Here is a 57,399-nt window from a genome sequence, read left to right as displayed (position 1 = left end):
GCCCAGGGTGCGTCCGGCCGGGGTCAGGCGGTCGATGAAGCCAAAGCGTTTGGCGGCGCGAATCACCCAGCGATCCGCGCGGGTCAGCACCGGAGAGTCCAGCATCACCACGCCACGGTACAGCTGCGGGCAGCGCATCGCGGCATGCAAATGCAACACGCCGCCCAGGGAATGGCCGACGCCCCATACCGGCTCCGGTTGCTGCTGCAGATGATGGATCAGTTCATCCACCAGGTTCTGCCAGTTATCGTCCACCGGAAACCTGGGATCATGGCCGTGCTGCGGCAGATGCGCCACTGCATACTCGGGGGCCAGGGCGTCGAACAACTTGCCATAGGTGGCCGACGGAAAGCCATTGGCGTGGGCGAAAAATACGTGCTGCGACATACCGGCTCGCTCTACAGAAACAGACCTCGATTGTCACCATGCCCGGCCCATACGGCAATGACCGTAACCGCCAGGAATGATGACACTCACGCCATGCCTATCGCGCCGGTGGCTGCTCGCCCAGCGGCACCACGGCCACGGTCAGGCGCGAAACGCAACTGGCCTTGCCCTCGTCATTGGTCAGGCGGATGTCCCACACTTGGGTCGTGCGGCCAATATGGATGGCCTTGGCCACCGCCGTTACTCGGCCGCTGCGCACGCCGCGCAGGTGATTGGCGTTGACCTCCAGGCCCACGCAATAGAATTTGCTGGCATCGACGCACAGGTAGGCCGCCACGGAGCCTACGCTTTCGGCCAGCACCACGGAGGCGCCGCCATGCAACAGGCCGTAAGGCTGATGGGTACGGTGGTCGACCACCATGCTGGCGGTGAGGGATTGCTCGTCGAAGCTTTCGAAGCGAATGTCCAGCAATTCACCGATGGTGTTTTTCTGACTCGCGTTGAGTTGTTCAATATTCGGTTGCGTGCGCCACAGGCTCATAGGGGTGTCCTTATTGGTTTTATTACGACCCTAATCCTGCCACAAATCAGAGAGCGCACACACAACCTGTCGATATCGCCTACGGATTTTTTACGCTGACCAGGCTCATCAGCCCGGCCAGCGGGAAATCCCCTTCCAGCTCCGCCAGGCTGGCGGTGTGCATCGGCTCTGGCTGGCGCTGATGACCATGCTGCGCAACGCTGATCAGGCTACCCACCAACGGCTGATGGCTGACCAGCAGCACATTGTCATCGGTCTCGAGCTGTTCCAACACCTGCAACGGGTTGCCCTCCGGCGTCAGCCACGGCACCGTGCGAATGTCCGGCTCGAAGCCCAGCGCCTCGCGCACCAGGTGCGCCGTCTGCTGCGCCCGCACATAGGGGCTGGCGATGATGGCGCTGAGCGGCTGGCCGATCAGGTGCGCAGCGCTGCGCAACACGTCGGCCCTGCCGTGCGCGGTCAGGTTGCGCTCGGCGTCGGTGCGAGCGTGTGCCTCGGCTTCACCGTGGCGCAAGATCCACAGCTTCATAGCTTGGGCTCTTCATCACGCACCGGGTGCGGTGCCGGCGGCACGCTGTGAGCGGCTTCGCCTTCCGGTGCACGCGGGGTTGGCCAATCGGCAAACGGCCAGGGTTTTTGCTCGGTGTGGAAGCTGCCGAAGCGACCGATCTGCGCCAGGAACTGGCTGAGGCTGTCGCCGAAGTTCATCAGGCCCAGGTTCGGCGCGCCGTAGATCAGTCGGTAAATCAGTTGCACAATCACCAACGCGCCGAGCAGGAACTGCGCCACCTGCCACACCAGGGCAAACACCAGCATCCACAGGATGCGCAGCACAATGGACTCATACTTGGGGGCTGCTTTCGAATCGTTCATGCCGCGTTCCTCAGTTGAAACCGCTGGTGGAAATAAAATCGACATCGGTTTTCGGCTCGGCGCGCATCAGCAGCTCGATGACCTGGCTCAAGGTGCGTCCTTCAAACAGGATCGCGTGCAGCCCGGCAACCAGCGGCATATACACACCGACTTCCTGGGCCTTGGCTTTCAGCACTTTGAGGGTGTTGACCCCTTCGGCCACTTCGCCCAGGCGTGTCACCGCCTCTTCCAGGCTCAAACCCTGGCCCAGCGCGAAACCGACTTGATAGTTACGGCTTTTGGGCGACGAGCAGGTAACGATCAGGTCGCCGACGCCCGCCAGGCCCAGGAACGTCATCGGGTTGGCGCCCTGATTCACCGCGAACCGGGTCATTTCGGCCAGGGCGCGGGTAATCAGCATGCTCTTGGTATTTTCGCCCATCCCCAGGGCCACGGCCATGCCAGCGATGATGGCATAGACGTTCTTCAACGCACCGCCCAGCTCGACGCCGAAGCGATCACCACTGGCGTAAACGCGAAAGGTGCGGCCATGCAGCACCGCCTGGACGCGCTCGCACAGCTGCTCGTCTTCACTGGCGATCACCGTGGCGGTCAGCGCATGCTCGGCCACTTCCCGCGCCAGGTTCGGCCCGGACAGCACGCCAATGCGCGCCTGGGGTGCGATCTCTTCGAGGATTTCGCTCATCAGCTTGAACGTCTGCGCCTCGATGCCCTTGGTCAGGCTGACCAGCAGCTTGCCCGCCAGACGTTCGGCGTGGGGCGCCAGCACCGAGCGCAAGGCGCTTGAGGGCAGCGCGACAAAGCACAGGTCGCAGTCGGCAAGGGTTGCCAGCAGATCGGTAACGGGCTCGACCGCCGGATGAATCTTGATGCCTTTAAGGTAACGCGGGTTTTCCCGGTGCACGCGAATGGCCTCGGCCTGCTCGGGATCACGCATCCACTGACGCACCGCGTGGCCATTTTCAGCCAGCAGGTTAGCCACGGCGGTACCAAAACTTCCGCCTCCCAGGACCGCAATAGGGCGCTGTTCAGTCATATGCAATCCGTTAATCCATACCAGTGGCGATGGCGGCATTATACGGGGCGACCCGCTTGCGGCCAGCCCCCGCGTGAATTCGTGCGCTTGTCGGAAAATGCCACACTTGAGTGAAGTAATTGCAAGTCTCACGACTGGCAAAATGCCCGACCTCAGTTAACATGGGCGGCTATCCGCAATTATCAAGGCCGTGCCGTGTATCCGGGCCCTCCTCTCCGCTCATCCCTGCAATTGATGCTGCCCTTGGTGCTCGCGTGCAGCGCCAGTGCGTCGGCTGACGACCTGTTCCTCGACAGCCAACCGCTGCCGCAGGTGTTGACCGCCACCCGCCTCAAGCAATCGGCCGCCGCCGTCCCCGGCAGCATGACCGTGATCGACAGCGAGCTGATCAAGGCCAGTGGCGCGCGCGACATTGCCGAGCTGTTACGCCTGGTGCCCGGGATGATGGTCGGCTACACCACCGGCAATCAGGCGGCGGTGAACTACCACGGCAGCAGCGCCAGCGATGCGCGGCGCATGCAGGTATTGATCGACGGGCGCTCGGTGTATCGCGCAGGCCTGGCCACGGTGGACTGGAGCGATATTCCGGTCGCCATGGAAGACATTGAGCGTATCGAGGTGTTTCGGGGACCCAACACCGTCAGCTACGGCGCCAATGCGCTGATGGCGGTGGTCAATATCCTCACCCGCTCACCGGCCAACAGCCAGGGCACGCGGGTAAAGGTCATCCAGGGTGAACGCGGGATCAACGATGTCTATGCCAGCCAGGGCGTGGGCTGGGAAACCGGCGATCTGCGCCTGTCGCTGTCAGGACAGCAAGACGATGGTTTTGACCGCGATGCCGTCGGCGCCGACCGCCGCGACAGCCGCCGCCTCAGCCGTTTCAGCCTGGCCGTCAGCCAGACGTTGAATGCGCAACAGAGCATCGACTGGCAACTGGATGCCAAGGAGGGGACCAATCAGCGCCCCTACACCTACGCTCCGGTATTCGCCGGGATTACCGAGGGCGGTACCAATTCCGACGTCACTGCCAAGGACTACGCAGGTTCGATGCGCTGGAACTTCGACATCAACCCCGAACACAGCCTGTATATCCAGGGGTCGGCCCAGCAATGGGACCGTCGGCAGATCTGGAAAGCCTGTGACGCCAAGGTCTCCTTCAGCCCGGAATTGACCCGGCTGTGGCAACTCAACCCCAACTACGCCGAACAGCTGGCGCGGCACATGGATAAATTCAGCCAAGGCAGCGCCCCGCCCGGCAGCGCCGCCGAACAGGCGTTGGGCAACCAGGTACTGGACCAGTGGCGCAACGGCGCCAACCAGAGCGTGTGCGGCGATATCGACCAAAGTGCCAGGGAGAGCCGCTACGACGTGGAGCTGCAAGACACCCTCAGCCTCTCCGACAGCCTGCGCCTGGTCAGCGGGATGAATTACCGCTACGACCGCGCCGACTCCGACACCTACTTCAACGGCACGCTGGACGACACCACCTGGCGCCTGTTCGGCCACCTGGAATGGCGGGCCAGCGAACACTGGCTGCTGCAAGGCGGCGCGATGTACGAAGACACCCACTTGAGCGGCAACTCACTGACGCCTCGCGTGGCGGTCAACTATCTGATCAACCCGCGCCACGGCCTGCGGGCGGTGTACTCCGAGGCGATCCGTTCGCCGGATATGTTCGAGAACAACGTCAACTGGAGCTACCGCGTCACCAACCTCAGCTCGCCGGTCTACGGGCAGAATTCCGGGCAATATTTTGTGGTGACACGCGGCCCCGGCAATCTTGATAAAGAGTTGATGCGCTCGCGCGAACTGGGCTACAACGGCTTCTTTGCCGACCTCGGGTTGAATGTCGACGTGAAGCTCTTCTACGACGAAATCACCGACATGATCAGTTCGCCGCTGCGCAACAACCAATACATCGCCAGCAACGCCAACAGCTCGCGCTTTACCGGTGCCGAATCACAGTTCGACTGGCGCGTCAGCGACGCCGACCGCCTGCGCCTGACCTATGCTTACGTCGATGCGAGCGCCAGCAACCCACTGGACAAGGCGCAGACCGCACGCAACAGCGGCTCGGCCGGTTGGTTGCGTGAATGGGGCCACGGTTGGTCGAGCGCCTTGTTCTATTACGGTGACGACGCACTCAACGAGTATCGCTTCGAACGGGTCGACCTGCGGGTGGCCAAGCGCATTGCACTGGGCAACACCAACGTGGAGCTGGCCGGCATGCTGCAACAACGCCTCGACAATCAGCCGACCACCTGGCCCGACAACCATTACGACCATCGCCATGTGCTCTACTTCAGCGCACAGCTAGAGTTCTGACATGGGCGATCAGTCACGGATGACCCTCCCTCTTGTTTCACGGCTGTGGCGGCGCGGCTTGCTGCTCGCGTGCCTGCTGTTCACCCCCACCGTGTGGAGCGCCGATATCCTGCTGACCGCCGCCGAGGACAGTGCCGGTGTCCAGGGATTTACCCAGGCCCTCGCCCGGCAGCGCCCCGAAGACCATGTCGTCTTCACCCTGCTTGAAAATTTGCCGGCGCCGAGCCAGTTGCCCGCCACTACCCGCCTGATCCTGCTGGACCTGCCCGGCCTCGACTGGCGCTTGCAGGATACCCAGGGGCCACCGACCCTGGTGCTGCGCATCAGCCGCCTGCAAGCTCACCAGCGCCTGGGCAGCGCGCACCCGGCCAGAATCAGCCTGCTGTGGAGCGACCCGCCGCTGGCGCGCCAGCTGCGCCTGATCGCCAGCATCTTGCCCCAGGCCCGACGGATCGGCGTGCTTTACGGCGCCGACAGCGAATTCCTGCTGCCTGAGCTTGACCGGTACGCCGCGCCACTGGGCCTGGAAATCGTGCCCCAACGCTGGGACAACACCAACGACAGCCGCACCCTGCAAACCCTGTTCAAGAACAGTGACGTGCTGCTGGGCCTGGACGACCCGCAACTGTACAACCCCAAAACCGCCAAGAACCTGTTGCTCAGCAGCTATGCCCAGCAATTGCCGCTGATAGGGCCCAATGCCGGGTTTGTCCGGGCCGGCAGCCTGGCCAGCACCTATAGCGACCAGCACGACTGGCTCGCTGTACTCGATCGCCTGCTGGACCACCCGCCGGCCAGCTGGCCGCGCACGCTTTACCCGCAACACTTCAAAGTGGTGGGCAACCCGCAAGTCGCACGCTCACTGGGCACCGAACAGGTCGACGAAGCTGCCGTCGCCGCCCGCCTGGCCGAAGGAGATGAACGCCCATGACCTTGCGCCGTCGCTGGGACATTAACACCCGCACCCAACTCATCACCCTGGGGCCTGCACTGCTGCTGACCTTGCTGTTGATCAGCTTCTTTACCTTCGTGCGTATCCAGGACTTGCGCCAGGAGCTGGACCACACCGGCCAGTTGATCGCCAACCAACTGGCGCCTGCCACCGAGTACGGCGTTATTTCCGGCAACAACGATGTGCTCGACGCCTTGCTGCGCGCGACGCTGGCCACGCCCCACGTGCGTTTCCTGGAGATTCAGGACAGCGCCGAGAACATTCTGGTGTATGTCGAGCAGCCGTCGGAGAAGCACGACCGGTCGCTGTCGGTGAAAGTGTTCCAGGCACCGATCCGCTTGCAGCATATCCAGCTGGGCAATGACTTTTTCCAGGACAACCTCAACGAACCCAAGGCGCCGCGAGCGGACTACCTGGGCCGAGTGATTGTCGGTATGTCCAACGACGCGTTCAGCCAGCGTCAGCAGGAAATCCTGTTCAAGGCCGGCATTCTGGCGCTGTTCGCGCTGCTGTTTACCTTTCTCCTGGCGCGACGCCTGGCCGCCAGCCTGTCGCAGCCGATCAGCGCCATGGGCCACGCGGTGAAGGCCATCCAGCAGGGCGACTACAAGACACCGCTGCCGATTGTCGACGACTCCGAACTGGGCGACCTGGCACGGCACATCAACAACCTGGCCGCAGGCCTCAATCAGGCCAGCCGTGAGCAGCAGCAGGCCATGGCCCAGTTGATCCAGACCCGCGAAGAAGCCGAGCGCGCGAATAATGCCAAATCGGAATTCCTGGCGATGATGAGCCATGAACTGCGCACGCCGATGAATGGTGTGCTAGGCATGCTGCAACTGCTGGAAACCACCGAGATGACCGAAGAGCAGGCCGAATACGCGGCGCTGGCTTCCGAGTCCACCGAGCACCTGCTCAAGGTGATCAACGACATCCTCGACTTCTCGCGTATCGAACGGGCCGCGCTGGAGCTGGAACATATTGCCTTCAACCTGGCCGACCTGATCAGCAGCTGCGCCCAAGCGTTCCAGCACAGTGCGCAGCAGCGCGGGCTGGCCCTGGAGCTGTCGATTCCGCCGGGCATGGAGGCTCTGCGGGTGTGCGGTGACCCGACCCGTATCCGGCAGATCCTGGTGAATCTGATCGGCAACGCCTTGAAGTTCACCGAGCACGGGACCGTGCATGTGGAGCCCCACTGGCAAACCCTGGACCATGAACTGGTGTGGTTCACCTGCACCGTGCGCGACAGCGGTATCGGCATTTGCGCCGAGCGCCTGGAATTGATGTTCGATGCGTTCCAGCAGGCCGACAGCTCTATTTCAAGACGTTACGGAGGCACCGGACTCGGCCTGCCGATCGCCCGCACCCTGGCCGAACGCATGGGTGGCACCCTGCGCGCCCAAAGTGAAGAAGGCCGGGGCTCGGTGTTCACCCTGGAAATTCCGCTGGCCATCGATCAGCAAAGCCTGCCTGCCATCGCCCCGGACACCGTAGGCAAAACCAGCGCTGGCGCCGGGCGGCATATACTGCTGGTGGAAGACAACCCGGTTAACCGTACGGTGGTCGAAGCCATGCTGCGCAGCCTGGGTTTCGAAGTCAGCCTGGCCACCGATGGCGCCGAGGCGATCCGCAGCGCCGAAAGCCTGATCTTCACCGCGATCCTGATGGACTGCCGCCTGCCATTGATCGACGGCTACGAGGCCACTCGGCAAATTCGCCGACTGCCGGGCTGCGCCGATTTACCGATTATCGCCTTGACAGCCAACGCTTTGCAGGGCGACCGCGAAGCCTGTCTGGCTGCCGGAATGAACGATTACCTGGCCAAACCGTTCAAACGCACGGATTTGCAGCAAATCCTCCAGCGCTGGGTGCACTAGCTGTCGTGGCTAAGCCAAGTCCGACTGGCGTGGAGGACGAAAGTGCGGCAGTCTTAGGCACCCGAACGGGCCGATAAACAGGTCCGGTTTAACATTTCAGTGAACAAGTGTACATTGAGTACCTTGACGCTGTGACTTTCACTACAACGCAATAGTCTATGTGTAGGCTGCCGCTATGAGGCATGAACGCTTCATTCGGTTCGGGAAGATTTGCCCTACCCTGCCGCATGGGATTATTGAGGAGCTCGCATGACCAAACAAAACGCCTTTACTCGGGAAGACCTGCTGCGCTGCAGTCGCGGTGAGCTGTTCGGCCCAGGTAACGCGCAACTGCCCGCCCCGAACATGCTGATGGTGGATCGCATCACCCATATCAGCGAAGAAGGTGGCAAGTACGGCAAAGGTGAATTGGTCGCCGAGCTGGATATCACCCCTGACCTGTGGTTCTTTGCCTGCCACTTCGAAGGCGATCCGGTGATGCCGGGCTGCCTGGGCCTTGACGCCATGTGGCAACTGGTCGGCTTCTACCTGGGCTGGCAAGGCCTGCCGGGCCGCGGTCGCGCCCTGGGCTCGGGCGAAGTGAAGTTCTTTGGCCAGGTCTTGCCGACCGCCAAGAAAGTCACCTACAACATTCAAATCAAGCGCGTCCTCAAGGGCAAGCTGAACCTGGCCATCGCCGACGGTTCGGTGACTGTCGACGGTCGCGAGATCTATACTGCCGAAGGCCTTCGGGTCGGCGTATTCACTTCCACTGACAACTTTTAAGGGTTATCCGCATGCGCCGCGTCGTTATCACTGGTCTGGGCATTGTTTCTTGCCTGGGCAATGACAAAGAGACCGTCACCGCTAACCTGCGTGCAAGTCGCCCTGGCATCCGCTTCAACCCGGAATATGCCGAAATGGGTCTGCGTAGCCAGGTTTCCGGCTCCATCGACCTGCCCCTCGAAGAACTGATCGATCGCAAGATCTATCGCTTCGTCGGCCACGCTGCCGCCTATGCCTACCTGGCCATGAAAGACGCAATCGCCGACGCCGGCCTGAGCGATGATCAGGTGTCGAACGTACGTACCGGCCTGATCGCCGGCTCCGGCGGCGCATCTACCCTGAACCAGATGGAAGCGCTGGACATCCTGCGCGAAAAAGGCGTGAAACGCGTCGGCCCGTACCGTGTAACGCGGACCATGGGCAGCACAGTTTCAGCCTGCCTGGCCACGCCGTTCGCCATCAAGGGCGTGAATTACTCGATCTCCTCTGCGTGCGCCACCAGCGCCCACTGCATCGGAACTGCCGTTGAGCAGATCCAGCTGGGCAAGCAGGACATCGTATTCGCCGGCGGCGGTGAAGAAGAACATTGGAGCCAGTCGTTCCTGTTCGACGCCATGGGCGCGCTGTCCACCCAGTACAATGAAACCCCGGAGAAGGCCTCCCGCGCCTACGACGCCAAGCGTGACGGTTTCGTCATCGCCGGCGGTGGCGGCATGGTGGTGGTCGAGGAGCTGGAACACGCTCTGGCCCGTGGCGCGAAGATCTACGCGGAAATCGTCGGCTACGGCGCGACGTCCGACGGCTACGACATGGTTGCGCCAAGCGGTGAAGGCGCCATCCGTTGCATGCAGATGGCCATGTCCACCGTGGATACCCCGATCGACTACCTGAACACCCACGGCACGTCGACTCCGGTCGGCGACGCCAAGGAAATGGAAGGCGTGCGTGCGGTATTCGGTGACAACGCGCCGAAAATCAGCTCCACCAAGAGCCTGTCGGGTCACTCCCTGGGCGCCGCCGGCGTTCACGAAGCGATCTACTGCCTGCTGATGATGGAAGGCAACTTCATGGCCGGCTCGGCCAACATCGACGAGATCGACCCGGTCGTCGCCGATATGCCGATCCTGACCAAGACCGTTGAAGATGTGAAAATCGACACCGTGATGAGCAACAGCTTCGGCTTTGGTGGCACCAACGCCACCCTGGTGCTGAAACGCTGGCAGGGCAAGTAAGGCCTGACGCTTGATCGATGAAAAGCCCCGACTGGTTCGGGGCTTTTTTATGGGCGATTGAATGAGACCGAGTCACGTGCATCGGGGGCAAGTGAGTCGCCCCTCTCACATTTGACCCAGTTGGCCCAAAGAATGCGGTCGAATGTGGGAGGGGGCTTGCCCCCGATGGCGGCCTCCGGGCCGACCAGGATGCTGGATCAGACCGAGTACATATCCGTTTCTGCGGTAACGGCTGCTATGGGTTCCGCTTTTACAGCGGGTCACTTTTGGAAAAGAGCCCCAAAAGAGCCCCAAAAGTAACCAAAAAGGCTCTTGCCCCACCACTCGGCACCTCGCCTAGGCTCGGTGTGCCCGAACGCAGGCTTGAATCCGTGGGCCGCCGCAATGGGCCATCCATGGCCCAGTGCGGCTAACCCGGCGTCCTGCCGGGTTACCCACGGATTCAAGCCTGCGTTCGGCCAGCGTGGTTTAACGGGGCGCCTGAGATCAAAAGCTGATCAAGATCAAGAGCGGCTCGCTTCGCATCGTGGTTTGCGTTGGGCGCTACACAGTTGTGAAGATACCTATGCGCGATAGGATCACCTCAATTACACAACACTAAAACCCGACCTCAATGAGTGCCCTCATTGCGGGTCGACTTGGGCAGGATGGCCAGAAAGTTATCCCGCGCCACCTTGTGGGCAACGTCTTCAGGCAATGCATCCAGGAAGGGATCAAAACGGCGCATTTCCTTACCCAGCTTGTTGAAGCGCCCTACCACGTCAGAGCCCAGCATGAATCGATCAGGGAACCGCTCGACCAGTTTGACCCACTCCGGCCTGGGCTTGCCCGCATCATCCAGCAGATAGGGCGTGAGCATGCTCCAGGACAGGTCGATATACAGGTTGGGGTAAGCCTCAAGGAGGCGATTCAACGTGGGCAGCAGGAAATCCATTTGCACCTGATGGCGGTGGATTTCCTTGCTGGTACCGGCGTGGGCCCAGATAAACCGCGTGTGCGGGTGGTTGCGCAATGGCTGCTCGACTTCGGCCAGGTACAACGGGTTGCGCTCGCGCTTGGAGGTGATGTTGGAGTGCAGCATCACCGGCAGGTCGTTCTCCGCCGCCAAATGATAGATGCGCGTCATGGCTTCATTATTGGCGCGCGGCGTATCACCGGAGGTCAGCGCGGTGAGATCGTCGTGGCGGGTAAACACTTCGCCGATGCCCTGCCACAGCCCTGGGTTGAGGTCGAGCATGCGCTGGATGTGGGCGGCGGAATTCTTGTCATTAGGATTGAAACCGGCCAGGAACGGATGAAAGTGCCGGCGCTGTTCAGGGGTGAGCTTGTTGACCGCAGCGGCGACGATGACATCGGTGGCGCTGTACCAATAGGCATCGGCATCGTCGCCTGCATAATAGCGCGGGCGTTTGGGTTCATCCTCGTGCCATTTCTTGGCCACGGGAATGCCGGAAATCATCACATGCTCGATGCGATTGTCCGCCATGGCCTTGAGCAGCTTGTCCATGCCCGCGGTTTCCTGGAAAAAATCCACGTAATGCAGGTGGGCGTCGCTGTAGGCATAGTCGCGGGCCTGCACGGCAAGACTGCTGGCGGCGAGCATCAGGGCAAAACTCACACGGGTCCAAAGCACGGTGATACCTCGATAGGAACTGATACGGGTAGACCCTGCCCCGCGTATCAGGGTTCAGCAGGGACAAAAATCTGGAACACCCAGGTGCCGGCATGTTCTATTACTGCATGACCGTCATCCAAAGCCCTGTGAGGTTCGCCATGCCTGTTACCGTCAATACGTTGAACGCTGAAAACTTTCGTCACAGCGTCACTGTCAACAACCACGAGCTGTTTACCGACCTGCCCAAGAGCCTGGGGGGTGACGACTCAGCCCCCTCGCCTCACGACTATTTCGACGCCGCGCTGGCGTCTTGCAAAGCCTTGACCGTAAGGCTCTATGCGCAGAAGAAAGACATCCCGCTCACCGGCGTAACGGTAGAAGTTACCCACGACGCCGCCGAAGAGCAAAAAGGTAAATACAGGCTCAACGTCAAGTTGACCCTCAAGGGCGTGCTGACCGACGCCCAGCGCGATGAGCTGCACCGTGTCGCCGACAAGTGCCCGGTGCACAAATTGATGACCACCGCCGAAGTCAGCATCGAGACAACTCTTTCGGAAGGCGCCTTCAGCCAATAACGCCAACGTCCGGTCGAGCGGGTTATGCTCAGCGTCATCGAACCCGCTCAGACAGGGATGTAACCCCATGACCACGCTCACCGTCATCCGCCCGCGCCGCGAAGATGTGGAAGGCCAGCCTATCCTGCGTCCGCTGCCCTCGCGTGAATGCCGCAGCGTCGGGCCTTTCGTGTTTTTCGACCATATGCTGCCTACCCGTTATGCACCGGGCAGCGGGATGAATATCCGCCAGCATCCCCATATCGGGCTGTCTACCCTCACCTATCTGTTCGACGGCACGTTGCAGCACAAGGACAGCCTGGGTTCGGACCAGGTGGTACAGGCTGGCGAGGTCAGCTGGATGACTGCCGGCAGTGCGATTGCCCATGTCGAGCGCACACCCGAGGCGGTCAAGGCCAGCGGTTTCAACCTGCACGGGTTGCAGGTGTGGCTGGCGTCGCCCAAGGACCACGAAACCGGCCCGGGCCACTACAGCCATCACCCGGCGGCAAGTTTGCCGGTCAGCGACAACCTCGGCGTGCAGGTGCGCCTGATCGCCGGCAGCGGGTTTTGCCTCACGTCACCCGTACCGGTGCTGTCGCCCACGCTGTATGCCGAGGTGCGCATGCAGACGGCCACTACCCTGCTGATCCCCGATGAGCATGAGGAACGCGCGGTGTATGTACTGGCGGGTGACGCGCAGCTCGACGGCGAGGCTCTGGCGGTGCATAGCCTGGTGGTGCTGCCTGCCGGGCAGGAGATGACGCTGTATGCCGCAACCGAGTGCCATGCCGTGGTGTTGGGTGGCGCACCACTGGATGGGCCGCGGCGGATCAACTGGAATTTCGTGGCCAGTGATCCGGCGGTGATCGAGCAGGCGCGGCAGCGATGGGCGGCTGGGGATTGGCCGACGGTGCCCGGTGAGTCAGAAAGGATTGAGTTGCCTGTCAGATAGCGATCGGGGGCAAGCCCCCTCCCACACTTGAATTGTAAATGCCTTCAAATGTGGGAGGGGGCTTGCCCCCGATGAGGCGCGAACAGGCGCTGAAGAATCAGCCCTCGAACACTTCATCCAGCAAGTTATGCATCGACTGGAACGCCCGCGCCGCGGTCCTGGCGTCATACATCATCTTGCCCGGCACATTGGCATGGGGATCAGTGAAGGAATGCACCGCGCCACCGTAGCTGAGCAACTGCCAATCCACACCCGCTGCGTTCATTTCATCTTCGAACGCCGGCAGTTGTTCTTTCGGTACCAATGGGTCGGAGGCGCCATGCAGCACCAGCACTGAACCCTTGATGTTCTTCGCATCCGCCGGGTTCGGCGTGTCGAGGGTGCCGTGGAACGAGATAGCCGCCTTCAGCGGCGCACCGGTGCGCGCCAATTCCAGAGAGCAGCAGCCGCCGAAGCAGAAACCGAAGGTCGCCAGCTTCGACGTATCAACCGTTGCCTCGGTCTGGCGTTGCAGTTGTTCAAAGGCCGCTTGCATACGCTTGTTCAACATCGGGCGATCATTTTTCAACGGCATCATCGCCGCGCCGGCCTCATCGCCATTGGTCGGCCGCACAGTTTGCCCATACAAGTCGGCAATCAGCACCACGTAGCCTTTGCCGGCGACGCTCTTGGCGATCTCTTCGGCTCCCGCGCTCACGCCCATCCAGTTCGGCGCCATCAGCAGCCCCGGCAGCGGGCCTTGGTGGCTGGCATCAAACGCCAGGCGGCTTTCATAGGTCTGGCCATCAAGCTGATAGACCACGGAACGTACGGTAACTTGGCTCATCATTTTCTCCAGTTGAAGTACACGCAGAAGCCGTAATACAACGGTAGGAGCGAGCTTGCTCGCGAAAAACTTCAGGGCAGCGCGTTGATTCAGGATGTGCGCGTTATCGGTGACGTTTTTCGCGAGCAAGCTCGCTGCTACAAACGAAAAAACCCGCCGAAGCGGGTTTTTCTACAACGGTGTCAAACCGACAGTTCAACCAACAGCTTGTTCAGTCGGCGCACATACGCGGCCGGGTCTTTGAGGCTGTCGCCAGCGGCCAGGGCCGCCTGGTCAAAGAGGATATGCGACAGGTCGCCAAAGCGCTCCTCGTTCTGCTCAGCGTCGAGTTTCTCGATCAGCGGGTGAGCCGGGTTGAATTCGAAGATCGGCTTGGAATCCGGCACCTTCTGGCCGCTGGCTTCAAGGATCTGACGCATCTGCATGCCCAGGTCCTGCTCGCCAATGGCCAGGATCGCCGGAGAGTCGGTCAGGCGATGGGAAACCCGCACTTCGCTGACAGCCTCACCCAGGGAAGTCTTGATCCGCTCAACCAAGCCTTCTTTGGACTTGGCGACTTCCTCGGCGGCTTTCTTGTCTTCCTCGGAGTCCAGGTTGCCCAGGTCCAGGTCACCGCGTGCCACGTCCACAAAGGATTTGCCGTCGAACTCGGTGAGGTAGCTCATCAGCCACTCATCAATACGGTCGGTCAGCAGCAGTACCTCGATGCCTTTCTTGCGGAAGACTTCCAGGTGCGGGCTGTTCTTGACCTGAGCGTAGGTTTCGCCAGTGAGGTAGTAGATCTTGTCCTGACCTTCCTTGGCACGTGCCAGGTAGTCGGCCAGCGACACAACCTGTTCGCCGTCATCACCTTGAGTCGAAGCAAAACGCAGCAGGCCGGCAATTTTTTCCTTGTTGGCAAAATCTTCCGCCGGGCCTTCTTTCATGACCTGGCCGAAGTTTTTCCAGAAGCCCTGGTATTTCTCCGGCTCGCTCTTCGCCAGTTTTTCCAGCATGTCGAGTACGCGCTTGGTCAGCGCCGACTTCATGGAATCGATGATCGGGTCCTTTTGCAGGATCTCCCGCGACACGTTCAGCGACAGGTCGTTGGAGTCGACCACACCCTTGATAAAGCGCAGGTACAGCGGCAGGAACGATTCCGCCTGGTCCATCACGAACACACGTTGTACGTAAAGCTTCAGGCCCTTCGGCGCTTCGCGCTGGTACAGGTCAAACGGCGCACGGGCCGGCACGTAGAGCAGCGAGCTGTATTCCAGCTTGCCTTCAACCTTGTTGTGGCTCCAGCTCAGCGGGTTTTCGTAGTCGTGCCCGATGTGCTTGTAGAACTCCTGGTATTCCTCGTCCTTGATCTCGGTACGCGGACGGGTCCACAGGGCACTGGCGCGGTTGACGGTTTCCCATTCCTCGGCCGGCGCCTCTTCACCTTCGCCAGCCGTTTGCTCTTTCGGCAGCTCGATCGGCAGGGCGATGTGGTCGGAGTACTTCTTGATGATGTTGCGCAGGCGCCAGCCATCGGCGAATTCATCTTCGCCATCTTTGAGGTGCAGCACGATACGAGTGCCACGGTCAGGCTTGTCGAGGGTGGCGATTTCAAACTCGCCCTCACCTTTGGACGCCCAGTGCACGCCTTCGCTGGCGTCAAGGCCGGCACGGCGGCTGAACACTTCAACCTTGTCGGCGACGATGAACGCCGAATAGAAACCCACGCCGAATTGGCCGATCAGGTGAGAATCTTTTTTCTGGTCGCCCGACAGGTTCTTCATGAAATCTGCGGTGCCGGATTTGGCGATGGTGCCCAAGTGGGTGATCGCGTCCTCACGGCTCATGCCGATACCGTTGTCTTCGAGGGTGACGGTTTTGGCGTCTTTGTCGTAGCTCACACGGATTTTCAGTTCGGCGCCACCTTCCAGCAACTCAGGCTTGGACAGGGCTTCGAAACGTAATTTGTCGACAGCGTCAGAGGCGTTCGAGATCAATTCGCGAAGGAAAATTTCCTTGTTGGAATACAGCGAATGGATCATGAGGTGCAGCAGTTGCTTCACCTCGGTCTGGAAGCCCAGGGTTTCCTTTTGAGTTTCCACACTCATGGTCATCAAACTCCAATTGGATGGCAGTGGCCGCGCCCGAAAGGGTTGGCGGCGGGTTGTCATCAAAGTTGGGGGCTAAGACCGGGATTTCAAGAGCGGCAATTCCTCGATCTTGAAATGGGCGCGAGCGGTGGCAATCGGTTCGGTGGGAGTCGTCTGCCAGGCGGTGACCGCCACGTTGGCGACGCGCCTGCCCTGGCGGCACACCTGGCAGGTGGCGTAGGTGTCGCGAAACTGGCCGGCGCGCAGGTAATCCAGGGAAAAGTCGATGATTTTCGGCAGGCCAGGGGCACCGGTGAACACAAGCAAGCGCAAGGCCGCCGACAGTTCCATGAAGCCGGCGATGACCCCGCCATGCAGCGCCGGCAATATAGGGTTACCAATATTGTTCCTGTTGGCCGGCAGGCGAAACAACAGCTCGTCCCCTGAGCGTGTGCATTCGACGCCGATCAGCTTTGCGTAGGGAACCAGGTCGAGCAGTGCCGCATAATCGCCGCACTCAAGCGCTTGCTCCAGACGCGTCTTGAATCGATGGGTCATGCCTGCTCTCCCTTGATCGCGCTGCCCAGTCCCTGGGTGCCCTTGAGACGCTTGCCCATGCGCATGAATGTACCCACCACATGCGCAATGGGCTGCTGCGGGTCGTCCTGGTAGGCAAAGCCGCGGGTGAAGATCACATCGGTGGTTACCCGGTAGCACTGGGCAAAACCATACACCGGCTTATGCGGCTCGGCGGGGTGCATGTAGTCGATGCGCAAATCCAGGGTTGGGCATACCTCGAACTCGGGTAATACGCACAGCGTGGCCAGGCCGCAGGCGGTGTCCATCAATGACGTCAGCGCGCCACCGTGGATGATGCCGCTGCGGGGATCACCCACTATGTGCGCGCCATAGGGCAACACCAGCGTCATGCCCTCCCCTGTCGCGGCATGGACCGTTACCCCCAGTACCTGACAGTGGCGAAGCGCCGAAACAAAGCGGGTGGCTCGGTCTAACAAGGGGGTCTGGGTCATATTTTTTAAATTCTTATTAGTGTGGATGGGCAGGATAGGTAATAATTTGGAAAGTTCCTGGCGAAAAAGCTTTTTATATCTGTGGAACAAAAGGAACTAATGCTGGCCCCTTGAGTTCGAAAGGCCAGTAGATATCTTCAATAAGGAGAAACACCCATGCGCAAGACATTAGCTATTTCCATGATGCTGGCCGCTGCCCTCGGCCTAGCTGCCTGCGACAAGAAATCCGAAGACAAAGCCCAAGACGCCGCCGCACATTCTGAGCAAGCTCAGCAAGACATGGCGAAAGCACAGGATAAAGTGAACGACGCTGCAAAAGAAAACGCTGAAGCTGCCAAAGCCCAGGCTGAATCGAATGCTGCCGCCGCTAAAGAAGCTGCACCTGCCGCACCTGTTACACCTGCAGAGCCTGCCAAGCAGTAATCGCAGGGTGTAAAGCTGTAGTGCTGTAGAAGATAGCCCGCTTATAGAGCGGGCTTTTCTTTGTCTGCTGTTTTCTCCAGGCTTTTAGTCACGCTGTCTTTCGCGGGATCCGGGGCCTGCATATTCGTCGGCGTATACACCATCACCTGCAAAACGTCGGAGTGAAACTCACGGCGGTAAAGCACTAACACCACCCCGCTGCTCATCAACATGAACAACCAGGGGCTGACGAACCAGGCCAGCATGGTCATGCCGAAGTAATACGCCCGCAAGCCAAAGTTGAACTGGTTGGCCGCCATCGAAATCACCCGCGCCGCGCGCAAGGCAAATGCATTGCGCTCCTGCTCAGACACATGCCGCTCACCAATCATCGGTGCCGAGCCCACCAGCACCGCGGCGAAGTTGTACTGGCGCATGCACCAGCTGAAGGTGAAAAAGGCGTAGACAAACACCAGCGCCAGGCACAGCAACTTGATCTCCGACATGCCTTGGGAGGCCTGCTGTACCAAGGGGATATCCGCCAGCAATGACACCGCCCGCTCCGAGGCACCCAGCACCGTCAGGATGCCGGCGAGGATGATCAACGTGCTGGAGGCGAAGAACGAGGCGTTACGCTCCAGGTTACCGATCACACTGGCGTCGGCGATGCGGTTATCGCGCAGCAGCATGCGGCGCATCCAGTCTTCGCGGTACAGGTGCAACACGCTGGCCAGGCAGGCGGTGTCACGGGCTTTCCAAGTAGCGTAGCGGGTATAGCCGCCCCAGCAGATAACAAACCAGAGAGCGGCTAGAAGGTGGATCAGGTTGGTTTCGACGAACGACATGCGGGTCCTTTTAAAGGTGAATTCCGTGCATCCCAGTGGGATCATCAGCGAGCCTATGACGGCGGCCCCCGTTCTACCGTCACTGCAACAGGGCCTGCGGTGTCCTGAAAGATCTGGAACAAATATCAAAAACCCGACCGCACTGCCTGTTCTTTATGACAATTCCTGTTTCACGATGTACACAAGCTCGGCCTGGGAACCAGCAGGACGCCTTTTATCACTTAGTTAAGCCCTGGCACGAAGCCCTGGTCACTCATTCTCAGACAGAAGGAACTACTCTCTATTCGTAGGACTTCAATGCACTCGACTTCTCTCTCCCCCCGCCAGACACCCGCGCCACAAGAAACCCAACTGTCCGTCAGTACAGCTTCTGAATCGAGGACACCACAAGTAGCTTTATCGAATCACAATCAGCCCAGGCCGCTCGGATTAGCCCCCGATGATCGGATAAAGCTTGAGGTAGGCGGCATAACGCCGGTCGCCGCCGATACGACGGGAGCAGACCCAGTCGCTGCGCAGCTCCAATTGATTGAGCTGCATCAGACATACAACCGCAAGATTACTGATTTGCTCAGTCACCAGATGACGCTCCAACGCTTCATCCAGGCTCAGTTGACAAAAGCCTTTCCCCAGCTCAAGCCAATCGACCCCGATGTCATCCTCGTCAACACCTATCGAACTCAACCGCCGGCAGAGCCGGTGTTGATTTCTACACAAACCTTATCGCAGGCATTGATCAATAAGGTAGCGCAAATCCACGTGAACGCCGTCACGGGTTCGCCTAACGCTGAAGAACACGGTGCCGACACGCAAATCGTCTTTTACAATAACGGACCTGCAGGGGGGGCCCAGAACACGCTGGAGCATCAGGGCTCCCTGCTGACGCTTGCACAAAATATCGCAACCCGCTTCCCCGAGGCGCTCAGTAGCTACTGGAACAGATCTCCCGAGGGCCCCTTCAAACAGCCATCACGCCTGGCCCAATTACTCGGCCTGCACCGGCAAATGCTCTCTACCGAGGCAGCGTTACGGTTTGAAGACGGCACCCTCAGCGAGACGGGCAAAAAGCTGATCGATACCGCTTTTCAGTACCCGACCCTCGAGGTACGCGAACGCGAACTTCCCGCTGGGGACCGTCCCGGGGTGTATCCCATCCGAATAGATGACAACTGCGCCAACGGTGCCCTTTTAGCCGGTTGCTTTCTTATCACCCGCAGTGACGGGTCGTCGGCCGAGGCGCCTTATACCGCCAGTGACACCAGAAGCATCGGACTGGATGACACCACTGGACCTGTGGTGCTGTATACCCCCGGAGAAGGTTTTGAGGAGTTCGCGAGCGCCGGCGACGCCCGCGAAGAACTGATGCAGAGGATCAATAACGGCGGCGAGAAGGCCAACCAATTACTCAAAAGTTTGCCGGTATCGGTAGAACACAGTCGCGCCCCTCAATGGGGCGATGACTTACTGCTGGGGTTCGCTCCCGTCACCGGCGACGTCGTGGCGCAAACCCTTCCCCAGTTGTTGCAGCGCCAGGCGGACGAGGTCAATGACGCCATGCAGTACGGCTTCGCCGAAGCGCAGACTGCCACGCAATCCGCTCGTACACCCTCGCTGCTTTCTGCCGAAACTGTCGCATCCGTCAATGATGCGGCGGACCTTTCACTGCATTTCGACGGCAGTAACGCTCTGCTCGCACGCAATGAACAGCTGAACAACAAACTGCAGCCGCAATGGCTCAAGGAACTGACCCTCGAACAAGAAACGACCTACAGGGAACTGGACGAAGCTGAACACAAAAGCCTTGCGCACTTGCAACCATTATTGGGAAGCATCCCTTCCCTGAACACTTTCGCCAAACAGTTACTGGCCCAGGCGTTGAAAGTCAAACTGCAGGACCGCTACCCGAATGCGCAAATAGACCCTGACAACGTGATGGTTCAGATAACAACACAGCCGCCGGGCAATAGCGGCTTGTCAGGCACCCAAAACGCCCCAAAGCCGAAGATCGACAACACGTCGCTGACCGAAATGGCCCTAATGAACACAGCGCCATGGAAGGATAACTCGCTGACGAGCACCTGGACCGCTCGGGTGGTCGATGCCAACGCAAACTACCTGCTGACATTGGATAAAACCTTCCTTGAGGAGCTGATCAGTCAAACCGATGTGGGCGGCCAATACCTTAAGCTACTGGATGAAAAACTCAGCCCCACCGCCACTTCCGACGAAGCTAGAGCGCTACCCAACGCCTGGAAAGAACTTCAAAAGGCAAGGATGGCCAAGGACGCGTTCATCACCAGCCTGGATCCCGACGCCTACCTGAACAAGCAAAAGATCGCCGAACAGTGGATCAAAGCAACACTTGAGCATGACGATTCCACCACCTGGCCAATCGTCAAGGGTGCGTCTATCGTCTCGCACAGCGTGGCCGTGGACGGCAAACCCGTCCAGGGCATGCTGGTGATCAAACCGACCAACCACCCCTCCCTTGTCCTGTACAGCCCGGATGCTCCCGACGGACGCCCTTTCAGAGAGATTGTGGACGAGGATCAACTTAACGAGCTGCTCAACACTGCGCAGTGGAAAACCTACATGGACCAACGGGTATCACCGGCTGATCGGTATGGTATTTACGACGACCTGTTTTTGCCTGGGATCAGCAGATGGCTCAAGACATTCGCAGCCGATCATGAAGCGGGTATCAGGCTAAACCCAATCAAAGGGAGCATCAGTGACAGCCTGTACATGCAGGAGCTGGAGTTGCTCAGAGCAAGAGCCCTGGTTCAGATGACCACCAGCGCAGATGTATCGGCCCGTTCCACGGTCAACAAGCTGATGTTCGCCGCAGATATGTCCCAACTGTTGCTGAGCCTGACCCCGGTCAACCCCGGTATTTCAGCCCTCACCAGACTCTCCAAGGCTGCGTTAAGGGCCTTGCGTGCATCCGGACGAAGCCTGCCCAGGCTCCTCACCCAACCGGGGCAATGGGGCGCGGTGTACACCGACTTCGCCATGGCCGCGTCGGGTATTCCTTTACTCAGAAGGACCCGGTTGCGCCCGGTATTCAGAGCCCCTGCGCACACGCCCCAACAGCGCCTGGCAATCTCGCCAGCTACTGCTGGTGCCCCAAGCCATCACCCCGCGCCGGTTCCGGTTACGTTATCGGAGGGCCTCCCCTCACGCATCCCGATCCAATCGCCAACCCCGGCCCACACTGCACAGACGTTAAACCGTGGGGATCTCGGCGCTCATGCGCTGGATAATCAGCTACTGGCAGCGATCCCCGTGCGCGCCACTGGGCCGCAGCAGATTGCCGGCAAATGGCTGATTCGTTACACCGATAACTCAGGGATCAACAGGCCCTATGAGGTAAGCCCGGCATTTAAATTCGAATCGGGGTATGTAAACGTTGTAAATCCGCAGACGGGACAACGAGTGGCCACGCTGCTGAGCAAAGGGAATGGCGAGTGGGCACCCATCGGTTTGCCGGGAGGGCTCAAGCTACCGGACCAGCTAAGGACAACCATTGGACGCTCTGCTGTGCCCGTGCCTGCAACGTCGGTGGAAATGGGTATGTCGAAAACTATCCAGGGAGGCGAATCCACCCTATCCACTCGCGGCCTCTCGGACTGTTCAGCGCTCGCTGTGTTGTCAGGCTGGAATGGCAAAACCTACAACACCCGAACACTGATGCACTTGCAGGGCAGCAATCTGGAAGCCCCCTTGAACGGCCGCAAGGGCTTTGATGCAGTAAGAGAACTACAAGCCTCATTGAAAAGCGGTGACAAAGTAATACTGGTCGGCGGATCCCTTTCTGAATCCAAAATCGGCCTGGCAACAACCTTGAGCCAAACAGACAGCAGTGGCCGGCAACCGCTGCTGGATTTGATCAGCACCGAGGGAGTGTCCTTCGAGATGGCCGGGGCCTCGGGTGTTGATGTTATGGCTGATGGCAGCTACACGTTGGTTGAAGGAGGCGCCGGCACGGTGGATGACGCGCTGAAGAAGTGGATCATTGACTTCGCCAAAGACTAGGGCCGGCAACAGGCGACTGTTCTGCCCCGAATAAAAATGCCCCGTATCGGCTGATACGGGGCATTCCTGGTTACAACGTACGAACAAAAATCTTAAGCGATGGCTTCGCTGCGCTTACCGAGCACGCGGTCAACCACGACAGCGACCACCAGCATCATCACCGACGGCACCAGCCACGCCAGGCCTTGCTCGCTCAGCGGCAGATGCATCAACTGCGCTGGCATCCAATCCGCCAGGCCCGCCCCCTTGAGTGCATCGATGCAACCAAAGATGAACGACACCAGCATCACCGGACCGACGATACGCCCCTGTTCCTGCCAGAAACCCTTACAGAAGCTCAACGCCACCAACACGATGCACGGCGGGTAGATCGCAGTAAGCACCGGAATGGAGAACGCGATCAGCTTGGTCAGGCCCAGGTTGGACACAAACAGCGAGAACAGCGCCAGGATCACTACCAGGGTCTTGTAGGACAGCGGCAGGATTTTGCTGAAGTACTCGGCACAGGCACAGGTCAGGCCCACGGCGGTGACCAGGCACGCCAGGGAGATCAGCACAGCGAGGAAGCCGCTGCCCAGGGAACCGAAGGTATGTTGTACATACGCATGCAGCACCGCAGCACCGTTACTGGCACCAGCGGCCACCGCATGGCTGCCTGAACCCAGACGGAACAGGCTGACATACACCAGCGCCAGGCCCACACCGGCAATCAGCCCGGCAATGATCGCGTAACGCGTGATCAGCTTGGGCGACTCGACGCCACGGGAGCGAATCGCGTTGACGATGACGATGCCGAATACCAGCGCGCCAAGGGTATCCATGGTCAGGTAGCCATTGATAAAGCCCTGGGAGAACGGCGCAGCAACGTATTCCGGCGTGGCGACACCGACGTCACCGGCCGGCAAGGCAAACGCGGCAATGCCGAGGATGGCCAACGCGATGATCTTCAGCGGCGCGAGAAAACGACCGACGGTATCCAACAGTCGACCCGGATACAGGGAGACAAAGAACACCACCAGGAAGTACACCGAACTGTAAAGAAACAGCGCCAGCGGGCTTTCGCCAGTCAGCGGCGCCAGGCCCACTTCGAACGAGACGGTGGCCGTACGCGGCGTGGCGAACAGCGGCCCTACCGCCAGGTACGCCGCTGCCGCAAGCAGGCCACCGGCGATCTTGCCGATGGGGCTGCTCAACGCATCCATACCGCCGCCGACCTTGGCCAGCGCGATCACGGTGACGACCGGCAGGCCGACTGCCGTAATCAGGAATCCCAGGGCCGCCATCCACACGTGAGGCCCGGACTGCAAGCCCACGATAGGCGGGAAGATGATATTGCCGGCGCCCACGAACAGGGCAAACGTCATGAAGCCCAACGCCAGGATATCCTGGCTTTTCAACACTTTCATTTTGAGGAAATACCACACTACTGAATCGGAATTTAGAGGGGGATTCCCTATGGATGAGGGAAATACTGCCGGCCCTGATGGGGACCGACCGGTCTGGCGCGCAGCTTCCTTTTGGGAGGCGAGCGCATAAAGAGGCGGCTAGGGTACAGAATTAGGCTGGCAAACGCACTGTTGCGGGGCGTACTGTCCGATAAGCGACATTCAAATGTCGCGTTTTCATACTTAATCTGACAATGCGATCAAATGTGGCAGGGGGCTTGCCGCCATTAACAGTGATTCAGTCACATCATCATGACTGACACCCCGCAATCGGGGGCAAGCCCCCTCCCACATTTGGATCTTTATCAGCCTCAGCTAGGTTGCTGAGCCCAGAACGCACAAAGGCCACCCGAAGGTGGCCTTTGTAGGGTGAAGCGTCAGCTAAGCGCGAGGCTTACTTGACGGCCCAACCTGTCAGCTCGGCCAGGGCCTTGCCGATGTCTGCCAGCGAACGCACGGTTTTCACACCTGCGTCTTGCAGCGCAGCGAATTTCTCGTCTGCAGTGCCTTTGCCGCCGGAGATGATTGCGCCAGCATGGCCCATGCGCTTGCCCGCAGGGGCAGTCACACCAGCAATGTAGGAAACAACCGGCTTGGTCACGTGAGCCTTGATGTAGGCAGCCGCTTCTTCTTCAGCCGAACCGCCGATCTCGCCGATCATCACGATCGCTTCGGTCTTCGGGTCTTCCTGGAACAGCTTCAGGATGTCGATGAAGTTGGAGCCCGGAATCGGGTCACCGCCGATGCCGACGCAAGTCGACTGACCGAAACCGGCGTCAGTGGTCTGCTTCACAGCTTCGTAGGTCAGGGTGCCGGAACGGGAAACGATACCGACTTTACCTGGCAAGTGAATGTGACCCGGCATGATGCCGATCTTGCATTCGCCTGGGGTGATCACGCCTGGGCAGTTAGGGCCGATCAGGGTAATACCCAGCTCGTCGCACTTGACCTTGGCGTCCAGCATGTCCAGGGTAGGAATGCCTTCAGTGATGCACACGATCAGCTTGATGCCGCCGAAGGCCGCTTCCAGGATCGAGTCCTTGCAGAAAGGAGCTGGAACGTAGATCACGCTGGCGGTGGCGCCAGTGGCTTCTACTGCTTCTTTCACGGTGTTGAACACTGGCAGGCCCAGGTGCTCGGTGCCGCCTTTGCCCGGTGTTACGCCACCAACCATCTGGGTGCCGTACTCGATGGCTTGCTGGGTGTGGAAACTACCTTGCGAACCGGTAATACCCTGGCAGATAACTTTGGTGTCTTTATTGATCAGGACGCTCATTATTTGCCCTCCGCAGCTTTGACAACTTGTTGAGCAGCGTCGGTCAGGCTGGTAGCCGCGATGATGTTCAAACCGCTTTCTGCCAGTACTTTAGCGCCCAGTTCAGCGTTGTTACCTTCAAGGCGAACAACAACCGGGATTTTAACGCCGACTTCTTTCACTGCACCGATGATGCCTTCGGCAATCATGTCGCAACGAACGATGCCGCCGAAGATGTTGACCAGTACTGCAGCGACATTGGAGTCGGACAGGATGATCTTGAACGCTTCGGTCACGCGTTCCTTGGTAGCACCACCGCCTACGTCGAGGAAGTTGGCTGGTTTGCCGCCATGCAGGTTGACAATGTCCATGGTACCCATGGCCAGGCCGGCACCGTTGACCATGCAGCCGATGTTACCTTCCAGGGCTACGTAGTTCAGTTCGAACTTGGCAGCGTGCGCTTCTCGCGGATCGTCTTGCGACGGATCGTGGAAAGTCTTCAGCTTTGGCTGACGGTACATGGCGTTGGCGTCGATGTTGATCTTGGCATCCAGGCAATGCAGATCGCCATCAGCCTTGATCACCAGCGGGTTCACTTCCAGCAGGGCCAGATCGTGATCCTGGAACAGTTTGGCCAGACCGACGAAGATCTTGGCGAACTGGGCAACTTGCTTGCCTTCCAGACCCAGCTGGAACGCCAGCTCGCGACCCTGGAATGGCTGAGCGCCAACCAGTGGATCGATAGTGGCCTTCAGAATTTTTTCTGGGGTTTCGTGAGCGATCTTCTCGATGTCCACGCCACCTTCGGTGGAGGCCATGAACACGATGCGACGGCTCGAACGGTCAACGACAGCGCCCAGGTACAGCTCTTTAGCGATATCAGTGCACGATTCAACCAGGATCTTGGTGACTGGCTGGCCATTGGCATCAGTCTGGTAAGTCACCAGACGCTTGCCCAGCCACTGCTGTGCGAAGGCCTTGGCGTCTTCTTTGCTGCGAACCAGCTTAACGCCGCCCGCTTTACCGCGACCACCGGCGTGGACCTGGGCTTTGACAACCCACTCGCTGCCGCCGATTTTGTCGCAAGCTTCTGCTGCTGCTTCCGGGGTGTCTACTGCGTAGCCCTTGGAAACTGGCAGGCCGTATTCAGCGAACAGCTGCTTACCCTGATACTCGTGAAGATTCATGCTTTTTACCGTCTTCGTTAGGTACTGCGCATTCGGCGCTGCGCTCATTATGAGTGCCGCGCCACCTGTGACTGCTGCTTGCGCAACCTGCGGGGCTTATGGCCCGTAAAGCTGCACAAGGCTGCGTCCAGCGGATATTCCGCGGTGAGTCTTGCTCGCAAGGCTCACGACGGGCAACTCCGCCGTGGTTTCTTATTATCTCGCTTAGCGCTTCTTGCGGTTGGCGATGTGGATGGCGCCGCCATTCACTGCCAACGCTGCTTCGTGCAACGCTTCGGACAGGGTCGGATGGGAGAAGACCATCATGCCCAGGTCCTCGGCACTGGTGCCGAATTCCATACCGATAGCGCCTTGCTGAACCAGTTCTGCAGCGCTTGGGCCGATCACGTGGACGCCCAATACGCGGTCAGTCTTGGCATCAGCGATGACTTTGACAAAACCACCGGTGTCGTTGGCTGCCATGGCACGGCCAGAAGCGGCAAACGGGAAGGTGCCGACGTTAACTTCAACGCCTTCAGCTTTCAACTGCTGTTCGTTCTTGCCGACCCATGCAATTTCCGGGTGGGTGTAGATAACCGATGGAATCAGGTCGTAGTTCATCTGGGTCTTGTGACCCTTGATGCGCTCGACAACCATGATGCCCTCTTCGGAAGCCTTGTGGGCCAGCATCATGCCACGAACCACGTCGCCGATCGCGTAAACGCCCGGCACGGTGGTTGCGCAGTGATCGTCAACGTGGATGAAACCACGCTCATCGATGCTCACGCCACTGTCGGAAGCCAGCAGGTCGGTGGTCACGGGGCGACGACCCACGGCTACGATCAGCTTGTCGAAGGTGATGGTCTGCTCGCCTTCCTTGTCGGTGTAGGTCACGACAACTTCTTCGCCGTTGACCTTGGAACCGGTCACGCGCGCGCCCAGCTTGATGTCCAGACCCTGTTTGGTCAGGGTCTTGTAGGCTTCCTTGGACACGGCGGTGTCGGCAGCCAGCAGGAAGGTGTCCAGGGCTTCGAGCACGGTCACTTCCGAACCCAGGCGGGACCATACCGAACCCAGCTCCAGGCCGATAACGCCTGCACCGATCACGCCCAGGCGCTTAGGTACGGCCTGGAACTCCAGGGCGCCGGTCGAATCGACGATCACGTTCTGGTCGACTGGAGCCGGTGGAATGTCGATTGGACGCGAACCGGGTGCCAGGATCACGTTTTCGGCTTCGATGACTTCAACCGAGCCGTCCGGCTTGGTGATTTCAACTTTCTTGCCGGCCAGCAGCTTGCCGTGGCCTTGCAGGGAAGTCACGCCATTGGCCTTGAACAAGGTGGCAACGCCGGAAGTCAGGCCTTTGACGATGTTGGCTTTACGGCCGACCATCGCGGGCACGTCCATGGTCACGCCGGCATGGTTGATACCGTGGATCGCGAAACCATCCTGGGCTTCGTGGAATTTCCAGGAGCTGTCCAGCAGCGCCTTGGAAGGAATGCAACCGACGTTCAGGCAGGTACCGCCCAGCGCCAGTTTGCCTTCCTTGTCGGTGTACTTTTCGATGCAAGCAGTCGAGAGGCCCAGTTGTGCGGCCTTGATGGCGGCAACATAGCCGCCGGGGCCTGCACCAATCACTACAACGTCAAATTTCTGTGTCATAAAAAGGTTCCCTTTTTAGCTGCAAGCTAGAAGCTGCAAGCTACAAGTTGAAGCACCAATCGCTCGCTTTGAGCTTGGAACTTGCAGCTTGAAACTTGCAGCTGCTTTTTAGATATCCAGAAGAAGGCGAGCCGGGTCTTCCAGCAGGTTCTTGATGGTCACCAGGAACGTCACGGCTTCTTTACCATCGATCAGGCGGTGATCGTAAGACAGCGCCAGGTACATCATTGGGCGGATTACGACCTGGCCGTTGATGGCCATCGGACGCTGGATAATGTTGTGCATGCCCAGGATCGCGGCTTGCGGTGGGTTGACGATCGGCGTCGACATCATCGAACCGAAGGTACCACCGTTGGTGATGGTGAACGTACCGCCGGTCATCTCGTCGATGGTCAGCTTGCCGTCACGGGCCTTCTTGCCGAAGCCGGCAATGCCGCCTTCGATTTCGGCCAGGCTCATCAGCTCGGCGTTACGCAGAACCGGAACCACCAGGCCACGGTCGCTGGACACGGCAACGCCGATGTCTGCATAGCCATGGTAGACGATGTCGGCGCCATCGATGGAAGCGTTGACTGCCGGGAAGCGTTTCAGCGCTTCAGTGGCCGCTTTCACGAAGAACGACATAAAGCCCAAGCGTACGCCGTTGTGGCTCTTCTCAAAGAGATCCTTGTACTTCGAACGCAGTGCCATGACTTCAGTCATGTCGACTTCGTTGAACGTGGTCAGCATCGCCATGTTCGATTGTGCTTCAACCAGGCGCTTGGCCACGGTGGCACGTACACGGGTCATCGGTACGCGCTTCTCGGTACGGTCGCCGGCAGCGAACACAGGCGCGGCGGCAGCAGGAGCGGCAGCCTTGGCAGGTGCGGCAGCCGGAGCGTTTTTCTTGGCTTCAACCGCAGCCACCACGTCTTCCTTGGTGACACGGCCATCTTTGCCGGTGCCCTTGATGGACGCCAGGTTGATACCGTTCTCTTCAGCCAACTGGCGAGCAGCCGGTGCAGCGATTGGATCTTCACCACCCGCAGCCGCAGGGGCGGCAGGTGCGGAAGCGGCAGCCGGTGCAGCGGCGGCAGCAGGAGCAGGGGCAGCAGCGCTGCCCTCTTCGATCGAGCCCAGTACCTGGTTCGACAGGACGGTAGCACCCTCTTCTGCCACGATTGCGCCCAGCACGCCGTCGGCTTCGGCCAGCACTTCGAGCACGACCTTGTCGGTTTCGATGTCGACGATCAGGTCGTCACGCTTGACGGCCTCGCCTGGTTTCTTGTGCCAGGTGGCAACGGTGCCATCGGCAACCGATTCCGGGAATGACGGGGCTTTGATTTCGATAGCCATTATCTGTAGGTCCTTAAAATTCGGTTTCAGTCAGCGCGAAGGCGTTAAACAGTGAAAGCAGCTTGCAGCAGTTTTTCCTGCTGCTCGGCGTGCATCGACGCATAACCACAGGCAGGTGCAGCAGACGCATCACGACCGGCATACTCCAGGCCCAGGGCCTTGTTGTGGTTGCCGATGCTGCGACGCAAGTGATGCTGGCTGCTGTACCACGCGCCCTGGTTCATCGGTTCTTCCTGACACCACACCACATTCGTGAGGTTGGTGTAAGGCGCGATGATCTCCATGAGGTCATCTTCCGGGAACGGGTAAAGCTGCTCGATACGCACGATGGCGATGTCTTCGCGGCCTTCGGCACGGCGTTTTTCCAGCAGATCGTAATAGACCTTGCCGCTGCACAGGATCAGGCGAGTGACCTTGGCGGCGTCCAGCGTATCGATTTCCGGAATAACGGTCTGGAACGAACCTTCGGCCAGATCTTCCAGGGTCGAAACGGCCAGTTTGTGACGCAACAGCGATTTCGGCGTCAGCACGACCAGTGGCTTGCGCAGTGGACGGATGACCTGGCGACGCAGCAAGTGGTAGATCTGCGCCGGGGTCGTCGGCACGCACACCTGGATGTTGTGCTCGGCGCACAGCTGCAGGTAACGCTCCAGACGGGCCGAGGAGTGCTCAGGACCCTGACCTTCATAACCGTGCGGCAGCAGCATGGTCAGACCGCACAGACGGCCCCACTTGTGCTCGCCGCTGGTGATGAACTGGTCGATAACCACCTGGGCACCGTTGGCGAAGTCGCCGAACTGGGCTTCCCAGATCACCAGCGCGTTAGGCGTAGTGGTGGAATAGCCGTATTCGAACGCCAGTACCGCTTCTTCGGACAGGAACGAATCGTACAGGTCGAAACGTGGCTGGCCTTCGTACAGGTTCTGCAACGGGATGTAGGTGCCCGCGTCTTTCTGGTTGTGCAACACGGCATGACGGTGCGAGAACGTACCGCGGCCGATGTCCTGGCCGGTCATGCGGATCGGGTGACCTTCGAACGCCAGGGTTGCGTACGCCATGGTTTCGGCGTAACCCCAGTTGATCGGCAGGCCGCCGGCTTGCATCTTCTGACGGTCTTCGTAGATCTTGGCAACCTGGCGCTGAACCACAAATCCCTCAGGGATTTCCAGCAACTTGGCAGACAACTCCTGCAATGTTTTCAAGTCGAAGCTGGTGTCATGGCGCGCGGTCCAGGTGTGACCCAGGTACGGACGCCAGTCAACGAACAGCTCTTTGTTCGGCTCCTTGACCAGGCTTTTCACCACATGCAGGCCGTTATCCAGCGCGTTGCGGTATTCGTCGATCTTCGCCTGGACACGTGCATCATCCAACACACCGGCCTTGGTCAGGCTTTCGGCGTACAGCTCACGGGTGGTGCGCTGCTTGGTGATCTGCTGGTACATCAACGGCTGGGTGCCGCTTGGCTCGTCCGCTTCGTTGTGACCGCGACGGCGGTAGCACACCAGGTCGATGACCACATCACGCTTGAATTGCATGCGGTAGTCGACCGCCAATTGGGTCACGAACAGTACAGCTTCCGGATCATCGCCATTCACATGCAGGATCGGCGCCTGGATCATCTTGGCAACGTCGGTGGCGTACTCGGTGGAGCGCGCATCCAGCGGGTTGCTGATGGTGAAGCCAACCTGGTTGTTGATGACGATATGAACGGTACCGCCGGTCTTGAAGCCGCGAGTCTGCGACATCTGGAACGTTTCCAGGACCACGCCTTGGCCGGCGAATGCCGCGTCACCGTGGATGGAAATCGGCAGGACCTTCTCGCCAGTGGCGTCGTTACGACGATCCTGGCGCGCACGCACCGACCCCTCGACCACCGGAGAAACGATTTCCAGGTGGGATGGGTTGAACGCCATGGCCAGGTGAACTTCACCGCCGGTGGTCATTACGTTGGACGAGAAACCCTGGTGGTACTTGACGTCACCGGAACCCAGCTCGACCTTCTTCTTGCCCTCGAACTCATCGAACAGCTCGCGCGGGTTCTTGCCGAAGGTGTTGACCAACACGTTCAGGCGACCACGGTGAGCCATGCCGATCACGACTTCCTTGGTGCCGTAGGAACCGGAACGCTGGATCAGTTCGTCGAGCATCGGAATCAGGCTTTCACCGCCTTCCAGGCCGAAACGCTTGGTGCCCGGGTATTTGGTACCCAGGTATTTTTCGAGACCTTCAGCGGCAGTCACACGCTCGAGCAGATGGCTGCGCACATCGGCGGACAATACCGGACGGCCACGCACGCCTTCCAGGCGATGCTGGAACCACTGGCGCTGCTCGGAATCGGTGATGTGCGTGAACTCAGCGCCGATGGTGCGGCAATATGTCTGCTGCAACGCTTCGTGAATTTCGCGTAGGCTCGCTTCCTCTTTGCCGATGAACAGGTCGCCGGCACGGAAGGTCGTATCAAGATCGGCATTGGTCAAGCCGTAATGATTGATCGACAGGTCAGCAGGTGCAGGACGCTGCCAGAGCCCCAGCGGGTCAAGCTGGGCCGCCTGGTGGCCGCGCATCCGGTAAGCCTGGATCAGTCGCAGTACTTCAACTTGCTTCTTCTCGTGCTCACTGCTCACGCTGCCGGCGGAAACCGGTTGGGCGCGGCGCTGGTTCTTTGCCAGCAGCACGAAATGATCGCGAATCGCAGCATGCGATACATCGGTGGCAGCGTTGCCGTCTGAAGACAACGTCTGAAATTTGGTGCGCCATTCTTCTGGCACAGCGTTAGGGTCGTGCAGGTAGAGCTCATAAAGCTCTTCCACATAGGCAGCGTTACCACCTGAAAGATAGCCGCTGTTCCACATGCGCTGCATCACGCTTTCTTGCATGCTTGGTCACCCTCGATTTGGGGACACCACCGGCGAAAACACCGAGTTTGCTTGCAAAAGGCCAAGTGCAGCGACCAGAACAAGCCACTAGGATCACGCTGATAGTTCGGGTACCAACCCGAATGCCCCTGCTTGTCTCATTTCTTCAAAATAAGAGCCGCGGCTTTGTAAGTCGCTGCTCAAGTTAAAACTACGGCGCCGGTTGAAGCCTGCGCCGCAGCATTTACGGGCACAACGGTCCTGCTTTTACTGCAACGTCAGTTACACGCCGCTCTGCAGCAGCATGTTACGGATGTGACCAATGGCCTTAGTCGGGTTCAGGCCTTTGGGACATACGTTGACGCAGTTCATGATCCCGCGGCAGCGGAATACGCTGAACGGGTCATCCAGTGAAGCCAGACGCTCGGACGTCTTGGTGTCACGGCTGTCTGCCAGGAAGCGGTAGGCTTGCAGCAGCGCAGCCGGGCCCAGGAACTTGTCCGGGTTCCACCAGAAGGACGGGCAGGACGTCGAGCAGCAAGCGCACAGGATGCACTCGTACAGGCCGTCGAGTTTTTCGCGCTCTTCCGGGGACTGCAGACGCTCGATGGCCGGAGCCGGCGTGTCGTTCTGCAGGAACGGCTTAACTTTCTCGTATTGCTTGTAGAAGATGCTCATATCGACGACCAGGTCACGGATAACCGGCAAACCTGGCAGTGGACGAACGATCAACTTGTTGCCCTTGACCACGGCCGACAGCGGCGTGATGCACGCCAGGCCGTTTTTGCCGTTGATGTTCATGCCGTCGGAACCGCACACACCTTCACGGCAAGAGCGACGATAGGAGAAACCTTCGTCCTGCTCTTTGATCAGTGCCAAGACATCCAGCACCATCAGGTCTTTACCGCCGGTATCGACCTGGAATTCCTGCATGAACGGCGCGGCGTCCTGATCAGGGTTGTAGCGATAAACACTGACTTTCAACATGGCAGCCACCCTTAGTAAGTCCGAATCTTCGGTTCAAACGTCGGTACCGTCTTCGGCGAGAAGTTCACGGCACGCTTGGTCACGCGCTTGTCACCCGGGAAGTACAGGGTGTGGCACAACCAGTTCTCGTCGTCACGGTCTTCAAAGTCTTCACGGGCGTGTGCACCACGGGATTCCTTGCGAACCTCGGCGGCGATCGCCGTCGCTTCAGCCACTTCCAGCAGGTTCTGCAGCTCAAGGGCTTCGATACGAGCGGTGTTGAACGCCTGGCTCTTATCGTTGATCTTGACGTTGGCGATGCGCTTGCGCAGGTCGGCCAGTTGGGCGATACCCTTCTGCATGTATTCGCCGGTACGGAATACACCGAAGTAGTTCTGCATGCAGCTTTGCAGCTCGCGACGCAGGGTTGCCACGTCTTCGCCGTCAGTGCGCTCGTTCAGAGCGTTCAGGCGCGCCAGGGCAGCTTCGATGTTGGCGTCGGTGGCATCATCGTATTCGATGCCGTCGGTCAGGGCTTTTTCCAGGTGCAGGCCGGCAGCGCGGCCGAATACCACCAGGTCGAGCAGCGAGTTGCCGCCCAGGCGGTTGGCACCGTGAACCGATACGCAAGCCACTTCGCCTACCGCGAACAGACCGTGAATGATCTCGTCCACGCCGTCGGCATTCTGGGTGATCGCCTGGCCATGAATGTTGGTCGGCACGCCGCCCATCATATAGTGGCAAGTCGGGACCACCGGAACCGGAGCAACCACCGGATCGACGTGAGCAAAGGTCTTGGACAGTTCGCAGATACCTGGCAGACGGCTGTGCAGCACTTCTTCGCCCAGGTGATCGAGCTTGAGCAGCACGTGGTCGCCGTTCGGGCCACAACCGTTGCCGGCGATGATCTCTTTAACCATCGAACGGGCCACAACGTCACGACCGGCGAGGTCTTTCGCGTTCGGAGCATAACGCTCCATGAAACGCTCGCCGTGCTTGTTGATCAGGTAGCCACCTTCGCCACGGCAACCTTCGGTCACCAGTACACCGGCGCCGGCGATGCCGGTCGGGTGGAACTGCCACATTTCGATGTCCTGTACCGGCACGCCAGCACGCAGCGCCATGCCGACGCCGTCACCGGTGTTGATCAGGGCGTTGGTGGTGGAGGCATAGATACGGCCTGCACCGCCGGTCGCCAGGACCGTAGCCTTGGCGCGGATGTAGGTGGTTTCACCGGTTTCGATGCAGATGGCGATCACACCGACGAACTCGCCCTTGCCGTTCTTCACCAGATCCACAGCGTAGTACTCGTTCAGGAACGTGGTACCGGCTTTCAGGTTGCCCTGATAAAGGGTGTGCAGCAGCGCGTGACCGGTACGGTCGGACGCGGCGCAGGTACGGGCAGCCTGCCCGCCTTTACCGTAATCCTTCGACTGGCCGCCGAATGGACGCTGGTAGATACGGCCTTGCTCGGTACGCGAGAACGGCAGACCCATGTGGTCCAGCTCGAACACCGCGGCCGGGCCTTCCTGACACATGTACTCGATAGCGTCCTGGTCACCGATGTAGTCGGAACCCTTGACGGTATCGTACATGTGCCAGCGCCAGTCATCGTTCGGATCGGCGGAGGCGATGGCGCAGGTGATGCCACCCTGGGCCGATACGGTGTGCGAACGCGTCGGGAACACCTTGGTGATCACAGCGGTCTTGTGGCCACCCTGGGCCAGCTGCAGCGCAGCGCGCATGCCGGCACCGCCGCCACCAATAATGATGGCGTCGAATGAAATAGTTGGAATGTTAGCCATGAATCAGATACCCCAAAGAATCTGCACACCCCAGACGAAGTAAGCGAACATCGCAATGCCGCATACTGCCTGGAAGAGGAAACGGACTGCGGTCGCGGACTTGCCCAGCGCCATTGGCGTCAGGTAGTCGGTCGCGATGGTCCACATGCCGACCCAGGCGTGAGCGCCCAGGGCTACAAGGGCCAGCAGGCTGAAGATTCGCATCGCATTGTGGGCGAACAGGCCGTGCCATTGCTCATAGCCGATGCCCGGGTTTGCGACGAGGTATCCGATCAGGAAAATGAAATAAGCCGCGAGAACGACCGCAGACACACGCTGTGCCATCCAGTCATAGAGGCCCGAACGCGACAGATTCGTTACGCTGGTTACCATATCCAAACTCCTGCCAGAACGATCAGCACCACGGAAATGGCGATGATGATTTTCGAGCCCAGGCGGCCGCCTTCCAGCGTCTCACCGATGCCCATGTCCATGATCAAGTGGCGCACACCGGCTACCAGGTGATACAGCAGAGCGGACAGGAGGCCCCATGCTACGAACTTGGCCAGTGGGCTGGTCAAGCATGCCTTCACCTCGGCGTAACCTTCCTCGGAACCCAGGGATTTGCTCAATGCGTAAAGCATGATGCCCAGGCCCAGGAACAGGATGATGCCGGAAACACGGTGCAGGAACGACGTAACGCCGGTGATGGGGAGTTTGATGGTCCTTAGGTCTAGGTTTACAGGTCGTTGGCTATTCACGGCTTTTTTTCACACTGAAGAGCCCCTAACAATCAGGGCAAAGTTGTTGGGGAGTGCGACTGGTCAGGTAAGCACCACCCAGGGAGTGCGACCCCCAATGAAAGCAAGCCCAAAAGCCCTTGGCGGTCGGTGGCCGAGTATAGACAGTTAGGTTACTAATGACAACGCGCACACCTCACCCTAATAGCTGATTGCGCTGGCGGGATAAAAGGCGTAAATGGCAGGCAATTTCGACGAAAAAGTACGGTTAAAGCCTTCTGGAGCAAGACTTTAGGCAAATTGACATCTGAATTTATCTCACTATAGTGGTGCGGGCCCTGCGTGGGGGGTCTGTCTGATGATTTGAAGCATAAATAGGAGGCCACATGGCTGACAAAAAAGCGCAGTTGATCATCGAGGGCGCAGCCCCCGTCGAGCTGCCCATTTTAACCGGCACCGTTGGTCCCGATGTTATCGACGTACGGGGCCTGACGGCCACGGGCCGTTTCACTTTCGACCCAGGCTTCATGTCGACCGCCTCTTGCGAGTCGAAGATCACCTATATCGATGGCGACAATGGCATTCTGCTTCACCGCGGCTACCCGATCGAGCAACTCGCCGAACAGTCGGACTATCTGGAAACCTGCTACCTGCTGCTAAATGGCGAATTGCCAACAGCCGAGCAGAAAGCCCAGTTCGTCAGCACCGTGAAGAACCACACCATGGTTCACGAGCAGTTGAAGACCTTCTTCAACGGCTTCCGTCGCGACGCCCACCCGATGGCCGTCATGTGCGGTGTGGTCGGCGCCCTGTCGGCCTTCTATCACGACTCCCTGGACATCAATAACCCGCAGCATCGCGAAATTTCCGCGATCCGCCTGGTTGCCAAGATGCCGACCCTGGCCGCAATGGTTTACAAGTACTCCATGGGCCAACCCATGATGTACCCGCGCAACGACCTGACGTACGCGGAAAACTTCCTGCACATGATGTTCAACACGCCGTGCGAGATCAAACCGATCAGCCCGGTGCTGGCCAAGGCCATGGATCGGATCTTCATCCTCCACGCCGACCACGAGCAGAACGCCTCCACCTCTACCGTACGCCTGGCCGGCTCTTCGGGTGCCAACCCGTTCGCCTGTATCGCCGCCGGCATTGCCGCACTGTGGGGCCCTGCCCACGGCGGTGCGAACGAAGCCGTATTGACCATGCTCGATGAAATCGGCGATGTGTCCAACATCGACAAGTTCATCGCCAAGGCCAAGGACAAGAACGACCCGTTCAAGTTGATGGGCTTCGGTCACCGGGTCTACAAGAACCGCGACCCGCGCGCCACCGTCATGAAGCAGACCTGCGACGAAGTGTTGAAGGAACTGGGCATCAAGAACGATCCGCAACTCGAACTGGCCATGCGCCTGGAAGAGATCGCCCTGACCGACCCTTACTTCATCGAACGCTCGCTGTACCCGAACGTCGACTTCTACTCGGGGATCATCCTCAAGGCGATCGGCATTCCAACCAGCATGTTCACCGTGATCTTCGCCCTGGCGCGGACCGTGGGCTGGATCTCCCACTGGAAGGAAATGCTCTCGAGCCCGTACAAGATTGGCCGTCCGCGCCAGTTGTACACCGGCTACGAGTCGCGTGATATCACCAAGCTGGAAGATCGCAAGTAAGCATTTAGCTGCAAGCTGTGTTGAGAACGGCCTCCCTTAGTGGAGGCCGTTTTTATTTGTGTTGCCTGAGCTGGCTTCATCGGGGGCAAGCCCCCTCCCACATTTGACTGTATTCACACGTTCAGATGTGTGAACCCAATCCAGTGTGGGAGGGGGCTTGCCCCCGATGGGGCCAGACCAGGCACCACAAATCTGCAGACAAAAAAATACCCCGGCCTTTCAACCGGGGCATTTCCTTATCCCTCTAAAAGCTTAGTGGTTAACCGCCCCACTCGCCCCCAGGCCCGTCTGCGAACGCACAAACTGCGGGAAGTACAGCGCACGCTCTTTCTCTGCCGCCGCCGACTTGTCGGTGATGGAGAAGAACCAGATGCCCACGAACGCAATGATCATCGAAAACAGCGCCGGGTACTCGTACGGGAAGATGGCTTTTTCATGGTGCAGGATCGAGACCCAGATGGTCGGACCCAAAATCATCAGGCCCACGGCACTGATCAGGCCCAGCCAGCCACCAATCATGGCGCCACGGGTGGTGAGGTTTTTCCAGTACATGGAAAGCAGCAGCACCGGGAAGTTACAGCTGGCGGCAATCGAGAACGCCAGGCCGACCATAAACGCAATGTTCTGGCTTTCGAACAGGATCCCCAGGCCGATAGCCAGCACCGCCAGGGCGATGGTGGTGATCTTCGACACGCGAATCTCGTCCTTCTCGTTGGCCTTGCCTTTCTTGATCACGCTGGCGTACAGGTCGTGGGACACCGCCGATGCACCCGCGAGCGTCAAGCCGGCAACCACCGCAAGGATGGTGGCGAAGGCCACGGCCGAGATGAAGCCCAGGAAGATACTGCCGCCCACCGCGTTGGCCAGGTGCACTGCCGCCATGTTGTTGCCGCCGAGCAAGGCGCCGGCCGCGTCCTTGAACGCCGGGTTGGTGCTGACCAGCAGGATCGCACCGAAGCCGATGATGAAGGTCAGGATATAGAAGTAGCCGATGAAGCCTGTGGCATACAACACGCTCTTACGCGCTTCCTTGGCATCGCTCACTGTGAAGAAGCGCATCAGAATGTGCGGCAGGCCAGCGGTACCGAACATCAGGGCCAGGCCCAGGGAGAACGCCGAGATCGGATCTTTCACCAGGCCGCCGGGGCTCATGATCGCTTCACCTTTGGGGTGAACCTTGATCGCCTCGGAGAACAGCATGTTGAAGTCGAAGTTGACGTGCTTCATGACCATCAGCGCCATGAACGAGGCACCGGACAGCAGCAGCACCGCCTTGATGATCTGCACCCAGGTGGTCGCCAGCATGCCGCCGAACAGCACGTACAGGCACATCAGGATACCCACCAGGATCACCGCCACATGGTAATCGAGGCCGAACAGCAGTTGGATCAACTTGCCCGCGCCGACCATCTGCGCGATCAGGTAGAACGCCACCACCACCAGCGAACCACAGGCCGACAGGCTGCGGATCTGGGTTTGCCCCAGGCGATAGGACGCCACGTCGGCAAAGGTGTACTTGCCCAGGTTGCGCAGGCGCTCGGCGATCAGGAACAGAATGATCGGCCAGCCCACCAGGAAGCCGATCGAGTAGATCAGGCCGTCATAACCGGAGGTGAACACCAGCGCGGAAATCCCCAGGAAGGACGCGGCCGACATATAGTCGCCGGCAATCGCCAGGCCGTTCTGGAAACCGGTGATCTTGCCGCCAGCCGCATAGTAGTCGGCCGCCGAATTGTTACGTTTGGAAGCCCAGTAGGTGATGCACAACGTCGCGCCGACAAAGGCCACGAACATCAGGATCGCTGCAATATTCAGCGGTTGCTTGTGCACTTCACCGGTCAATGCATCTGCCGCCCAAACGGCGGGCGCAAAGACTGAAGCGCCGAACACGGCCAATAGACGACGGATCATTGCGCAGCCTCCTTGAGAATCGCATTGTTCAGGTCGTCGAATTCGCCGTTGGCGCGTCGTACATAGATGCCGGTGAGGATGAAGGCCGAGACAATCAGCCCGACCCCGATAGGGATGCCCCAGGTGATGGATGAACCAGGGCTGACCTTGGCCCCCAGCACTTGCGGCCCGTAGGCGATCAACAGGATGAATCCGGAGTAAAGCCCTAGCATGATCGCCGAGAGAATCCAGGCGAACCTTTCCCTTTTCCTGACAAGCTCCTTGAAACGCGGGCTGTTTTGAATCGAGAGGTAAATGCTGTCGTTCATTGTTTTTATCCTCGCAGCACAGCTTTTTTATTATTGGAACGTATCCACTGTATGCGGCTGTGGAAAGGGTTCCAGACGACCTTAGTAGTAGATCGAGTGTAGCGAGGGTTTGCTGGGGCGCAGAAAAACTTGAGGCCGAATAAAAGCAATGTGGGAGGGGGCTTGCCCCGATGGCGAGTGTTCAGTCAGAGCATCATTGACTGACACACCGCTATCGGGGGCAAGCCCCCTCCCACAGGGCTACAGCAGTGGCTTTTATTCAGCAGTCCACTCGGCTACGCGCTCAGGGTGCTTGGCCACCCAATCCTTGGCCGCGGCATCGGGCTTGGCGCCTTCTTGAATGGCCAGCATGACTTCGCCGATCTCATCCTTGGAGGCCCACTGGAATTTCTTCAGGAAGGCCGCAACTTCCGGTGCTTTCTTCTCCAGGCCCTTGCTGCCGATGCTGTTGACGGTTTCAGCAGCACCATAAATCCCTTTTGGATCATCCAGGAAACGCAGCTTCCACTTGGCGAACATCCAGTGCGGCACCCAACCGGTGACCGCGATGGAATCCTGCTTGTCTTCGGCGCGGGTCAGTTCGGCGATCATTGCGGCGCCCGAGCTGGCTTGCAGTTTATAGTCGAGCCCGTATTGCTTGATGGCCTCGTCGGTCTTGAGCATCACGCCTGAACCGGCGTCGATACCGACGATCTTGTTTTTGAAGGTGGTGTCGGTCTTGAGGTCTTCGATGGACTTGGCCTTGACGTACTCCGGCACGATCAAGCCAATTTTTGCATCCTTGAAGTTGGGGCCGTAGTCGACCACCTTGTCCTTGTTCTTGGTCCAGTAGTCACCGTGGGTCACCGGCAGCCAGGCGGACAGCATGGCGTCGAGCTTGCCGGTGGCCACACCCTGCCACATGATCCCGGTGGCGACCGCTTGCAGCTTCACATCGTAGCCGAGCTTTTGCTTGATCACTTCTGCCGCCACGTGGGTGGTGGCCACGCTGTCGGACCAGCCATCCACATAGCCGATGCTCAGGGTTTTGCTGTCGGCACTGGCCAGTGTGGAGCCCATCGCAACTACCAGCGTGGCAGCTGCGCCCAAGAGTCGTCGCATCTTCATAGTACTTCCCCGAAAGTGCTGCGCCCGACGAATGCCGAGCGACGTCAACCTGTTGTTATACGGTGCACCGCGCCCCCTTCACGCGCATCGAGCCGGTTGCTGAGGCATCAGTGGAGTACTGACAGTTTTATCATCAACCTGCGTAGGCCTTTGCCCTGCTCTGTCAGCGACCTTGGTTGAGCAGGAAACGACATCACATAGCCAGCAGGACGTTTTGTAGGAGTTATCGTCAGAATCACGCCCGAAGTTTGCATGTCAAAATTATGCAGCCGCACTGGCACAGGCCAAATCCGGGTAAGATGCGCGCCTTTGCTCTCCCAGATAAGCCGACCATGCCCGCGACTGCCCGCTTCCCCGTCCTGCCCTATTTTCTTGCGTTGATCCTGGGTGTGCTCGCCCTTGTCGGCTACTGGTATGGCCTCGGCCGGCCCGTGGTGCTGCCGGATGTGGCGAGCGCCAGCCACAAGCTGCAATGTGCGTCCTATACGCCCTTCGACAAGGACCAATCGCCGTTCGACCAGCCGTTCAAGCTGCGTCCCGAGCGCATGGACGCCGACCTGGCCCTGCTGGCCACACGCTTTGAATGCATTCGCACGTACTCCATGACCGGCCTCGAAGCCTTGCCGCAGATGGCGCGCAAGCATGGCCTGAAGGTGATGGCCGGAGCCTGGGTGAGCAGCGACCCGGTGGCGACTCAAAAGGAAATCGACGAGTTGATCACGGCAGCCAATGCCAACCCGGACGTGGTGACCTCGGTCATCGTCGGCAACGAAGCGCTGTTGCGCAAGGAAGTCACCGCCAGGCAACTGGTGACGCTGATCCAGGCCGTCAAACGCCAGATCAGGCAGCCGGTCACCTACGCCGATGTCTGGGAATTCTGGCTGCAGCACCCGGAGATCGCTCCGGCGGTGGACTTCCTGACCATCCACCTGCTGCCGTACTGGGAAGATGAGCCGTCCGGCATCGACCAGGCGCTCAAGCACGTAGGCGATGTACGCCAGACCTTCGGCCACAAGTTCGCGCCCAAGGACATCCTGATTGGCGAAACCGGCTGGCCCAGTGAAGGACGTCAGCGCGAAACCGCCGTGCCGAGCCGGGTCAATGAAGCCAGGTTCATGCGCGGCTTTGTCGCCATGGCCGAAGCCAATGGCTGGCGCTACAACCTGATTGAAGCCTTTGACCAGCCGTGGAAGCGCGCCAGTGAAGGTGCCGTGGGCGGTTATTGGGGGCTGTTCGATGCAGACCGCCAGGACAAAGGCATCCTCGCAGGGCCGGTGACCAATGTGCCGTACTGGCCGCTATGGCTGGGAGTGGGCGGGATCATCCTGTTGGGTACCTTGGTGCTGGGCGGACGAGTCCATACGACCCGCGCGGCTCTTGCACTGCCATTGCTCGGCGCGATCGCGGCGTGCTCCATCGGCACCTGGGCCGAACTGACCCGCGTGACTGCACGCTTTAATGATGAGTGGGTGTGGGCCGGCTTGCTGGTGGGGTTGAACCTGCTGGTACTGGCCCACGCTGCCCTGGCGCTCGGCGTCCGTGATGGGTGGCGTGAGCGAGCGTTCAACTGGCTGGAGCAACGGGCGGGCTGGCTGGTGGCGATTGCCGGGTTTGCCGGCGCGGTGATGATGCTCGCATTGGTGTTTGACCCGCGCTATCGCAGCTTTCCGAGCGCGGCACTGGTACTGCCGGCCCTGGTGTACCTGGTGCGTCCGATGACCGGACCGCGTCGGGAAATTGCGCTGCTGGCCTTCATCATCGGTGCCGGCATTGCGCCGCAGTTGTACCGTGAGGGATTGTTGAATCAGCAGGCTTGGGGGTGGGCGGTGGTGAGCGTGCTTATGGTTGTGGCTTTGTGGCGTTGTCTGCGGGTGCGCGGGGCCTGACACCGTCATCGGGGGCAAGCCCCCTCCCACATTTGGAATGCGTTCCCCTGTGGGAGGGGGCTTGCCCCCGATTGGCCCTGTCAGACGGCGCGAGGCTTCCTGACCAACCGCAACCCCGCAATCACTACTGCAAACACCGCAAACGTGGTGTTGTACAACGCCAGTGCCGGCAACCCGAACACCATCGCCAAGACTGCCAAGGCCCAACCCGCACGCCCCGGCACGATAAACGCCAGTATTGATGTGGCCAGCGCCGCCCAACCCAGCACCTTGAAGTGGATCATCAACCCAAGGTTCGAACGCACCTGGCATTCCCAGCGACTGACTTCATCAGCACAAATGCCGACCCACTGCCCGTCCTCCATGAAGCCATACCGCGCGGCATAACTGGCCGCCAACCATAACGGCAGGGCGATAAGCAGCAGGATCAATGGCAAACGACGGGACATAAGGCACTCCGATAGGCAAAAACGGCGCTCAGCTTAATCCCACAGCGGCCGTTAGCAAGGTGTCCGCGCAGATATCTGTTCATCAATGCGTGGCAAAGTGTATCTTCTGCCAGCTATTACCCCGATTCCGACGTTTATTTCCGACTTTTCGTGCCGAAGGCTGGCACTTCGGGGGCAACGCGGTGGTCATAGCCTGCGAATTTCATTCAGCACCTTTCCTCTTAGGGATTAAGTCATGCTCCGTTCCTTGCGCTGTGCTGCCTTAGTGGGCAGCCTTTTTTTGAGTGCGTCAGCACTGGCCGTCGATATCGACCAGGCCAGCTATGGCTACCCTTTGACGAACCCGTTCGAAGCGACCATCGCCACCACGCCGCCCGATCTTCGGCCCACGTTGCCGACTGACGAGGAGATCAATCAATCCGATTACACCTTGAACATGCGCCCCGAGCGCGAGTTCAGCCTGCCGGACAACTTCTGGGCGGTGAAGAAACTCACCTACCGCATCGCCAAGCAGGACCGCGCCGCGCCGTTGATCTTCCTGATCGCCGGCACCGGTGCGCGCTTCGACAGCAGCATCAACGAATACCTGAAGAAACTGTATTACCAGGCCGGCTACCACGTGGTGCAGTTGTCATCGCCGACCAGCTTCGACTTCATCAGCGCCGCGTCGCGCTTCGCCACCCCGGGTATCACCCAGGAAGACGCCGAAGACATGTACCGCGTGATGCAAGCCGTGCGCGCGCAGAACGCTTCGTTGCCGGTGACCGACTTCTACCTCACCGGCTACAGCCTGGGCGCCCTGGATGCAGCTTTTGTCAGCAAGCTCGACGAAACCCGTCGCAGCTTCAACTTCAAGAAAGTGCTGCTGCTCAACCCACCGGTCAACCTCTACACGTCGATCACCAACCTCGACAAGCTGGTCCAGACCGAGGTCAAGGGCATCAACAACACCACCACCTTCTATGAGCTGGTGTTGAGCAAGCTGACCCGCTACTTCCAGCAAAAGGGCTACATCGACCTCAATGACGCCCTGCTCTACGACTTCCAGCAATCGAAGCAGCACCTGACCAACGAACAGATGGCCATGCTGATCGGCACCTCGTTCCGCTTCTCTGCCGCCGACATCGCCTTTACCTCGGACCTGATCAACCGCCGCGGCCTGATCATCCCGCCGAAATACCCGATCACCGAAGGCACCAGCCTCACGCCGTTCCTCAAGCGTGCCCTGCAATGCGACTTCGACTGCTACCTCACCGAACAGGTGATCCCGATGTGGCGCGCCCGTTCCGACGGCGGCAGTCTGCTGCAACTGGTGGACCAGGTGAGCCTGTATGCGCTCAAGGACTACCTGCACGCCAGCCCGAAAATCGCCGTGATGCACAACGCCGACGACGTGATCCTCGGCCCGGGCGACCTGGGTTTCCTGCGTAAAACCTTCGGCGATCGCTTGACCGTCTACCCGCTGGGCGGCCACTGCGGCAACCTCAATTACCGCGTCAACGCCGACGCCATGCTGGAGTTCTTCCGTGGCTAAATATCTTCTGCTGCTTGCCGCACTGATGTGCGCAGGCGTGGCCAATGCCGACAACAGCAAGGCCCACGAACCGGTCAAGGTCGATGCCGACGGGTTCAAGGAACCGTTGACCAAACTCAAGTTCAACGCAGGTCTGGACCAACGTGAATTCGAGCGCTCGTCGCTGACCGCACTCAACGTCTACGACCCGCTGGAGTCGTGGAACCGCCGTGTGTATCACTTCAACTATCGCTTCGACCAGTGGGTGTTCCTGCCGGTGGTGGACGGTTACCGCTACGTCACCCCAAGTTTCCTGCGCACCGGCGTGAGCAATTTCTTCAACAACCTGGGCGACGTGCCCAATCTGTTGAACAGCCTGCTGCAACTCAAGGGCCATCGCTCCCTGGAAACCACCGGACGCCTGCTGGTCAACACCACCATCGGCATCGCCGGCCTGTGGGACCCGGCCACCGCCATGGGCCTGCCGCGCCAGAGCGAAGACTTCGGTCAGACCCTGGGCTTCTACGGCGTACCCGGCGGGGCCTATGTGGTGCTGCCGATCTTCGGCCCGTCGAACCTGCGCGATACCACCGGATTGCTGGTGGACTACACCGCAGAATCGCAGATCAACTTCCTCAATGTGTCCGAAGTCAGCTCCAACCACCCGGAAATCTGGGCATTGCGCGCTGTGGACAAGCGCTACCAGACCAGCTTCCGCTATGGTCAGATGAACTCGCCGTTCGAGTATGAGAAGGTGCGGTACATCTACACCGAATCGCGCAAGTTGCAGATTGCCGAGTAAACAGCGCCCCTTAGATCGTTCCCACGCGGAGCAAAGGAACGATCATCTCCTGACCACAAAAAAAGGCCATTCAATCGAATGGCCTTTTTTATGCCTGCTACTTCATGCCCTGAACGCTTTCCAAACCTTGCCGACCACGCTGACCACGGCCAACACCACAGCCCCTGCAATAATCCCCGCCACCGCGTTCAACAACGTCGGCATCAGCCACGCCAGCGCCCCGCTGTTCTGGCTGACGGTTTCGATCCAGTGATGCACCACCGGCACGCCATGGGTGAGAATACCGCCGCCGACCATGAACATCGCCGCCGTGCCGATCACCGACAGGCTTTTCATCATATAAGGCGCGGCACTCAGGATGGCGCCGCCAATACTGCGCGCCACTTGCCCCGGTTTCTGTGTCAGCCACAACCCCAAGTCATCGAGTTTGACGATACCCGCCACCAGCCCGTAAACGCCTGCGGTCATGACAATGGCGATGCCCGACAGCACGATCACCTGCTGCGTCAACGCCGCATCGGCCACGATACCGAGGGTGATGGCGATGATTTCGGCCGACAGAATGAAGTCGGTGCGGATCGCGCCTTTGATCTTGTCCTTTTCGAAGGCCACCAGGTCAGTCGCCGGGTCGGCCACCGCTTCGCTCAACTGCGCGTGTTCGGCCTGGTCTTGCGCCTTGCTGTGCAGAAATTTGTGCGCGAGTTTTTCGAACCCTTCGAAACACAGGTAGGCGCCGCCCAGCATCAACAGTGGCGTCACCGCCCAAGGGGCAAAAGCGCTGATCAACAGTGCGGTGGGCACCAGGATCAACTTGTTCACGAACGAGCCCTTGGCCACCGCCCACACCACGGGAATTTCCCGCTCGGCGCGCACGCCGGAGACTTGCTGGGCATTGAGCGCCAGGTCATCGCCGAGCACACCCGAGGTCTTCTTCGCCGCCATTTTTGTCATCAGTGCAACGTCATCGAGTACCGCGGCGATATCGTCGAGCAAAACCAACAAGCTGCTTCCTGCCATGAATCGGGTATCCGTTAAGTGATAGATGAGGCGAGCATAGCGCGGCGCAGTGCTTAGCGGGCACATTGTTGAGGCGCGCGGATGGCCGGTGCTACCATGCGCAACCGCCTGTCATGGCAAGGAAACCTCTGGTTTATGAGCAGCATTCGCGAGCGCAACAAAGAAAAAATCCTGCGGGCGGCAAGCGAGGAGTTTGCCGACAAGGGCTTCGCCGCGACCAAAACCAGCGACATCGCCGCCAAGGCCGGGCTGCCCAAGCCCAACGTCTACTATTACTTCAAGTCCAAGGACAACCTCTACCGCGAGGTGCTTGAGAGCATTATCGAGCCGATCCTGGCTGCCTCCACGCCCTTCAACGCCGATGGCGATCCCAAGGAAGTACTGAGCAACTACATCCGCTCCAAGATCCGCATATCCCGGGACCTGCCGTTTGCTTCCAAGGTGTTCGCCAGTGAAATCATGCACGGCGCGCCGCACCTGAGCGCCGAGCAGGTCGAACAGCTCAATGCCCAGGCCAGGCACAATATCGACTGCATCCAGGACTGGGTGGAGCGCGGCCTGATCGCGAAGATCGAGCCTAATCACCTCATGTTCAGCATCTGGGCGGCGACCCAGACCTATGCGGATTTCGACTGGCAGATCTCTGCGGTGACGGGAAAGGCCAGGTTGGATGAGGCCGATTATGAGGCGGCGGCGCAGACGATCATTCGGTTGGTGCTCAAGGGGTGTGAGCCGGACTGACGCACTGAGGTGCCTGTGCCAATCGGGGGCAAGCCCCCTCCCGCACTTCACCGATGTTCACTTTGAGAATGCGGTCAACTGTGGGAGGGGCTTGCCCCCGATGAGGCCCTGACAGTCACTCAATACTTTAAGCCGACACCCCCGCATCCGCCCTCAACCCCACCCCCTCGATCGCCGTGATCGCACACTGTTCGTCAATATCCGGCGTGTCCCCACTGATCCCGATCGCCCCCAGCACCACGCCATCCTGATTTCGAATCAACACCCCGCCCGCCGCCGGCACCACACTGCCCTGCCCCAGGCTGTTCAGCGCTGCGATAAACGCTGGCCGCTGCTGCGCATCGAGCGCCAGCAGGCGTGAGCCTTTGCCCAGGGCAATCGCGCCCCAGGCTTTGCCGATCGCGATCTGCGGGCGCAGCAGGCTCGCGCCGTCTTCGCGCTGCAGGGCGACCAGGTGCCCGCCACTGTCGAGCACTGCAATGGTCAGCGGCGCGGCGGCAATGGTGCGGCCCGCAGCGAGGGCCTGGCTGGCCAGTTGGGTGGCAATCTTCAAGGTTAAAGCGCTCATGGTGCCGTCCTTCTTGTTATTGGGAATACGTTGGAGCGTCTGTTTGATCAGATGCCGCATCGAACAAATAGAACACAATGGTATTTGTTTTTGTATACAATATTTTCAAACAAACCTTCCATACGTCGAAAAAAGCGATTCGGACGAACGAAAAAGTCAGCTTATGAAATGCATTGACCTACGCCGCTCGCCGTGAATACACTTTGCCCTGACACCACTTGTATACAATTACAAAACGCAAGAGGCACCAAAACCATGAGCAAAATGAGAGCAATCGAAGCCGCCGTCCTGGTGATGCGCCGTGAAGGGGTGGACACCGCCTTCGGTATCCCAGGCGCCGCGATCAACCCGCTGTATTCGGCCTTGCAGAAGGTGGGTGGCATCGATCACGTCCTTGCTCGCCACGTTGAAGGCGCCTCACACATGGCCGAGGGCTACACCCGCACCAAGGCCGGCAATATTGGCGTGTGCATCGGCACCTCGGGCCCGGCGGGCACTGACATGGTCACCGGCCTGTACAGCGCCTCGGCCGATTCGATCCCGATCCTGTGCATCACCGGGCAAGCGCCGCGTGCCCGGATGCACAAGGAAGACTTCCAGGCGGTGGACATCACCAGCATCGTCAAGCCGGTGACCAAGTGGGCGACCACGGTCATGGAGCCCGGCCAAGTGCCCTACGCGTTTCAAAAAGCGTTTTATGAGATGCGCTCCGGGCGCCCCGGTCCGGTGCTGATCGATTTGCCGTTCGACGTACAGATGGCCGAGATCGAATTCGACATCGACGCCTACCAGCCGCTGCCCCTGGCCAAGCCTTTGGCCACCCGCATCCAGGTGGAAAAGGCCCTGGCCCTGCTCGACCAGGCAGAGCGCCCCTTGCTGGTCAGCGGCGGCGGGGTCATCAACGCTGATGCCAGCGAGTTGCTGGTGGAATTCGCCGAGCTGACGGGTATCCCGGTGATTCCGACCTTGATGGGCTGGGGCACCATCCCCGACGATCACCCGCTGATGGTGGGCATGGTCGGCCTGCAGACGTCCCACCGTTATGGCAACGCGACCATGCTCAAGTCGGACGTGGTGCTGGGTATCGGCAACCGCTGGGCCAACCGTCACACCGGCTCGGTGGAGGTGTACACCGAAGGCCGCACATTCATTCACGTCGACATCGAACCCACGCAGATCGGGCGCGTGTTCACCCCGGACCTGGGCATCGTGTCCGACGCCGGTTCCGCGCTGACGATGTTCATTGAAGTGGCCCGCGAGTGGAAAGCCGCCGGCAAGCTCAAGGACCGCAGCGCCTGGCTGCACGACTGCCAGCAGCGCAAGGCCACCCTGCATCGCAAGACCCACTTCGACAACGTACCGGTCAAGCCGCAACGGGTGTACGAAGAGATGAACCAGGTGTTCGGCAAAGACACCTGCTACGTCAGCACCATCGGCCTGTCGCAGATTGCCGGCGCGCAGTTCCTGCATGTGTACAAGCCACGCCACTGGATCAACTGCGGCCAGGCGGGCCCCCTGGGCTGGACCATTCCGGCGGCGCTCGGCGTGGTCAAGGCCGACCCGAGCCGCAAAGTCGTGGCGTTGTCCGGCGACTATGATTTCCAGTTCATGATCGAAGAGCTGGCAGTCGGCGCGCAGTTCAAGCTGCCGTATATCCACGTGGTGGTGAACAACTCCTACCTGGGTTTGATCCGCCAGGCGCAACGCGGCTTTGAAATGGACTACTGCGTGCAGTTGTCTTTCGACAACCTCAACGCACCGGAACTCAACGGTTATGGCGTCGACCATGTGGCCGTCGCCGAGGGCCTGGGTTGCAAGGCGTTGCGTGTGTTCGAGCCGAGCCAGATCCAGCCGGCGCTGCGCCGCGCCCAGCAAATGATCGAAGAATTCAAGGTGCCGGTGATCGTTGAGATTATTCTGGAACGGGTGACCAATATTTCCATGGGCAGCGAGATCAACGCCGTCAACGAATTCGAAGACCTGGCCCTGGTCGGCAACGACGCACCGACCGCCATTTCCCTGCTCGATTAAGGAGAACCCTATGCCGCGCTTTGCCGCCAACCTGTCCATGCTGTTTACCGAACAGGATTTCCTTGCCCGCTTCAAAGCGGCCGCCGATGCGGGCTTCGAAGGTGTGGAATACCTGTTCCCGTATGAATTCAGTTCAGCCGACATCAAGGCGCAGCTCGACGCCAACGGTCTGACCCAGGTGCTGTTCAACCTGCCGGCCGGGGACTGGGCCAAAGGCGAGCGCGGCCTGGCCTGCCACCCCGACCGGGTCGAGGAGTTTCGCGCCGGGGTCAAGCTGGCCATCGCCTACGCCCAGGTGCTGGGCAATACCCAGGTCAACTGCCTGGCGGGTATCCGGCCGCAAGGCGTGGATGACGAAACCGTGGAAAAGACCTTCGTCGCCAACCTCAAGTACGCCGCCGACGCGTTGCAGGCGGCGGGCATCAGGCTGGTGATAGAGATGATCAACACCCGCGACATCCAAGGCTTTTACCTGAACAACACCGCCCAGGCCCTGTCGATTCGCGAGCAGGTGGGCAGTGACAACCTGTTCCTGCAATACGACATCTATCACATGCAAATCATGGAAGGCGACTTGGCGCGGACCATGGCGACGCACCTGGGGGTCATCAACCATATCCAGCTGGCAGATAACCCGGGGCGTAACGAGCCGGGAACGGGGGAGATCAATTACCGGTTCCTGCTCGAGCATTTGGACCGCATCGGGTACGCGGGTTGGGTTGGCTGTGAATACAAGCCGTTGACCACCACCGAAGCGGGTTTGGGTTGGCTCAAAACCCATAACGCCATCTAACAGACACAACACAAAAAATGTGGGAGGGGGCATGCTCCCGATAGCAATGTCTCATTCAACAGATGTGCCGGCTGATGCACCGCTATCGGGGGCAAGCCCCCTCCCACATTGGACTTGCCGTGTCTGGCAGACCTCAACAAGTCTGCCTACCGAATAAAAAAGAGGATTTTGATCATGGCTAAAATCGGATTTATCGGCACCGGCATCATGGGCCAACCCATGGCCGCCAACCTGCAGAAAGCAGGACATCAATTGTTTCTCTCCGAGCATCACGGCAAAGCGCCGGCCGAGCTGATCGCTGCTGGCGCGGTGGCGCTGGCCAACCCGCAGCAAGTCGCCCAGGAAGCCGAATTCATCATCGTGATGGTGCCGGACACCCCGCAGGTCGAAGACGTGCTGTTCCGTGCCGACGGTGTGGCCGCCGGGCTGTCGCCCAATAAAGTGGTGATCGACATGAGTTCGATCTCCCCCACCGCCACCAAGGCGTTCGCGGCAAAGGTCAACGAGACCGGCGCGCACTACCTGGATGCACCGGTGTCCGGTGGTGAAGTCGGCGCCAAGGCTGGCACCTTGAGCATCATGATCGGTGGCGAGCCGCAGACCTTCGAGCGCGCCCTGCCGCTGTTCCAGGCCATGGGCAAGAACATCACCCTGGTCGGCGGCAACGGCGATGGCCAGACCGCCAAGGTCGCCAACCAGATCATCGTCGCGCTGAATATCCAGGCGGTGGCCGAAGCACTGCTGTTCGCCTCGAAAAATGGCGCGGACCCGGCCAAGGTGCGTGAAGCGCTGATGGGCGGCTTTGCGTCGTCGAAGATTCTCGAAGTGCATGGCGAACGCATGATCAAGGGCACCTTCGATCCGGGTTTCCGCATCAACCTGCACCAGAAGGATCTGAACCTGGCCCTGGCCGGGGCCAAGGAGTTGGGGATCAACCTGCCGAACACCGCCGGCACCCAGCAAGTGTTCAGCACCTGCGCCGCGCTTGGCGGCGGTAACTGGGACCACTCGGCGCTGATCAAGGGCCTGGAGCATATGGCGAACTTCTCGATTCGCGACAAGTAACCCACCTTGAAATGCAATCCAGTGTGGGAGGCGGCTTGCCCCCGATTGCGGTGTATCAGGTATAGGTGATGTGACTGAAACACTGCTATCGGGGGCAAGCCCCCTCCCACATTCGGCCCTCATTTCATCGCTGGATTGTTGCATCTCTAATAACAAGAATCCCCGGGAGCCCGCCTATGTCGGCCGATCCGCAACACCTGCTTCGCGAGCTGTTTGCCACAGCCATCGCCGCCGCCCACCCCCGGCAAGTCCTTGAACCTTACCTGCCCGCCGACCGCAGCGGCCGTGTGATCGTGATCGGCGCCGGCAAGGCCGCAGCCGCCATGGCGCTGGTCGTGGAGAACAGCTGGCAGGGCGAGGTCAGCGGCCTGGTCGTCACCCGCTACGGCCATGGCGCACCGTGCAAGAAAATCGAAGTGGTCGAGGCCGCGCATCCCGTGCCCGACGCTGCCGGCCTGGCCGTGGCCAAGCGCGTGCTGGAACTGATCAGCGATCTGAACGAAGACGATCGCGTGATCTTCCTGCTCTCCGGTGGCGGCTCCGCCTTGCTCGCCCTGCCCGCCGACGGCATCACCCTGGCCGACAAGCAAAGCATCAACAAAGCCCTGCTCAAGTCCGGCGCCACCATTGGCGAGATGAACTGCGTGCGCAAGCACCTCTCGGCGATCAAGGGCGGGCGCTTGGCCAAGGCGGCATGGCCGGCCACGGTTTATACCTACGCAATTTCCGATGTGCCGGGCGACCTGGCCACGGTAATTGCCTCCGGCCCTACCGTCGGTGACCCCAGTACCTCGCAGCAGGCCCTGGCAATCCTCAAGCGCTATGGCATTGACGTCCCCGCCTCGGTGCGCAGTTGGCTGCAGGATCCCGCCTCGGAAACCGTCAAGCCCGGCGACCCGCTGCTCGCCCGCAGCCACTTCCAATTGATCGCCCGGCCGCAGCAATCCCTGGAAGCGGTGGCGGTAAAAGTCCGCCAGGCCGGTTTCAGCCCGCTGATCCTCGGCGACCTCGAAGGTGAAGCGCGCGAGGTGGCCAAGGTGCACGCCGGCATCGCCCGGCAAATCGTGCAGCACGGCCAGCCACTGGCGGCGCCGTGCGTGATCCTCTCCGGCGGCGAAACCACCGTCACCGTACGCGGCAATGGCCGTGGCGGGCGCAACGCGGAATTTCTGCTCAGCCTCACCGACAGCCTCAAGGGCCTGCCTGGCGTGTACGCCCTGGCCGGCGACACCGATGGCATCGATGGCTCGGAAGACAACGCCGGCGCGCTCATGACCCCGTGCAGCTACCGCCGTGCCGAAGCCATGGGCCTGAGCGCCAGCGACGAGCTGGATAACAACAACGGCTACGGCTATTTCGCCGCCCTGGGCGACTTGATCGTCACCGAGCCGACCCGCACCAACGTCAACGACTTGCGCGCCATCCTGATCCTTGAGACTGCCAAACATGACGCCTGACAAGAAGGTCAAAATCCTCGCCACCCTGGGCCCGGCCACCGATGGGATCGACGACATACGCGAGCTGGTGCAGGCCGGGGTGAATATCTTTCGCCTCAATTTCAGCCACGGTGACCACGCCGATCACGCGCAGCGCTACCAGTGGATTCGCCAGGTAGAGCGCCAACTGAATTACCCGCTGGGCATCCTCATGGACCTGCAAGGGCCCAAGTTGCGCGTCGGGCGCTTTGCCGAGGGCAAGGTGCAACTGGTGCGCGGCCAGGCGCTGCGCCTGGACCTGGATGAAACACCGGGCGATCAACGTCGGGTCAACCTGCCCCACCCGGAAATCATCGCGGCACTGGAGCCCGGCATGGATCTGTTGCTGGACGACGGCAAACTGCGCCTGCGCGTGATCACCCGGCACGCCGACGCCATCGACACCACCGTGCTCAATGGTGGCGAGCTGTCCGACCGCAAAGGCGTGAATGTGCCCCAGGCACTGTTGCAACTCAGCCCGCTGACCGCCAAGGACCGTCGCGACCTGAGCTTCGGCCTGGAGCTGGGCGTGGACTGGGTGGCGCTGTCGTTCGTGCAGCGCCCGGAAGATATCCGCGAAGCCCGCGCACTGATCGGCGACAGGGCATTCCTGATGGCCAAGATCGAGAAGCCCTCGGCGGTTCAACAATTGCGCGAAATCGCCCAATTGAGCGATGCGATCATGGTGGCCCGCGGCGACTTGGGCGTGGAAGTGCCAGCCGAGAGCGTGCCGCACATCCAGAAGGACATCATCCAAACCTGCCGCCAACTGGGTAAACCCGTGGTGGTGGCGACCCAGATGCTCGAATCCATGCGTTTCTCTCCAGCACCGACCCGCGCCGAAGTCACCGACGTGGCCAATGCGGTGGCTGAAGGTGCGGATGCGCTGATGCTGTCGGCCGAAACCGCCTCGGGCGAGTACCCGCTGGAAGCCGTGCAGATGATGAGCAAGATCATCCGTCAGGTGGAAAACGGCCCGGACTACCAGGCCCAACTGGATGTGAGCCGGCCCGGGGCGGATGCCACGGTGTCGGACGCCATCAGCTGCGCGATCCGCCGTATCAGCAGCATCCTGCCGGTGGCGGTGCTGGTGAACTACAGCGAGTCGGGCGCCTCCAGCCTGCGCGCGGCACGGGAGCGGCCGGTGGCGCCGATCCTCACGCTTACGCCGAACTTGTCCACGGCGCGGCGCTTGAGCATGGCGTGGGGGGTGCACTCGGTGGTCAATGATCGGCTTCGACAGGTGGATGAGGTGTGTTCTACCGCGCTTGAGATCGCCCAGGCCCAGGGCATGGCGCAGCGTGGGGATACCTTGGTGATTACTGCGGGGGTGCCGTTCGGGCAGTTGGGGTCGACCAATTCCTTGCGTATCGAAACCCTGATTTAACGTCTGTTCGGGCCTCATCGGGGGCAAGCCCCCTCCCACACTTGATTGGGTTCACATAGTTGCGATTGTGAATGCAGGCCAATGTGGGAGGGGGCTTGCCCCCGATAGGCACAACTCGGTCTCATTGACGCCCCCCAATGCACAATCCAACCTGCCCCGACTGGGCCGAAGCCCTGCTCAACGGCTTCAGCCAGATCTTCCTCCAGCGCCATCCGCTGTGCGGCCTGCTGTGCCTGTTGGCGATCCTGGTCGGCGCGCCGGCTTTGCTCGGCGGCGCCTTGCTGGGCGGCCTCGCGGGCTTGCTCACGGCCCAGCGACGCGGCTACCCCAAGGCTGAACGCCAGGCCGGACTGTACAGCTACAACGGCGTATTGCTGGGCTTGTTGATCAGCCACCACTTCGCCTGGTCGGCATTGGTGCCGCCGCTGATCCTGGCCTGTGGCGGCTTGAGCGCAATGCTGGTGCGGCAGTGGTCGAAATACGCCGCCCAACCCCGGGATCTGCCCGCCTACACCACACCCTTTGTCGTCCTGGGCTGGTTGTTGCTGGGCAACATCGCCCCCGCTACCTTGGCCCTGAGCGAGCCCGATACCGTGACGGTAATCGCTGCGCCGTTTACCGGCCTGGCGCAAGTGATGCTGCTGGATCAGCCCCTGGCCGGGGCCTTGATTGCGCTCGGCCTGCTGCTGGCTGACCGGCGCGCCGCTGTGTGGGCACTGACCGGCGCCATCGCCGGCGTACTGGTCGCCTTGCTGCCGGGCGAAACCAGCGGCGCCCTGCTCGGTCTGCACAGCTATAACCCAGCGCTTGCCGCCCTGGCATTGAGCCAGGCGCGCCGCGAGCCTTGGTTGCCGCTGATCGGCATCGTCCTGGCAATCATGCTCACACCCGGCTTCGCCGCACTGCACCTGCCGGCGCTGACCGCGCCATTCATTCTGACCTGCTGGCTGGTGCGCGCCAGCCAGCGAATACTGCGCAAACCGCGCATGGACAGTCCGTACGAATCCCCCTAGGCTTTGCCGATATTCAATTCGAGCGGGATTTATGGACAGCAACAACGACTGGCGCCAGCGGCTCTACGTGATGGTTTTCCAAAGCGACACCGTCGCCGGGCGGCGCTTTGACGGCATCCTGTTGTTGATCATCCTCGCCAGCCTGGTGATCGTGATGCTCGACAGCATCGACGAAGTCCACCAGAACTACGCTGACGTGCTGGCCTATATCGAGTGGGGCTTCACGCTGATCTTCGCCATCGAGTACGGCCTGCGCCTGTACTGCTCGCCCAAGCCATTGCGCTACGCCTTCAGCTTTTATGGCCTGGTGGATCTGCTTGCCATCGTTCCCGGCATCCTTGCGCTGTACTACAGCGACGCGCAGTACCTGCTGATCATCCGCATCATCCGCATGCTGCGGATCTTCCGCGTCCTCAAGCTCAGTCCGTACCTCAAGCAGGCCAACTACCTGATGGCGGCACTGCGCGGCAGCAAGCAGAAGATCGTGGTATTCCTGGTCAGCGTGTGCACCCTGGTGACGGTGTTCGGCACCCTGATGTACGTGATCGAGGGCCCGGAACACGGGTTTACCAGCATTCCCAAGGGCATTTATTGGGCGATCGTGACGCTCACCACTGTGGGCTTTGGCGATATCGTGCCCAAGACTCCCCTGGGCCAGGTCATTTCCTCGCTGGTGATGATCACCGGTTACTCGATTATTGCCGTGCCTACCGGGATATTCACCGCCGAGCTGGCCAGTGCCATGCGCGGTGAACAGCTGCAGACCGACTGCCCGGTGTGCAAGAAGAACAGTCACGAGCCGAATGCAGCGTTTTGCTCACGCTGTGGCAGCAACCTCTTTAAGAAAGTGGAATAAGCAAAGTTCTTTTTAATCTTTAAGCGACTATGCAGCCCCGGCTATAGTCGCTGGCATTGTGCCTCCCCCCCGTCTCTCGAACAACAAGGAATGAGCAGTGAAAAACATCCTCAGCGCCTCCCTCCTGGCCGCCGGCCTGGCCTTGGCCGGCGCCGTCCAGGCGGCTCCGGTCACTCTGCTCAACGTCTCCTATGACGTGATGCGTGATTTCTACAAGGACTACAACGCCGCCTTCCAGAAGCATTGGGACGCCGAGCACCCGAATGACAAGCTGACCCTGCAGACGTCCTTCGGCGGCTCCAGCAAACAGGCGCGCTCGGTGATCGACGGCCTGCCGGCGGACGTGATTACCATGAACATGGCCACCGACATCAACGCCCTGGCCGACAACGGCAAGCTGGTGCCGGACAACTGGGTCACCCGCCTGCCGAACAACAGTGCGCCGTTCACCTCGGCCACTGTATTTATCGTGCGCAAGGGCAACCCGAAAGCCCTGAAAGATTGGCCGGATCTGCTCAAGGATGGCGTACAAGTGATCTTGCCCAACCCGAAGACCTCGGGTAACGGCCGCTACACTTACCTGTCGGCCTGGGGCTATGTGCTGAAAAACGGCGGCGATGAAGAAAAAGCCAAGGCCTTTGTCGGCAAGCTGTTCAAACAAGCGCCGGTACTCGACACCGGTGGCCGGGCTGCAACGACCACCTTCATGACCAACCAGATCGGCGACGTGCTGGTGACCTTTGAGAACGAAGCGGAAATGATTGCCCGTGAGTTCGGTCGTGATCAGTTCGAAGTGATCTACCCAAGCGTGTCCGCCGAGGCCGAGCCGCCGGTGTCGGTGGTCGACAAAGTGGTCGAGAAGAAAGGCACCCGCGCAGCCGCCGAAGACTATTTGAAGTACCTGTGGTCGCCTGAAGGCCAGGAAATCGCCGCCAACAATTACCTGCGCCCGCGTGACCCCAACGTGCTGGCCAAGTACACCGACCGTTTCCCGAAAGTCGACTTCCTGTCGGTGGAGAAGACCTTTGGTGACTGGCGCACCGTGCAGAAAACCCACTTCAACGATGGCGGGGTGTTTGACCAGATTTACACCGGCCAGTAAGCGTTCCGGCTGGATAAACACCGCCATGACTGTGGGAGAGGGCTTGCCCTGATGCCAGTCTGTAGGAGCCCCCCTGAACTGGCCTAATGATTTTGGACACTTCAATCGGGCGCTATGATAGCGCCCAAATCTGAGGTGTTTGGTTATGCGTAAATCTTATTCGAGTGA

Annotated in this window: 49 protein-coding genes (1 of these 49 only partly in view); 22 read left to right on the top strand and 27 right to left on the bottom strand. The window is 60.0% G+C overall.

Annotated features, from left to right (window positions below; translation table 11 throughout):
* The 5 genes from PspCFBP13528_RS25700 to PspCFBP13528_RS25680 form a co-directional block, all read right to left on the bottom strand.
* A protein-coding gene (locus PspCFBP13528_RS25700) for an alpha/beta hydrolase (protein ID WP_137201782.1) crosses the window boundary here: on the bottom strand, positions 1–387 show its beginning. 417 nt of this gene lie to the left of the window's left edge; only the first 387 of its 804 coding nucleotides appear in the window; its start codon is at positions 385–387; its stop codon lies beyond the left edge, outside the window.
* Between the two features lie 97 nt (positions 388–484).
* A complete protein-coding gene (locus tag PspCFBP13528_RS25695) occupies positions 485–928 on the bottom strand; it encodes a hotdog fold thioesterase (RefSeq protein WP_065949112.1) in 444 nt (147 codons plus the stop codon).
* Positions 929–1,007: 79 nt separating this feature from the next.
* Positions 1,008–1,457, bottom strand: a complete 450-nt coding sequence (gene sixA, locus PspCFBP13528_RS25690; protein ID WP_065949113.1) for a phosphohistidine phosphatase SixA — start codon at positions 1,455–1,457, stop codon at positions 1,008–1,010.
* On the bottom strand, positions 1,454–1,801 hold the full coding sequence (locus PspCFBP13528_RS25685; RefSeq protein ID WP_065896341.1) for a DUF4389 domain-containing protein: 348 nt from the start codon (positions 1,799–1,801) through the stop codon (positions 1,454–1,456). The genes sixA and PspCFBP13528_RS25685 overlap by 4 nt, the downstream gene beginning before the upstream one ends.
* Before the next feature lie 10 nt (positions 1,802–1,811).
* Positions 1,812–2,837: an NAD(P)H-dependent glycerol-3-phosphate dehydrogenase gene (locus PspCFBP13528_RS25680; RefSeq protein ID WP_137201781.1), complete on the bottom strand. Its 1,026-nt coding sequence runs from the start codon at positions 2,835–2,837 to the stop codon at positions 1,812–1,814.
* A gap of 195 nt (positions 2,838–3,032) precedes the next feature.
* Between PspCFBP13528_RS25680 and PspCFBP13528_RS25675 the strand changes: the two genes are divergently transcribed.
* The 5 genes from PspCFBP13528_RS25675 (at position 3,033) to fabB (ending at position 9,991) form a co-directional block, all read left to right on the top strand.
* The gene (locus tag PspCFBP13528_RS25675) at positions 3,033–5,165 is read left to right on the top strand and encodes a TonB-dependent receptor (protein ID WP_137201780.1); all 2,133 of its coding nucleotides are present in this window, start codon (positions 3,033–3,035) and stop codon (positions 5,163–5,165) included.
* A 1-nt stretch (position 5,166) separates the two neighbouring features.
* Positions 5,167–6,096: an ABC transporter substrate binding protein gene (locus PspCFBP13528_RS25670; RefSeq protein WP_137201779.1), complete on the top strand. Its 930-nt coding sequence runs from the start codon at positions 5,167–5,169 to the stop codon at positions 6,094–6,096.
* Positions 6,093–7,994: an ATP-binding protein gene (locus PspCFBP13528_RS25665; RefSeq protein ID WP_065949117.1), complete on the top strand. Its 1,902-nt coding sequence runs from the start codon at positions 6,093–6,095 to the stop codon at positions 7,992–7,994. The genes PspCFBP13528_RS25670 and PspCFBP13528_RS25665 overlap by 4 nt, the downstream gene beginning before the upstream one ends.
* A 249-nt stretch (positions 7,995–8,243) precedes the next feature.
* Entirely contained in the window at positions 8,244–8,759 is a 516-nt protein-coding gene (fabA, locus tag PspCFBP13528_RS25660; RefSeq protein WP_003210552.1) for a 3-hydroxyacyl-[acyl-carrier-protein] dehydratase FabA, read from the top strand.
* An 11-nt stretch (positions 8,760–8,770) separates the two neighbouring features.
* The gene (gene fabB, locus PspCFBP13528_RS25655) at positions 8,771–9,991 is read left to right on the top strand and encodes a beta-ketoacyl-ACP synthase I (RefSeq protein ID WP_065949118.1); all 1,221 of its coding nucleotides are present in this window, start codon (positions 8,771–8,773) and stop codon (positions 9,989–9,991) included.
* Between the two features lie 610 nt (positions 9,992–10,601).
* Here the strand turns inward: fabB and PspCFBP13528_RS25645 are convergent.
* Positions 10,602–11,624, bottom strand: coding sequence for an amidohydrolase family protein (locus tag PspCFBP13528_RS25645; RefSeq protein WP_137201778.1), 1,023 nt, complete (start codon positions 11,622–11,624; stop codon positions 10,602–10,604).
* A gap of 140 nt (positions 11,625–11,764) precedes the next feature.
* Between PspCFBP13528_RS25645 and PspCFBP13528_RS25640 the strand changes: the two genes are divergently transcribed.
* Together PspCFBP13528_RS25640 and PspCFBP13528_RS25635 are read left to right on the top strand one after the other, a co-directional pair.
* A complete protein-coding gene (locus tag PspCFBP13528_RS25640; protein ID WP_065949210.1) occupies positions 11,765–12,181 on the top strand; it encodes an OsmC family protein in 417 nt (138 codons plus the stop codon).
* 67 nt (positions 12,182–12,248) lie between these two features.
* Positions 12,249–13,115 carry a pirin family protein gene (locus PspCFBP13528_RS25635; protein ID WP_137201777.1) on the top strand — a complete coding sequence of 289 codons (867 nt, stop codon included), beginning with the start codon at positions 12,249–12,251 and terminating at the stop codon, positions 13,113–13,115.
* A gap of 97 nt (positions 13,116–13,212) precedes the next feature.
* Here the strand turns inward: PspCFBP13528_RS25635 and PspCFBP13528_RS25630 are convergent, their stop codons facing one another.
* The 4 genes from PspCFBP13528_RS25630 to PspCFBP13528_RS25615 all read right to left on the bottom strand — a co-directional run bounded on the left by PspCFBP13528_RS25630 (position 13,213) and on the right by PspCFBP13528_RS25615 (position 17,041).
* Entirely contained in the window at positions 13,213–13,941 is a 729-nt protein-coding gene (locus tag PspCFBP13528_RS25630; protein WP_101220205.1) for a dienelactone hydrolase family protein, read from the bottom strand.
* 182 nt (positions 13,942–14,123) lie between these two features.
* Positions 14,124–16,028 carry a molecular chaperone HtpG gene (htpG, locus tag PspCFBP13528_RS25625; RefSeq protein ID WP_065949211.1) on the bottom strand — a complete coding sequence of 635 codons (1,905 nt, stop codon included), beginning with the start codon at positions 16,026–16,028 and terminating at the stop codon, positions 14,124–14,126.
* Between the two features lie 75 nt (positions 16,029–16,103).
* Entirely contained in the window at positions 16,104–16,568 is a 465-nt protein-coding gene (locus PspCFBP13528_RS25620; RefSeq protein ID WP_137201776.1) for a PaaI family thioesterase, read from the bottom strand.
* The gene (locus PspCFBP13528_RS25615) at positions 16,565–17,041 is read right to left on the bottom strand and encodes a PaaI family thioesterase (RefSeq protein ID WP_065949122.1); all 477 of its coding nucleotides are present in this window, start codon (positions 17,039–17,041) and stop codon (positions 16,565–16,567) included. The genes PspCFBP13528_RS25620 and PspCFBP13528_RS25615 overlap by 4 nt, the downstream gene beginning before the upstream one ends.
* Before the next feature lie 156 nt (positions 17,042–17,197).
* On the opposite strand from PspCFBP13528_RS25615, the gene PspCFBP13528_RS25610 reads away from it, so the two are divergent.
* A complete protein-coding gene (locus PspCFBP13528_RS25610; protein ID WP_065949123.1) occupies positions 17,198–17,464 on the top strand; it encodes a hypothetical protein in 267 nt (88 codons plus the stop codon).
* Between the two features lie 41 nt (positions 17,465–17,505).
* Here PspCFBP13528_RS25610 and PspCFBP13528_RS25605 read toward each other — a convergent pair whose 3' ends face one another.
* A complete protein-coding gene (locus PspCFBP13528_RS25605) occupies positions 17,506–18,288 on the bottom strand; it encodes a DUF599 family protein (RefSeq protein ID WP_065949124.1) in 783 nt (260 codons plus the stop codon).
* Between the two features lie 297 nt (positions 18,289–18,585).
* Between PspCFBP13528_RS25605 and PspCFBP13528_RS25600 the strand changes: the two genes are divergently transcribed.
* Positions 18,586–22,323 carry a DUF6543 domain-containing protein gene (locus PspCFBP13528_RS25600; RefSeq protein WP_137201775.1) on the top strand — a complete coding sequence of 1,246 codons (3,738 nt, stop codon included), beginning with the start codon at positions 18,586–18,588 and terminating at the stop codon, positions 22,321–22,323.
* Between the two features lie 92 nt (positions 22,324–22,415).
* On the opposite strand, the gene brnQ is transcribed toward PspCFBP13528_RS25600, so the two are convergent.
* The 10 genes from brnQ to sdhC all read right to left on the bottom strand — a co-directional run bounded on the left by brnQ (position 22,416) and on the right by sdhC (position 35,552).
* A complete protein-coding gene (gene brnQ, locus PspCFBP13528_RS25595; protein ID WP_065949126.1) occupies positions 22,416–23,729 on the bottom strand; it encodes a branched-chain amino acid transport system II carrier protein in 1,314 nt (437 codons plus the stop codon).
* Positions 23,730–24,162: 433 nt separating this feature from the next.
* Positions 24,163–25,044, bottom strand: coding sequence for a succinate--CoA ligase subunit alpha (gene sucD / locus PspCFBP13528_RS25590; RefSeq protein WP_065884237.1), 882 nt, complete (start codon positions 25,042–25,044; stop codon positions 24,163–24,165).
* Positions 25,044–26,210, bottom strand: a complete 1,167-nt coding sequence (gene sucC / locus PspCFBP13528_RS25585; RefSeq protein WP_003190011.1) for an ADP-forming succinate--CoA ligase subunit beta — start codon at positions 26,208–26,210, stop codon at positions 25,044–25,046. The genes sucD and sucC overlap by 1 nt, the downstream gene beginning before the upstream one ends.
* A 204-nt stretch (positions 26,211–26,414) precedes the next feature.
* Complete coding sequence (lpdA, locus tag PspCFBP13528_RS25580; RefSeq protein WP_065949127.1) at positions 26,415–27,851, bottom strand: dihydrolipoyl dehydrogenase; 1,437 nt, start codon at positions 27,849–27,851, stop codon at positions 26,415–26,417.
* 108 nt (positions 27,852–27,959) lie between these two features.
* A complete protein-coding gene (gene odhB, locus PspCFBP13528_RS25575; protein ID WP_065949128.1) occupies positions 27,960–29,186 on the bottom strand; it encodes a 2-oxoglutarate dehydrogenase complex dihydrolipoyllysine-residue succinyltransferase in 1,227 nt (408 codons plus the stop codon).
* A gap of 44 nt (positions 29,187–29,230) precedes the next feature.
* A complete protein-coding gene (locus tag PspCFBP13528_RS25570; RefSeq protein ID WP_101220208.1) occupies positions 29,231–32,062 on the bottom strand; it encodes a 2-oxoglutarate dehydrogenase E1 component in 2,832 nt (943 codons plus the stop codon).
* Between the two features lie 261 nt (positions 32,063–32,323).
* Positions 32,324–33,028: a succinate dehydrogenase iron-sulfur subunit gene (locus PspCFBP13528_RS25565; RefSeq protein WP_003172807.1), complete on the bottom strand. Its 705-nt coding sequence runs from the start codon at positions 33,026–33,028 to the stop codon at positions 32,324–32,326.
* 11 nt (positions 33,029–33,039) lie between these two features.
* A complete protein-coding gene (gene sdhA, locus PspCFBP13528_RS25560) occupies positions 33,040–34,812 on the bottom strand; it encodes a succinate dehydrogenase flavoprotein subunit (protein ID WP_065949130.1) in 1,773 nt (590 codons plus the stop codon).
* A gap of 3 nt (positions 34,813–34,815) precedes the next feature.
* Positions 34,816–35,184, bottom strand: a complete 369-nt coding sequence (gene sdhD / locus PspCFBP13528_RS25555; RefSeq protein ID WP_003233245.1) for a succinate dehydrogenase, hydrophobic membrane anchor protein — start codon at positions 35,182–35,184, stop codon at positions 34,816–34,818.
* Positions 35,178–35,552, bottom strand: a complete 375-nt coding sequence (gene sdhC / locus PspCFBP13528_RS25550) for a succinate dehydrogenase, cytochrome b556 subunit (protein ID WP_003172804.1) — start codon at positions 35,550–35,552, stop codon at positions 35,178–35,180. Before sdhC ends, sdhD begins: the two co-directional genes overlap by 7 nt.
* A gap of 365 nt (positions 35,553–35,917) precedes the next feature.
* Here sdhC and gltA point away from each other — a divergent pair, with 365 nt between their 5' ends.
* Positions 35,918–37,207: a citrate synthase gene (gltA, locus tag PspCFBP13528_RS25545; RefSeq protein ID WP_012723087.1), complete on the top strand. Its 1,290-nt coding sequence runs from the start codon at positions 35,918–35,920 to the stop codon at positions 37,205–37,207.
* Between the two features lie 252 nt (positions 37,208–37,459).
* Here gltA and PspCFBP13528_RS25540 read toward each other — a convergent pair whose 3' ends face one another.
* From PspCFBP13528_RS25540 to PspCFBP13528_RS25530, 3 genes are all read right to left on the bottom strand, one after another.
* Positions 37,460–39,118, bottom strand: coding sequence for a cation acetate symporter (locus PspCFBP13528_RS25540; RefSeq protein WP_065949131.1), 1,659 nt, complete (start codon positions 39,116–39,118; stop codon positions 37,460–37,462).
* Positions 39,115–39,426, bottom strand: a complete 312-nt coding sequence (locus PspCFBP13528_RS25535; protein ID WP_137201774.1) for a DUF485 domain-containing protein — start codon at positions 39,424–39,426, stop codon at positions 39,115–39,117. Before PspCFBP13528_RS25535 ends, PspCFBP13528_RS25540 begins: the two co-directional genes overlap by 4 nt.
* Before the next feature lie 255 nt (positions 39,427–39,681).
* Complete coding sequence (locus PspCFBP13528_RS25530; protein WP_101220209.1) at positions 39,682–40,533, bottom strand: glycine betaine ABC transporter substrate-binding protein; 852 nt, start codon at positions 40,531–40,533, stop codon at positions 39,682–39,684.
* Positions 40,534–40,865: 332 nt separating this feature from the next.
* Between PspCFBP13528_RS25530 and PspCFBP13528_RS25525 the strand changes: the two genes are divergently transcribed.
* Complete coding sequence (locus tag PspCFBP13528_RS25525; protein WP_137201773.1) at positions 40,866–42,419, top strand: glycosyl hydrolase family 17 protein; 1,554 nt, start codon at positions 40,866–40,868, stop codon at positions 42,417–42,419.
* Positions 42,420–42,499: 80 nt separating this feature from the next.
* Here PspCFBP13528_RS25525 and PspCFBP13528_RS25520 read toward each other — a convergent pair whose 3' ends face one another.
* Positions 42,500–42,868 (bottom strand): hypothetical protein, encoded by a 369-nt coding sequence (locus PspCFBP13528_RS25520; protein WP_137201772.1) that lies wholly within the window; start codon positions 42,866–42,868, stop codon positions 42,500–42,502.
* A 235-nt stretch (positions 42,869–43,103) separates the two neighbouring features.
* Here PspCFBP13528_RS25520 and PspCFBP13528_RS25515 point away from each other — a divergent pair, with 235 nt between their 5' ends.
* Both PspCFBP13528_RS25515 and PspCFBP13528_RS25510 read left to right on the top strand, forming a co-directional pair.
* Positions 43,104–44,402 carry a serine/threonine protein kinase gene (locus tag PspCFBP13528_RS25515; RefSeq protein WP_137201771.1) on the top strand — a complete coding sequence of 433 codons (1,299 nt, stop codon included), beginning with the start codon at positions 43,104–43,106 and terminating at the stop codon, positions 44,400–44,402.
* Entirely contained in the window at positions 44,395–45,183 is a 789-nt protein-coding gene (locus tag PspCFBP13528_RS25510; RefSeq protein ID WP_057722699.1) for a VacJ family lipoprotein, read from the top strand. The genes PspCFBP13528_RS25515 and PspCFBP13528_RS25510 overlap by 8 nt, the downstream gene beginning before the upstream one ends.
* A 102-nt stretch (positions 45,184–45,285) precedes the next feature.
* On the opposite strand, the gene PspCFBP13528_RS25505 is transcribed toward PspCFBP13528_RS25510, so the two are convergent.
* Positions 45,286–46,200 (bottom strand): DUF808 domain-containing protein, encoded by a 915-nt coding sequence (locus PspCFBP13528_RS25505; protein WP_065949136.1) that lies wholly within the window; start codon positions 46,198–46,200, stop codon positions 45,286–45,288.
* A gap of 135 nt (positions 46,201–46,335) precedes the next feature.
* Here PspCFBP13528_RS25505 and PspCFBP13528_RS25500 point away from each other — a divergent pair, with 135 nt between their 5' ends.
* A complete protein-coding gene (locus PspCFBP13528_RS25500) occupies positions 46,336–46,941 on the top strand; it encodes a TetR/AcrR family transcriptional regulator (protein WP_137201770.1) in 606 nt (201 codons plus the stop codon).
* Between the two features lie 127 nt (positions 46,942–47,068).
* Here PspCFBP13528_RS25500 and PspCFBP13528_RS25495 read toward each other — a convergent pair whose 3' ends face one another.
* Positions 47,069–47,509, bottom strand: coding sequence for a heme-binding protein (locus PspCFBP13528_RS25495; protein WP_137201769.1), 441 nt, complete (start codon positions 47,507–47,509; stop codon positions 47,069–47,071).
* Positions 47,510–47,764: 255 nt separating this feature from the next.
* On the opposite strand from PspCFBP13528_RS25495, the gene gcl reads away from it, so the two are divergent.
* The 8 genes from gcl (at position 47,765) to PspCFBP13528_RS25455 (ending at position 57,231) form a co-directional block, all read left to right on the top strand.
* Positions 47,765–49,540 (top strand): glyoxylate carboligase, encoded by a 1,776-nt coding sequence (gene gcl, locus PspCFBP13528_RS25490; RefSeq protein WP_137201768.1) that lies wholly within the window; start codon positions 47,765–47,767, stop codon positions 49,538–49,540.
* Between the two features lie 10 nt (positions 49,541–49,550).
* Positions 49,551–50,333: a hydroxypyruvate isomerase gene (hyi, locus tag PspCFBP13528_RS25485; protein WP_137201767.1), complete on the top strand. Its 783-nt coding sequence runs from the start codon at positions 49,551–49,553 to the stop codon at positions 50,331–50,333.
* A gap of 174 nt (positions 50,334–50,507) precedes the next feature.
* On the top strand, positions 50,508–51,398 hold the full coding sequence (locus tag PspCFBP13528_RS25480; protein WP_137201766.1) for a 2-hydroxy-3-oxopropionate reductase: 891 nt from the start codon (positions 50,508–50,510) through the stop codon (positions 51,396–51,398).
* Between the two features lie 176 nt (positions 51,399–51,574).
* Positions 51,575–52,855, top strand: a complete 1,281-nt coding sequence (locus PspCFBP13528_RS25475) for a glycerate kinase (protein ID WP_137201765.1) — start codon at positions 51,575–51,577, stop codon at positions 52,853–52,855.
* Positions 52,845–54,260: a pyruvate kinase gene (gene pyk / locus PspCFBP13528_RS25470; RefSeq protein WP_137201764.1), complete on the top strand. Its 1,416-nt coding sequence runs from the start codon at positions 52,845–52,847 to the stop codon at positions 54,258–54,260. Before PspCFBP13528_RS25475 ends, pyk begins: the two co-directional genes overlap by 11 nt.
* A gap of 137 nt (positions 54,261–54,397) precedes the next feature.
* Positions 54,398–55,273, top strand: a complete 876-nt coding sequence (locus PspCFBP13528_RS25465) for an urea transporter (RefSeq protein ID WP_137201763.1) — start codon at positions 54,398–54,400, stop codon at positions 55,271–55,273.
* A 31-nt stretch (positions 55,274–55,304) separates the two neighbouring features.
* Positions 55,305–56,129: an ion transporter gene (locus PspCFBP13528_RS25460; RefSeq protein WP_065949143.1), complete on the top strand. Its 825-nt coding sequence runs from the start codon at positions 55,305–55,307 to the stop codon at positions 56,127–56,129.
* Positions 56,130–56,226: 97 nt separating this feature from the next.
* Positions 56,227–57,231 carry a sulfate ABC transporter substrate-binding protein gene (locus PspCFBP13528_RS25455; RefSeq protein WP_137201762.1) on the top strand — a complete coding sequence of 335 codons (1,005 nt, stop codon included), beginning with the start codon at positions 56,227–56,229 and terminating at the stop codon, positions 57,229–57,231.
* Positions 57,232–57,399 lie beyond the last annotated feature (168 nt).

Origin of the sequence: Pseudomonas sp. CFBP13528 (assembly GCF_005233615.1) — a bacterium.
Lineage (GTDB): Bacteria > Pseudomonadota > Gammaproteobacteria > Pseudomonadales > Pseudomonadaceae > Aquipseudomonas > Aquipseudomonas fluorescens_AM.
This window is presented reverse-complemented; position numbering and strand designations above follow the sequence as displayed.

Excerpts from the sequence above, each read along its gene's own strand:
- PspCFBP13528_RS25695 (WP_065949112.1), bottom strand. The coding sequence starts at position 928 with ATGAGCCTGTGGCGCACGCAACCGAATATTGAACAACTCAACGCGAGT.
- sixA (WP_065949113.1), bottom strand. The coding sequence starts at position 1,457 with ATGAAGCTGTGGATCTTGCGCCACGGTGAAGCCGAGGCACACGCTCGC.
- PspCFBP13528_RS25685 (WP_065896341.1), bottom strand. The coding sequence starts at position 1,801 with ATGAACGATTCGAAAGCAGCCCCCAAGTATGAGTCCATTGTGCTGCGC.
- PspCFBP13528_RS25680 (WP_137201781.1), bottom strand. The coding sequence starts at position 2,837 with ATGACTGAACAGCGCCCTATTGCGGTCCTGGGAGGCGGAAGTTTTGGT.
- PspCFBP13528_RS25670 (WP_137201779.1), top strand. The coding sequence starts at position 5,167 with ATGGGCGATCAGTCACGGATGACCCTCCCTCTTGTTTCACGGCTGTGG.
- PspCFBP13528_RS25665 (WP_065949117.1), top strand. The coding sequence starts at position 6,093 with ATGACCTTGCGCCGTCGCTGGGACATTAACACCCGCACCCAACTCATC.
- fabA (WP_003210552.1), top strand. The coding sequence starts at position 8,244 with ATGACCAAACAAAACGCCTTTACTCGGGAAGACCTGCTGCGCTGCAGT.
- fabB (WP_065949118.1), top strand. The coding sequence starts at position 8,771 with ATGCGCCGCGTCGTTATCACTGGTCTGGGCATTGTTTCTTGCCTGGGC.
- PspCFBP13528_RS25640 (WP_065949210.1), top strand. The coding sequence starts at position 11,765 with ATGCCTGTTACCGTCAATACGTTGAACGCTGAAAACTTTCGTCACAGC.
- PspCFBP13528_RS25635 (WP_137201777.1), top strand. The coding sequence starts at position 12,249 with ATGACCACGCTCACCGTCATCCGCCCGCGCCGCGAAGATGTGGAAGGC.
- PspCFBP13528_RS25630 (WP_101220205.1), bottom strand. The coding sequence starts at position 13,941 with ATGAGCCAAGTTACCGTACGTTCCGTGGTCTATCAGCTTGATGGCCAG.
- htpG (WP_065949211.1), bottom strand. The coding sequence starts at position 16,028 with ATGAGTGTGGAAACTCAAAAGGAAACCCTGGGCTTCCAGACCGAGGTG.
- PspCFBP13528_RS25620 (WP_137201776.1), bottom strand. The coding sequence starts at position 16,568 with ATGACCCATCGATTCAAGACGCGTCTGGAGCAAGCGCTTGAGTGCGGC.
- PspCFBP13528_RS25615 (WP_065949122.1), bottom strand. The coding sequence starts at position 17,041 with ATGACCCAGACCCCCTTGTTAGACCGAGCCACCCGCTTTGTTTCGGCG.
- PspCFBP13528_RS25610 (WP_065949123.1), top strand. The coding sequence starts at position 17,198 with ATGCGCAAGACATTAGCTATTTCCATGATGCTGGCCGCTGCCCTCGGC.
- PspCFBP13528_RS25605 (WP_065949124.1), bottom strand. The coding sequence starts at position 18,288 with ATGTCGTTCGTCGAAACCAACCTGATCCACCTTCTAGCCGCTCTCTGG.
- PspCFBP13528_RS25600 (WP_137201775.1), top strand. The coding sequence starts at position 18,586 with ATGCACTCGACTTCTCTCTCCCCCCGCCAGACACCCGCGCCACAAGAA.
- brnQ (WP_065949126.1), bottom strand. The coding sequence starts at position 23,729 with ATGAAAGTGTTGAAAAGCCAGGATATCCTGGCGTTGGGCTTCATGACG.
- sucD (WP_065884237.1), bottom strand. The coding sequence starts at position 25,044 with ATGAGCGTCCTGATCAATAAAGACACCAAAGTTATCTGCCAGGGTATT.
- sucC (WP_003190011.1), bottom strand. The coding sequence starts at position 26,210 with ATGAATCTTCACGAGTATCAGGGTAAGCAGCTGTTCGCTGAATACGGC.
- lpdA (WP_065949127.1), bottom strand. The coding sequence starts at position 27,851 with ATGACACAGAAATTTGACGTTGTAGTGATTGGTGCAGGCCCCGGCGGC.
- odhB (WP_065949128.1), bottom strand. The coding sequence starts at position 29,186 with ATGGCTATCGAAATCAAAGCCCCGTCATTCCCGGAATCGGTTGCCGAT.
- PspCFBP13528_RS25570 (WP_101220208.1), bottom strand. The coding sequence starts at position 32,062 with ATGCAAGAAAGCGTGATGCAGCGCATGTGGAACAGCGGCTATCTTTCA.
- PspCFBP13528_RS25565 (WP_003172807.1), bottom strand. The coding sequence starts at position 33,028 with ATGTTGAAAGTCAGTGTTTATCGCTACAACCCTGATCAGGACGCCGCG.
- sdhA (WP_065949130.1), bottom strand. The coding sequence starts at position 34,812 with ATGGCTAACATTCCAACTATTTCATTCGACGCCATCATTATTGGTGGC.
- sdhD (WP_003233245.1), bottom strand. The coding sequence starts at position 35,184 with ATGGTAACCAGCGTAACGAATCTGTCGCGTTCGGGCCTCTATGACTGG.
- gltA (WP_012723087.1), top strand. The coding sequence starts at position 35,918 with ATGGCTGACAAAAAAGCGCAGTTGATCATCGAGGGCGCAGCCCCCGTC.
- PspCFBP13528_RS25540 (WP_065949131.1), bottom strand. The coding sequence starts at position 39,118 with ATGATCCGTCGTCTATTGGCCGTGTTCGGCGCTTCAGTCTTTGCGCCC.
- PspCFBP13528_RS25535 (WP_137201774.1), bottom strand. The coding sequence starts at position 39,426 with ATGAACGACAGCATTTACCTCTCGATTCAAAACAGCCCGCGTTTCAAG.
- PspCFBP13528_RS25530 (WP_101220209.1), bottom strand. The coding sequence starts at position 40,533 with ATGAAGATGCGACGACTCTTGGGCGCAGCTGCCACGCTGGTAGTTGCG.
- PspCFBP13528_RS25525 (WP_137201773.1), top strand. The coding sequence starts at position 40,866 with ATGCCCGCGACTGCCCGCTTCCCCGTCCTGCCCTATTTTCTTGCGTTG.
- PspCFBP13528_RS25520 (WP_137201772.1), bottom strand. The coding sequence starts at position 42,868 with ATGTCCCGTCGTTTGCCATTGATCCTGCTGCTTATCGCCCTGCCGTTA.
- PspCFBP13528_RS25515 (WP_137201771.1), top strand. The coding sequence starts at position 43,104 with ATGCTCCGTTCCTTGCGCTGTGCTGCCTTAGTGGGCAGCCTTTTTTTG.
- PspCFBP13528_RS25505 (WP_065949136.1), bottom strand. The coding sequence starts at position 46,200 with ATGGCAGGAAGCAGCTTGTTGGTTTTGCTCGACGATATCGCCGCGGTA.
- PspCFBP13528_RS25500 (WP_137201770.1), top strand. The coding sequence starts at position 46,336 with ATGAGCAGCATTCGCGAGCGCAACAAAGAAAAAATCCTGCGGGCGGCA.
- PspCFBP13528_RS25495 (WP_137201769.1), bottom strand. The coding sequence starts at position 47,509 with ATGAGCGCTTTAACCTTGAAGATTGCCACCCAACTGGCCAGCCAGGCC.
- gcl (WP_137201768.1), top strand. The coding sequence starts at position 47,765 with ATGAGCAAAATGAGAGCAATCGAAGCCGCCGTCCTGGTGATGCGCCGT.
- hyi (WP_137201767.1), top strand. The coding sequence starts at position 49,551 with ATGCCGCGCTTTGCCGCCAACCTGTCCATGCTGTTTACCGAACAGGAT.
- PspCFBP13528_RS25480 (WP_137201766.1), top strand. The coding sequence starts at position 50,508 with ATGGCTAAAATCGGATTTATCGGCACCGGCATCATGGGCCAACCCATG.
- PspCFBP13528_RS25475 (WP_137201765.1), top strand. The coding sequence starts at position 51,575 with ATGTCGGCCGATCCGCAACACCTGCTTCGCGAGCTGTTTGCCACAGCC.
- pyk (WP_137201764.1), top strand. The coding sequence starts at position 52,845 with ATGACGCCTGACAAGAAGGTCAAAATCCTCGCCACCCTGGGCCCGGCC.
- PspCFBP13528_RS25465 (WP_137201763.1), top strand. The coding sequence starts at position 54,398 with ATGCACAATCCAACCTGCCCCGACTGGGCCGAAGCCCTGCTCAACGGC.
- PspCFBP13528_RS25460 (WP_065949143.1), top strand. The coding sequence starts at position 55,305 with ATGGACAGCAACAACGACTGGCGCCAGCGGCTCTACGTGATGGTTTTC.